Genomic DNA, 53,986 nt, shown 5'->3' on the forward strand with positions numbered 1-53,986 from the left:
CTTGCCGTCCATAAAACCAGCATATGCAGGGGGTACGACAATTTGGCCGGGGGCAGGAACGGCCAGCGAATCAAGCCTGTCACCGGCCTCAACAGCGGCCCCGGACGGCGCGGCAGCCCCGGAAGCAGGCGGAACCGGGTTCCTGCCGTCCGTCTCTGGAGCTTCGTTGCCGTCCATAAAACCAGCATAAGCAGGGGGTACGACAATTTGGCCGGGGGCAGGAACGGCCAGCGAATCAAGCCTGTCACCAGCCTCAACAGCGGCCCCGGAAACAGCCCCGCACGCAGGCGGAACCGGGTTCCTGCCGTCCGTCCCTGGAGCCTCTTCGCCGTCCATAACCCCAGCATAGGGAAGGGGTACGACAATCTGATCAGCCACAAAACCCAGCCGGCATAAGGCCGGCCAACACCAAAGGAGAACGCCGGCGCCGCACCCCATGCACCGCCGTCGTACTCGCCTAAAAGGTTGGGTACTAACCGCCTGTCAGGAAGTCGCCGGCGATCCGCACCACGGAGACCCTGGCCACCACCTGCTCAGGAGAAAAATGGTTCCGTACAGCGGCCGCCACCGCCCGGGCAACGTCCGGCGTCCCGAGTGTCCCCGGCGTCCCCGGCACCCCAGACAGCCCTGGCGCCCCGGACTTTCCCGCACTGACGCCAATCCGCACGGAAACCTCCGTGGGACCGCCATCGGAACGCTTTTCCACCAAGGGCAGGTCCTGGTCCTGCGGCTCATCGCTGGTGATCAGCGCCGCGGCCCGCGCCGGCAGCCGCTGCCACAGGGGCCGCGACGGGAAGACCTCGGTCACCCCTGGCACCGCAAGGATGACCCGCCGCAGGTCCACGGGCAGCTGCACGTCGGAAGTTGTGCGCTGACCTGGAAGGCCATCGGCAGCGGACGGCTGTACGGGAGTGCTCATGATTCCTCCTGCGGGGCGGGGTCCGGGGCCTGTGCCGCGGACGGGTCAATAACGTCGGTGATGGTGATGTCGATCCCGGCGATGTTCAGCTCCGTGTGCCGCGCCAGGGCCTTGGCCAGGTCCAGCCGGAGGGCCGCTGCGCTGCGCATGAAGGGATGCCCGAATGCCACGGCAAGATCAACGCTGACAGTGATCGGTTCGCCCGGCACTGTCACATCGCCGTGCAGGCGCACCTTTCCAGCCACGGCCCCGGGAGTCGCGTCCGCCACGGACCGGATCAGGGCGAACACGGACCCCTCAGTTTCCGTCAGCCGGTCCGCCGGGTCATCGGAGCGGAGCGGGATATCCCTGCCCGGCCGCAGTTCCAGCTTCAGGCTGGCCAGGATGTTCTTCATCCACGGGTCGTTGCCGCTGCCGGCCGCCGCCAGGTCGTTGCTCAGCAGTTCACTGCCGGCAGCCGTGAGCCGCCGCAGGGAGTCCAAGCCATTGCGGCAGTCGGGGCAGGTCTCCAGGTGCCGCGGATCGGCAAACTCGCCCGTATCCAGGTACAGGCTCAGCTCCTCGAGGGTGTGCCCGCACTCCAAGTTGTCGTTGGGCATGCTCATCGCCACTCCTCCATTTCACGGACCAGCGTAATCCGTGCCCGGGCAAGCCTGCCACGGACGCTGGCTGTGCTGATGTTCAGTGTTTGGGCAATCTGGTCGTAGCTCTGGCCGTTGAATTCCTTGAGGACCCAACAACGGCGCTGCTCTTCGGGAAGCCGCGCCAGCGCCGCCTTCAGCGACTCAATGCTGGACCCTTGGACCGCCTTGGCCTCGGGGCCGGCCTCCGGGGAGCCCACGTCCCCTTTGCCGCTGACCTCGTCGATGTCACCGAAGCCCGCATGGTTCCGCCGCCGCCGCAGGAAGTCGATGCTGCGGCTGCCGGTCAGGCGCAGGAGCCAACTCTTGACGGCGCCGGGTTCGCGGAGCGTATCGAGTTGCTTCCAGGCCTGGACCAAGGCTTCCTGCACCACGTCGTCGGCATCGGCATACGATCCAGTCAGCCTCCGCGCGCAGGCCCGCATCAGCGGACCGTACCGGCGGGCCAGGGTTTCGAACGCGGCGGTGTCGCCGTCGGCTGCCCGGCTCACCAGGAGGGCGTCGGGGACCAAATCCAGCCGATCCGGCACCAAGGGATCTGTCACCTGATTCTGCTTTCACTCTTGGCGCGAACGCCGGAACAACGGCAGGCGGGCCCACGGAATGCCCCGCGGACCCGCCGCTCGAGGGGCCTAGTGCTTGGCGAAGCCTTCTTTGATCTTTGCTGCTGCGTCCTTGAGGTTTCCGCCGATGTCCTTCGCGGCGTCCTTCACTTTTTCGCCCGCATCCTGGATCTTGGCCTGCGCCTGGTCGCCCTGGCCCTCGCGTTCCAGTTCCCGGTCCCCGGTCCGCCTGCCGAGGCCTTCCTTGGCGGCACCGAGGTGGTTGGTTGCTGCATTGGTGAGCCTGTTATCAATTCCCATGATGATGTTCCTTTCCTTGGTTTACTGTGGGGCTGATCAGTGGGTGCAGAGGATCAGTCGGTGCGAAGGGCGCCGGCCAGTTTGGTCCTTGTTCCAGTGGCTATTCGGACCAGAACGGTGGTGCGATGGCCCAACAGCCCGTCAATTGAGCGGACCAGGGCTTCGGCGGTATCGGCCACGTCCCTGGGGGAGGCTCCGCGCCGTGTCTGGAGGATCAGCCGGAGGCCGCTCTGGCCCCGGCCGGATCCCCGCCACGCGGTGACAGAACTTCCGACGATGGAGTTGCTGCCGGCCAGTGCCGCATCCAGGGCAGCCTCCAGATAGGAGATGTCGACGGCGGTGTTCCCGAGCTCGGTGTCGCTGTCCTCCGCGCCGGTTCGGCTCCTGCCGCCGCCCTGCCGCGTCATCCACACGATGCACAGCACTGCCAGGAGCACCAGCGCGGCCACGAGGGCCACGGTCCACCAACTGCCAAGCGGATCCTGCAGGGGCGCCGAGGCCTGGATGGCTTGCCACCTGTCAACGGCCGCGCCGGTATAGCGGGTCCAGCCGTCCCTGACGAGGGGGTTCAGTGCGGCGCCGGCCGTTAGGATGCCGACGGCGGCCAGCAGTATTCCCGCAAGTGCGAGCAGGAGCCGGTTCAAGGCCCTGTTGGTGCGGTTCATCGGCCCGTCACCCCTTCCGGTGAGACGCGCACGTCGGTGCGCAGGTTCCTGGTGAGCCCGTAGGAGGACACTTCGCTGACGGCGGCGGAGGTGAGGGTCTCGCGGTCAATGGCAACGCCCGACGTCGGCCGTACCAGGACGCGGAGGGAGCGCTTGCCTACCGTGGTGGTCACCTGCTCCGGGGCCAGGTTCGCCGCCAGGCGCACCTTCCGGGAAACGGCTGCGGCAATGGCCGAATCGTCCACCACCAGGGCAACCCGGTCACTGTCCATGGAACGGCGTGGGCGCCGGCCGCCCTTGACGGCGGCGAGCAGGACCAGCAGCCCCAGCAGGGCCACCGCCACGCCGGCCGCAGCCAAGGCGCCCGGCAGGACAGCCTGCGGAAGGGCAACCACCTGCGCCGCCAGCTGGCCGGGGCTGGCCAGGAGGGCGTCCTGCCCTAACAGCGAGAGGACGCTTTCGGCGGCGAGCCAGGCAAAGAAGCACAGGGCCAGCAGGGCCGCGGCCACTGACAGCCGGGCGCGCGATGAATGCGTCTCCCGCCGGACGATCCGTTTGTTGGTTCGGGCCTGTCCCATGGTTACCTCCTCTCGAGTAGATCGGTGTCGACAGCCGTGTCGTCAGCGCTGCGGGACCCCGATCCGGGTGCTGCGGAGCCGCTGTCCACCCTGGAGTCCGGGACCTGCCGGCGCTTGGCGGCCGCCAGCCGGATGTTGATCCGGCCCAGCTCCATCCCGGTGATCTGCCGGCAGGCAACCGAGACCTTGAGCCGGGCAATGTGCGCCTGTTCAAAGGCCGAATGCCGGTGGGTTGCCTCAAGGCCCCGCTCCAGCAGGGCCGGCGCTGGCAGCCGGACAGTCAGAGCCACGCCCAGCTTGCCCGCGTCGTCGTCCAGCGCTGCCGCCACCTGCCCGGGGGGCACCCCGAACGCTCCGGCTGCCACAGCTTCCACAGTGTGCTTCAGCGCGGCGGGGGCAATCCTGGTGTGGCCTGCGCGGGTCATGAGGAGGAGCGCCGGCCACGCAGCGCGTCCAGCACCCCGCCCAGATCAAGCTTGCCCTCGGCGGAGCGGCCCAGGACCGCACCGATTCCCATAAACAAGGCCGTCAGCAGGAAGCCCCAGAACCCGAAGGCAAGGGCGACGTACGCCAGGACGGCGCCGGCGGCTGCGCCGGCCACCACCGGGGTCATGCCACCCTCGGCTCACGCGGGGCGTCGTCGTCGTCGGTGTTGTCCGCCTCGGAGGCTACGTGGATGTCGGTGATGGTGATGTTCACTTCGGTGACTTCCATGCCCACCAGGTCCTCGACGGCGGTGTAAACAGCGTCGCGGGCGCGGTCGGCAACCTGCTGCAGCGGGTGGGGGTACTCCACCACCAGGGTGACGTCCACGGCAACCTGGGTCTGGCCCACCTCTACGGTTACGCCCTGGGTGAGGTCCTTCTGGCCCACCTTCTCCCGGAGGTTGCCCAAGGCGCGGGCTGCCCCGCCGCCCAGTGCGTGGACGCCTTCGATCTCCTGGATGGCGATGCCGGCGATCTTGGCAACAACGCCGTCCGCCACGGTGGTCTTGCCGCGGCCGTCGTGGCCTTCGCCTGCTGCGAGCTCATGGCCCGGTGCGGTGGTCTTCTTCTGTACGTCGGAAGGGGTCTGCGGCTGCGTGGTCATCGTGTCACTCCTGAGGTTCGTCGGGGAGGCTGTTTGCGCCTTCACAGATAGAGACGCAGCCCGGGCCCGGTTCGTCACGCATTTATTTGCGTGACGCCCATCACGTTGCAGGGGTCAGTAGATGAAGATGTTGATCCACTCGCGGTTGTGCGCGTGGATCAGGACCAGGAAGAGCACAAAGTCGAACAGGAGGTGGACGCTGACAATGTAGGACAAAGACCGGGTGATGGTGAACAGGCGGGCCTGCAGCAGGGCGAACGGGAAGATGAAAAACGGTGCCCACGCGTGGAATCCCAGTTCCCAGAGGAACGACGTAAAGAGGACCGCCTGCAGCAGGTTGGCCTGCCAGTCCGGAAGATGGCGGCGCAGCAGGGTGAACACCGTGCAGATGAAAAACAGCTCGTCCCAGATTCCCAGCACGTTGGTGCCCAGGAACAGCCGGCCGATGCCCTCGGGGTCGCTCACCGCAGGCCAGTTGGCGTAGACGCCGGTCCGCACCATGTACATGGGCATCAGGGCGTAGCCGATCACCAGGACCGCCGGGAGATACCACTTCTCCGCCCGCGTCCAGGGCTTCCCGGTCCGGACCGGAAAGCGGATGGCGTGCTCGCGGGTGACAAAACGTGAGACCGCATAGGGGACGCCAACGGCCAGGACCATTGCCGTGCCCATCACCATCATGTGCGCGGTGCTGATGTCCGTGGTGATCGGGACCAGGCTCATGGCAGTAAGCCCGAACGCAACGAGGGCCAGGTCAACCAAAAGGCGGCGGCTAAGGAATCCTGCGGTGATCAGCGCCGCCCCGAGCAGCAAAAATCCAAAAGGGCGGTCCTCCCGGACAAGCAGCAGGAAGCCCGACGCCGCCACAAGAGCCGCCGGGGCAAGCGCCGGTGGCGCGGGGAACAGCTTCAGCGCGTCCGCGGGTCCGGTTCCGGCCCGGTGTGGCTGGTTTTTCATCGTGACCCCCCGAGTCTGGTGCCATCGACTCTACTGCTGCAGCTTCGGCCCGGACCAGAGGCAACGACGGCGGGGCTGCGGCCCGGCGGTGCGGACGCAGCCCGGCGGCGAAAAAGGAAAGCGGACGACGCCGGGAGGGCGGTTTCTAGGGGTCGTTGCAACACCGTTGGTGGCTAGGTGGTTGTTAGTAGATCACGCAGGCGCTCGGCAGGGGTATCCCAGCCGAGCGTTTTGCGTGGGCGGGCGTTGAGTTCCTGGGCGACGTGCTCGAGGTCTTCGGGTCCGTAGACAGAGAGATCGGTGCCTTTGGGGAAGTATTGCCGGAGCAGCCCGTTGGTGTTCTCGTTGGAGCCGCGTTGCCAGGGGCTTGCTGGATCGCAGAAGTAGACCTGTATGTCTGTGGCGAGAGTGAAGGATTTGTGGGCTGCCATTTCCACGCCCTGGTCCCAGGTCAGGGATCCGCGGAGGTGGGCCGGCAGGGTGGACATCGTGGCGATGAGTCCGTCCCTGACGGATTCCGCGGTGTGATCGGTTGGCAGGTGGACCAGCATGACGTAGCGGGTGGAGCGTTCGACCAGGGTTCCGATCGCTGACTGGTTCAGCGCCCCGGTGATTAAGTCCCCTTCCCAATGTCCGGGCACTGCCCGGTCCTCGATTTCGGGAGGCCGTTCGGAGATCATCACCATGGGATCGACGAACCGAGGCCGTCGCTCGTCGCCGTTTCTGTGAGGCTTCCGGCGAGCCCGGCCGGTCCGCAGGGCGGTCGCGAGTTCTCTACGCAGCCCGCCCCGGCCCTGAAGGTAAAGCGCCTGGTAGATCGTCTCGTGGGTCACGCGCATCTCCTGATCATCGGGAAAGTCCCTGATCAAAGTCTTGCTGATTTGTTCCGGCGACAATCGCAGGAGCAGTTTCGCTTCGATATGGTCACGCAGCCGGGGCAGGACCAGGATCTTGCGTTCTTTTGGTCTTGGCCGGCGGGAGGCAGCTTTGCGGTGGGCTGCGTAGGGTTGGTACCCGATCACAGGCTGGCTATTGCGGGCGAACTCCCTGCTGACCGTTGATGGCGAGCGGCCGAGTGCGGCCGCGATGGCACGAAGTGATGCCCCGGAGGAGCGGAGGTCCCGGATCCTTTCCCGGTCCTGCAGCGACAGGAACCGCCCGTCGAGGGTCTTGTCCAGAGCGTCGAGCCCTGGAAGGGATATGCCCCGGACGCCCGGGGTGGTGGTTGTGCTCACTTCACGTGTGTAGTCCACGGACCGCCCGCCAGGATAGATGCGTCCATTCCTGGTTTTGCGGATCCCAACGTCCCACTCCTCAGCTGTGGTCTGGTGGATTCCCAGAGCTGCTGCGGCCTCGCGCCGGGACATACCGGCATCCCGGAGGCGGCGGAAGTCTTCGCGCTGCGGTCGGTCAGAGCGTTTGCGGGCTCTCCCGGCTTTCTGCATCCACCGATAGCAAGTGTTCCGGTTCAACCCGAGTTCACTGGCAGCAGCGGTGACACTGCCGGCCCGTTGCAGAACAGTAAAAAACAGGTCCTTCTTTTCCTGCGTGTGCTTTTCTCGCCCAGCCCCAATCCCTGCCTTGTGGGTCCACTGATAGCACGTCATCTGATTGAACCCGAGCTCCTCCGCAGCAACTGCCACCGAGCCAACCCGGTCGAAAACAGCAAAGAAGCGGTCCTTCTGTTCCTGCGTGTACTTTCTCTTCCCCGACGCTTTCCTGATTAAAGACGGCACGGTCGTTGCAACTCCCAAAATCTAGGGGTGTTGCAACGACCGCTAGAACCCAAGGAGGTGCCGGCGTCGTCCGCTTCAGTTGCGTGGCAACCGGGTCCGTTGTAGCCGCTTAGACGGAGGCGAGGACCTTGGCGTCGTGGCGGAGGCTCAGCGTGAAGGTGTTGGGGCCGCTGCAGGTCACGGCGATGCCGCAGGTGGTGGTGTTGTGCAGGGCGGACATGTCGCTGACCGCGGAATCAATGGTGTGGTGCAGGGCAGCCTTGTCCCAGATTTTCAGGGTCACGGAGTTAGTGGCATCGAACGTCATTATTCAACTTCCATTTCTTGCTGGTGGACGGCTCGGCGCAGGGCCGGGGCCGCGTCCTCGACGGTGAGGACAAAAGTGCGGGAAAGCGCGTTCCCAATACTTCAATGGTGCCTGCCCAACTTGCCGATGGCAACCGTTTTGGGGCCGATGTGACCAAACACACCGGCGGTCCTGGGTTGCCGCGGACAGGCTGGAGCGTTACGCACTGTTCTTCAATAGTGCATAACCGAGAATTGACGGCTCAACCTAAAAGGGGTTTGTTGCGGGTGAGACTGATCACGTTGGGCGGCCCCGAGATCAGCCGACGGTGTGGTGCCCGGTGCCAAGGCATATGCTTCAGGCATGGGAATTATCATCACACTGCTTATTATCTGGCTGGTTCTTTCAGTCCTCGGGTTCGTCGTCAAGGGCTTGTTGTGGCTGGCCATCATCGGCCTGGTCCTCTTTGTCGCCACTGGCGTCTGGGGCTGGCTGAAGCGTAAAACCCGGGCTTAGTACCCGCACCATCAACAGGACGCAGCAGCCGGTTTCGTCTTCGAAGCCGGCTGCTTCTCCATGTGTGGCCGCAGTTCCGCGTGCCGCGGTTGCCGGGACGCGCCCACTCGTCGAAGTGGGTGTTGAATCCAGGATGAGCACCTCTTCTGCATCCCCGTTGAGGTCCAGCGGGACGGCCAGGGCGGACGGGGCCCGGTGGCGGCTGCGGCCAGGAAATAGGGTTGCCAGCGGCGGTCCACGGATGGCAGGCACCAGCACTGTGGACCGGGTGCGCAGGGCCTGCCCGGGTTGGGGATGCGGGCCAGTCCCGTGACGCCAACCAGGGCACCAGGTCCGCTGCCCTGGTTCCGCCGTCCTGTGGGCGGGGCGACAGTAGGATGGCTCTATGTCGAGTTCCATTGATAGCCAGACCGCAGCGCAATTGCAGGAGATCCTGGTGGGTGCCGACGATGCTGTCGAATTCCTCTCCGGCCTGGCCGGCATGGCTGCGGCGGCTGTCTCGGAGGCGGCCGGGGACACCATCGAGTGCGCCATCACCCTGAAGTTGCACCGCCGTCCCGTCACGGCTGCCGGCAGCAGCGCCCGCGCCATCGAGCTGGACCATGTGGAGCAGGCCTTGGGCGATGGCCCCTGCATCATGGCGCTGCGGGAAATGTCCACCGTCCTGGTGGCTGACGTGTCCCTGGATGCCCGCTGGCCCTTGTATATGCAGAAACTCCTGGACGTCAACATCCACAGCACCCTTGGTGTCCCGCTGGAGATCAGTGGGGGTGCCGGTGCAGCGCTGAACTTCTTCGCCACAAGGCCAGACGCCTTCAGTCCCGACGTGTACGAAAAAGCAGAGGCCTTCGCGGCTGCAGCCAGCAACACCCTGCAGCTGTCGGTGCGGCTCCGGACAGTGCAGGGCAGGGCCGATGACCTGGAGGCCGCCCTGGAAAGCAGGACCGCCATCAACCTGGCCTGCGGCGTGATCATGGCGCAGAACCGGTGTTCCCAGGAGGAAGCCATGGCCATCCTCACCAAAGTGTCCGGCAACCGCAACCGGAAGCTCCGCGATGTTGCCAAGGAACTGATCGAGCAGCTTTCCGGCAGTCCCGTCCGGACCCACTTCGACACTTAGTCGTCAGTAGATCCCGGCAGCACTGGGTTGTGCTGGGATCATATTTCGGTATCGGCGGCTACTGCTGTCAGGTATCTTGCCGGCCATGCAAAGGCTGACGACGGCGGCCGCGCCCCGTGCTGCTGTTAGGTGCCGTGCCCGGCCACGCGGAGGCTGACGACGGCGGCCGCGCCCGGTGCGGGCAGCCCGCCCGCCACGTCCTCCCGCCGGAAGTCCCAGCACCGTCCGGTGCCGAGTACCTCGTAATCCGCGTTTTCGGTTGTTGCCAGCACCAGTGCCGTACCCTCGTCGATGGCCACCATCCGGTCCACCAGTCCGGCGACAACGGCGCCGGCCGCCCGGCTCACGGTACCTGCCTGGGCGGCGTGCACGTCCACAGTGAACGGTGCCAGTCCCAAGCCGGCGCGGACTTCGACGTTGTCCAGGCCCTCGGAACATCCCGCATCGCAGACCTCGACGCCGTCGATGCGGTAGCCGCCGATGAGCGCGGCACCCGGCGCCACCATCGCCCCCGCGGAAAAGCCCAGATAGGACGCACCGCCGGCCACCAATCGCGAAATTTCTGCACCGGACCCGCTGAGCCCGGCCAGATAGGCGGGTGTCAGTCCGCCGCCCACCATCACGGCGTCCACGTTGTGGAAGGAAGTGGGGCTGGCTGGGCGAACGGCCCCGGCCGTCCCGTCCTGCCGCAGCAGGACGGGAACCACCTCGCAGGCAATCCGCGCCCCCAGCGGATCAACATAGGCGGGTAGGGCTCCGGCCGGATCCCTGCCCGCTGTGTGGAGCACCAAAGCGATCCGGGCTGGCCGGTGGTGCGGAAGTGCGCGGACAAAGTGGTCAAACACGGCGGGAAAGCTGCCCGGATCCGGAGTGGATCCCGCTAGGTAGATGCCCATGGCCCTCAACGTACCGGACGCCGGCACGCCTTGGTGGAAAAAACCATTGACATGGGGTGGGAGAAGGAATATCGTACAACCAAATGGTTGTAGATCAGCTCCGAGAAACCGAATTGGACCGCCTCTTCCAGGCGTTCGCCGATTCCACCCGCCGCGACATCGTGCGGCGGGTAACCGTCACCGAATATTCGGTTTCCGGCCTGGCTGCCCTCTACGCCATGAGTTTCGCCGCAGTCCAGAAGCATGTGGCGGTGCTGGAGCGGGCTTCCCTGGTGACCAAGGAGAAGCGCGGAAGGGAGCAGATTGTGCGGGGCAACCATGAAGGCCTGCAGAAAGCCCGGTGGCTGCTCGATGAATATGAACAGGTCTGGCGGCAACGGGCCGCCCGGATCGCGGACATCCTCGCAGAAGAGTAGGAAGGCAATGCCATGTCAGTCATCAGTTCCACCAAAAATCCGGAAGCCCTAAGCTTCACGCTGGTAGCCGAGTTTGAGGCCGGTGTGGAGCGCGTCTGGGAGCTTTGGGCCGACCCCCGCCAGCTGGAGCGCTGGTGGGGACCGCCCACCTGGCCTGCCACCTTCGAAAAGCTTGATCTGGTTCCCGGCGGCAAGGCTAACTACTATATGACCGGGCCGGACGGCACCAAGGCTCACGGCTGGTGGGAGTTCACGCACGTCGAGTCGCCCGCCCGGCTCGCCTTTGACGACGGCTTCGCGGATGAAGACGGAAACCCCACCGGTGACATGGGTATCACCCGGGCAACCGTGACCCTGGAACCGCTGGGGGACCGGACCCGGATGACCGTCCAGTCCACCTTCGAATCGGAAGAGCAGATGGAACAGATGGTCCAGATGGGCATGCAGGAAGGCATGACCGAGGCCATGGGGCAGATCGACGCCATCCTTGCCGAACACGCAAACGCCTGACCGCTGAGCGCTGGCATGGCAACGCGCAGCTAATGGCCGGCACCCGCTACGCGGCGCTACTGGCCGGCACCCGCTACGCGGCGCTACTGGACGGCACCCGCTACGCGGCGCTACTGGCCGGCACCCGCTTCCAGCCAGCGGTGCCAGTGGACCAGGCGGACTGAGTCCAGGGCCGCGAGGTCACCGTCGGTGGCCTCGCGGCGGACCCGGGCCTCGACCGGCAAACCCACCTGCGCCTCCGCATGAAGCGGAAGGATCTGCAGGGTTACGGCAGAACCCGGAGTGATGCCTGCGTCAGCAAGGTCCAGGACCCAGGGCGAACCGTCCCAGAACCTGTCCGCCACGGGCACCCCATCCACCAGGAGCTGGGCAACATCACCCGCCCACTCCATTTCGAGCTCGGTGTGATGCCCGTCCACCCCCTCCACCGGGATGGACAGTGAGTACTCCGCGGCCAGTTCGGCGATCGTCTCCGGCGACGGTGCCGCCGCGCGGTTGGCTGCCGAACCAAACGACGCCGGTACCGGCGCTGCAACCCGGGTCAAGACCGCTGGCACGACCCTTGGAACTGCGTCGTTGCCGGCCTGGAATCCGGGAACCTCTGCCTTCGCCGGCAGAGGCACCGCGACATCCACTCCGGCGAATCCGCGCCGGTCGGGACTGTACCGCTGCAGCGACGGCCGGCTCTGGGAACGCCCGGCCAAGCCGCCGGGCACCGTCCACACCGGCTCGTCGGACAGCACCAGCTCCCCGGCCAGCACCCATGCCTGGTCCGCGGTCTCCGCGGGGAGCACCAGGATGTCCAGCGTGCGGCTCCCGTTCACGGCGGTGAGAAGTTGCGGTTCCGCCGGGGACACCCGCCAGACCCCGTCAGCACCGGGACGAAGACCGGCCTCGGGAAGAAGACCGGCGTCGGAAGCGAGACTGGCACCCGAAGCCAGGCCGCCTGCGTGGTGCTCCCCGGCCGGGCCGCCAGGGACGCCGTTGTGGAGATCGATGCTGCTGACAGTCGTTCCCGGCGCGAACTTCAGGTCCACCGGGATGCCGTGCCCGGCGGCCAGCACCAGGGTGGGCACTGTGGAACCGGGATCCAGGATGGTCAGGGGAGTAGCTGTGGCCCAGTCGATCCGCACGCCGGCCACCGTGAGGTTCACCGGCCAGCAGGCGATGGTGCCGGCGGGAATGTCCACTGGCGCCGCCGGAAAGGTGACGGTCCCGGCGTCGAGCGTTACCTCAAACTGCGCGCCCCGGCAGGTGTCCAGCGGGACGTGCGGCTGGTGCCAGGTAACAAAAACAAAGCCGGCGGAGCCGTCGCTGCGGAGGGCCCAGCGGAGGGTGGCGGAGTCGTCCACCCCGGCGGGCATAACGGCGGGAAGGGACGACGGCATCAGTGCCAACCGGTCGCCGAACGCAGCCAGGAACGCGTGCTGCCTGCGCAGCGCGGCAAAACTGCCGGCCAGCCTGCCGGTGGCGCCGATCGGGGCGTGGAAATCGTAGTCGAAACGCGGCAGGTCGTTGGGGTAACCGGTGGCCTGGGACTCCTGCAGCCCGTCACCGGGGTTCCGGCCGCCGGCAAACATGTAGTAGCCCTGCCAGGCGGAGCCGTTGCCGATCTTGTTGGCCGCCACAGCCGCCACATCCGCGCCCTGCGGCCGGGGCCGGCGCTGGTAGGCGGTGGCCATTCCGCCTGCCAGTTCGCAGGTGGCGGGCGGGAAAAGCGCCGACGCAGCCCTGGGAGCGGCGGCCGGACCACCGGCGCCCAGGTGTTCGCGCAGGTCGGCGCCGATGCCGGGGTCGTCCCAGGAATGGCTGAAGAAGAAGTGCTCGCGGAACGTGGGATCCCACGGAGCATCCGCATCCACCCAGAAACCGTCGCCGTACCCGCCGAAGAGCGGCAGCACCTCGCCTTCGGGCAGCTCTGCGCCACCCCAGGCCGTGGCGGTCCAGATGGGGGCCGACAAGCCAGCTGCCCGGGCCAGCCGTTTCAGGGTGATGAGGTGACCGGGCTGGTCGTAGAGTTCGTTTTCCAGCTGGATGCCGATCACGTTGCTGCCGGCACCCACCAGGGGGCTCAATTCCCGGCCCAGCAGCCCAAACCAGGCTTCCACCAGGGCAAGGTAGGCGGGATCGTCGGTGCGGTGCTGCACGTCCGCCGCCTGTACCCAGTCCGGGAAGCCACCGTTGCGGACCTCACCGTGGCACCACGGGCCGATCCGCAGCACCACGTCCAGGCCCACCTCCGCGCATAGGGCTACAAACGCCGCCACGTCCAGGTTGTCCGCGAAGCCAGCCCGGCCCGCGTCGGGTTCGTGATGGATCCAGAACACGTATGTGGCCACTACAGTGATTCCGCCGGCCTTCATCAGGCGCAACCGCTCCTCCCAATGCCGGCGGGGGACCCGGCTGAAGTGCAGCTCACCGGACACGGGAATGGCCGGTGCGCCATCAACTTCGACGTGCCGGTTGGTGAGCCGGTACCGCTTATGCCGGTCCTCGGTGTTGCTCATGTCGGGCTCGGTCAGCGGGGTTTCCCAGGGCTGGTGGACGACGCGCAGGGCAGCCGGGCTGCTGGTGTGGTTGGGCATGGCACCGAGTATTCCACAGGAAAAGCGGCGCCGGGAAGCGCTTTCCCGGCCGGTCTGCGGCAAGCCGTTGAACCTTGCGGCCTGCTTCGAAATACTGGAGGGCAGGAAACCGGATCGAGGCAGGGGGTGCAGGTATGGGCAACGGGTCAGCGGAATTCCGGAAGCGCCTTGAACGGGCGGCGGAAGCGCGCTCCTACCGCGGCGCCGGCATCACCCCTGCGGAGGAGACCGCCCTGGCGGCTCGCGAAGAGTCCGAACGCCAGAAGCGCAGCAAGGTGGGCGATGCGGCCCGGGCTGACTATCTGGTCCGGGATGCGATGGCGCAGGGCAAGTTCGACAACCTGAAGTACGCGGGCAAACCCATCCCGGGGCTGGGTGAGCAGTACGACCCCGACTGGTGGGTCAAAGGGCTCCTGGAGCGCGAAAAAATCAGCGGCATGGGGCCGGCGGCCATTGTGCTGCGCAGCGAGGACGCCGACTTGGACACCAAACTGGATGCCCAGTATTCGGAGCAGCAGGTCCGTGACCTGGTCCTGGACTTCAACCGGCGGGTGGTGGACGCGCGCCGGCAGTTGCAGGGCGGCCCGCCCGTGGTCACGATGACCCGCGACGTGGAGACGGAAGTGGAGCGTTGGCGGCAGCGCCGTACCGCCCGGACCGTGGACCAGCCACCGGAACCGCAACCATCCCGGTCCTGGTGGCAGCGGCTGCGGCGGGGTTCCACGTAGGTGGGCGGACGACGGCGGATGGCGGCGCCGTCGTCGGACCCGCGGCAAAGTGCCGCTGCTGTGAGCCGGCGGCTACGCGGTCAGGGCCGTTCGGTGCCGGGTGCCTGCAGCCCGAACAGTTCGCAGGTGGCGTTGTAATACCTGTCGGTCCGGCCTTGATGCGCCAGCCCGATGCGGGCGCAGACCCGTTGCGACGCGGCGTTGGCCGGGTTGGTGACCGCCACAACGGCCGGCAGCCCGTGCCCGAAGGCGTACGCCAGGACAGCTGCGGCCGCCTCCGTGGCGTAGCCCCGGCCCCAGGCGTCCGGGTGGAAATGCCAGCCGATCTCGGTATCTCCGGACGGCTGCAGGGGGACCGGTCCGGACGCCGGAATGGACTTCAGCAGCAGCGTGCCCGCCAGGGTCCCGGCCTCCTTCACTTCAACAGCCCAGACCCCATGGACGGGGTGGTCCATGGTGCGCCACGCGTTGATCCGTTCGGTGGCCTCGGCTGGATCGACCATCACCCGCGGCGTGCTGCCGATGAACCGCTGCACATCCCAGCGCGAATACAGGTCCAGGACAAAACCGGCGTCGCCAGGCTCCCACGGGCGCAGCCGCAGCCGGGCGGTCTCAAGGGTTTGCATCGCCCCATCCTGCCAGCAGGAGCAGCTGGCGCATCCGGCTGCCGGGCCCGGCGGCACTGCTAGCGGCGGGGGCTGGGCGTGGGCGTGGCCGGCGGCGGTGGGGGAGGTGGGGGTGCCGGGAACGCCCCGGTGGGGAACAGCGGTGCCACCGCCAGCATGTAGTTGGCCCACTGCGGGCCCGCGATCATGTAACCGTCCAGCCTGGGGTAGAAGGTTCCGTTGATGGTGACGTTTTGGCCCGGCCGGCTCTGGCCTTCCAGCGCATCGCCGAAGAAGGACGCCGTGGCCAGGCCGGTGGTGTACCCCACCACCCAGGTGGAGCCGTTGTTGTTGGACGTCCCGGTTTTGGCAGCCACCGGGAAACGGGTGTGGACCTTGGGCTGGATCCACACCCCCGAGCCCATCTTCATCACATCCTGGAGGACAGCATTAACGCCGCGCGCCACGGCCGGCTTCACCGCGTCCCGGCACTCCGTGGGCTGCACGGGCAACTGGCCACCCGCCGCGTCCCGGACCTCCAGGAGGGCCACCGGGGTGCAGTACCGGCCGTCATTGGCGAACGTGGCGAAGGCGTTGGCCAGATGCAGCGGCGCGACCCCGATGGCACCCAGCAGGTTGCCCAGCTGGTGCATGTTGATCTGGGCGCCGTCCAGCCCGCTGTGCAGGCCCACCGTGTCCACCATTTTCTGGATGCCGCAGAAATCCAGTTGCGCAGCGGTGGCGAAGGTGGCGGTGTTGATCGAGTTGTACAGCCCGTAATTGATGGGCATGGGCCGGTAGAAGCCGGGTTCGGAGTTCTGCAGATCGTCCGCGGCCCCAAATTCAGGGTTGTTCTGCGCCGTGCTGTAGGCCCCCAGCACCCGACCGCAGGTGGACCGCCAAGGGAAGCCAAGGGGGTAGACCCGCCGGGAGGCATCCACCACGGCGGTGCCGGACTTGCCCTCGTTGAGCCACTCGGCAAACGTGAACGGTTTCATGGTGGATCCCGGCTGGAACCCGCCGGCCCCGTTGAGGTCGTTCCCGTCCGGATCCCTGGCGTCGACGCTGAAGTTCAGCTGGGTGTCGAACCTGCCGGGCTCCGGCAGGAACACCGTGTTCTGGGCCATGGCCAGGATCTTTCCGGTCCCGGGCTGGATGGACACCAGCGCTGCGCCCCACCGGTCCGGATTTTCCCCTGCCGAGCTGTCCACCTGGACCTGCGCCGCCGCCTGCAGCCTGCTGTCCAGGGTGGTGACGATGGTCAGGCCGCCGCGGTACAGCGTCCGCTGGCGTTCAATCAGGCTGGCCCCGTACGCCGGATTGTTCAGGATGAGGTGCGAGATGTAGTCGCAGAAGTACGGCGCCTGGACTGCGTTGGCGCAGCCCTGCCGCTGGGGATTGAGGACCAGTTCAATGGGGGTGGCTACGGCGGTGTCGTGCTGTTCCTGCGTGATCTTGCCCAGCAGCAGCATCTCCGCCAGTACCTGGTTGCGCCGCACAATGGACTTCTCCGGGTTGACCGCAGGGTTGTAGTACGACGGGCTGTTGACCAGCCCGGCAAGCAGCGCCGCCTGGGGCAGGGTGAGGTCCTTGGCGGTGGTGCTGAAGAAATACCGCGACGCCGCCTCGATCCCGTAGGCATCGCTGTTGAAAAACACGATGTTGAGGTAGCCCTCCAGGATCTGGTCCTTGGAGAACTGCTTCTCCAGGGCGATGGCAAGCTTCATTTCGCGAAGTTTGTCGCCCATGTTTTTCTGGCCGCTGAGGATCACCTCGTCCGGGCGGTCCTGCGACAGCCTGGATTCGTTGATGACGTTCGTGACGTACTGCTGGGTGATGGTGGAGGCGCCCTGCTGGCCGCCCTTGGTCAGGTTGGACATCACTGCCCGGACCACGCTTTGGACGTCAACGCCGGCGTGTTGGTAGAACCTGCTGTCCTCGATGGACACGATGGCGTCCCGGACGAACGGGGACATCTGGTCCAGGGGGACGCGGACCCGGTTTTCGGCGAAGAAGACGGCGATCGGCTGGCCGTCCGAGGTGAGGACCTTGGTGGATTGCGACGGCGGTGCCACCGTCAGCTCCGCCGGCAGGCTGTCGAAGAAACCGATGGAGTTGCTGACGCCCATGCCCGCAGCCGCAACGGCCGGTACCACGAGGCTGGCGGCCAGCACCCCGCAAATGCAGCTGACGGTGAGGAATCCCACGAAGGCCGCCAGGATGGCGGCAACCCTGCGCGTCAACGTCCGCTTCTTTGTCATCGGCCAGCCCTCGAGCTTGATGGTGGGATCAGACTACGCCGTAGGGGGCAGCCGATCCAGCGTCCGGCCGGCGCAGGTGCCGATTCGGCAGACCTGTTGACTTGGCGATAGTTAACGATCTATCGTTAACTATCGCTGAAGAAATCAGCGTTAGTTATCTTGAAGGGACATGCCACCATGAACGGCAATTCTGAAAACACCTTTGCAGGCCCCGAGTTCGGTAGGGGCAAATTCGAGCGCGGCCGTGGCCGCCGGGGGCCGCATGGCCACCGCGGCGGCGGCTTCGGACCCGGCTTCGGCCCGGGTGCGGGCGGCGGCTTCGGGCCCGGATTCGGCCCGGGCTTTGGCCGCGGACCCCGGCGGGCCAGCCGCGGCGACGTCCGGGCCGCTATTCTTTCGCTCCTGGCCGAGGCATCCTCCAACGGGTACGGCCTGATCAAGACCATCGCCGAAAAGACCGACGGTGCCTGGCGGCCCAGCCCCGGCTCCATCTACCCCACCCTGCAGCAACTGGTGGATGAAGGCCTGATCGCGGCCCTCAGCGAAGGCCGCGGAACCGAGTTCACCCTCACGGAGGCCGGCCGCGCCTACGTGGCCGAGCATGCGGAGGAGATGGAGAACGCCTGGAACTCCGGGGCGGAGAATGCGGACCGGGACTTCCACCAGAGCATCGGCAAGCTGATGGCCGTCGTCCACCAGTTCCGCAGCGGCGTCACGGCTGAACAGCGTGCAGCGGCCCAGGAAAAAATGGATGAGACCCGCCGCGCGCTTTACAAGATCCTGGCGGACTGAGTGCGGGTGCAGGTTGTCGGTCGCGTCGTTGCCGGAGCAGGCGTTGTTCCGCCAGCGCCGGCCGGTAAGCCTGGGCTTGTCCGCAGATCGGAGCCTTCAGGCCTAGGTCTGCCGGACAAGCTCCGGATTGCTGCCCTGAGCCGGGCTGCCCTGAGCCGGGCTGCCCTGAGCCGGGGTGTCGTGCGCGGGCGTGCCGGCTGAAGCACTGGCTGATTCGGCTGCCGGAGTGCCGGGCAGCATGGCCCGCAGCGGGCTGAAAGCGGCCCCCATCTCGCCGAAGGCGTAGGCGGTCTCTGCGTGCTCCGACAGGTCCACGCCCGCGGTTTCCGCCTCGTGGCTGACACGGAAGCCCACAGTCCTGTTGATGACGCGGCCGATCACCAGTGTGCCCAGGCCGGACAGCAGCAGCGTGATCACCACGGCCGCGGACTGCGCTACGAGCTGCTGGAAGCCGCCGCCGTAGAAAAGGCCGCCGCCCTGGCCGTCCACCGGAAGGGCGATGAATCCCAGCGAGAGCGTGCCCACCAGGCCGGCCCCCAGGTGGACGCCCACAACATCCAGCGAGTCGTCCAGGCCAAACCTGTACTTCAGGTCCACAAACACCGCGCACGCAGCCCCGGCCACCAGGCCCAGGCCGATGGCGGCCACCGGGCTGATGTTGGCGCAGGACGGGGTGATGGCCACAAGCCCGGCCACAACGCCGGAGGCCGCACCCAGCGATGTGGGGTGTCCGTGGCGGACCTTCTCCACCACCAGCCAGCTGAGCATGGCGGCCGCGGGGGTGGCCAGGGTGTTGATCCAGATCAGGCCTGCCTGCTCCACCGTGGTGGCGGCGCCGCCGTTGAAGCCGAACCAGCCAAACCACAGGATGGCGGCACCCAGCATGATGAAGGGCACGTTGTGCGGCCGGTGGTTGGGATCCTTGGCGAAGCCGTGGCGCTGGCCAACAATGAGCGCCAGGACCAGGGCCGCGGTGCCGGAGCTGATCTCCACCACTGCGCCACCGGCAAAGTCGATGACCTGGCCGAACGCCGCCGTCACGGCGCCGTCCGGGCCCATCAGGCCGCCGCCCCAAATCATAAAGGCCAGCGGGCAGTAGACCAGGGTGATCCATACCGGGACAAACAGTGCCCAGGCGCTGAACTTGGCGCGGTCGGCGATGGCGCCGCTGATCAGTGCCACGGTGATGATGGCGAAGGTTGCGCTGTAGCCGGCCTTGATCAGGTCCGGAGAGCCCATCAGGTTCTGCAGTCCGAAGCTGGTGAACGGATTGCCGAAGAGACCCAGGATGCCCTCGCCGGTGGTCATTGAATAGCCCCAGAGGATCCACACCACGCCAACAATGCCGGCCGAGATGAAACTCATCATGATCATGTTCAGGGCAGCCTTGGCGCGGGTCATGCCGCCGTAGAAGAGGCCAAGACCGGGAGTCATCAGCAAAACCATCGCGGCCGAAATCATCAGCCAGACGTGTTGGGCAGTGATCTCCACCGGCAGGTCCCTTCGAACGATTGAGGCGGGGCGCTGCGTGGCCCCGTGCATTTCCCCCGTCGTCCATTTTTGGCGCTGCGTGTTTCGAACAGTGCCCCGCAAAGTTGCGCCTGTGTTACACAAAGCGCCCGGTTGTGAAGTTCGCATGTCGGGTATGTTTCGTGCGCGTTAACGCGCCCCGACCAGGCGGTCCCCGAATCGTGGCCGGGGCGGGCGAAGGCCCCGGGATCAGGGGTGGGCCTGGCCGCAGCAGGTGAGGCGCCGGCGTCGGCCGCCAGAATGCCCAACGTTTCCCCGGCATGAACGGCGCCTCACGTCCTACGCCCGGTCGTGGAGGGTGATCCGGTAGCCGTCGGGGTCGGCGAAAGTGAACGTGCGCCCGAAGGGGCCGTCAATGGGCGCCGAAGTGATGGGATGGCTGTCGGCGGCGAGGGCGTCATGGATGGCCTGGACGTCCGTGGCGTGCAGCCAGATTGCCGCGCCGATGCCGGGTTGGGCGACGGACGCCAGGTCGGTGCCGGGAACGAGGTCCCGGAGTGCGAAAGCGATCGGGACCGTTTGAAAAACGACGGCGTGGGGAGGGCCCGCCGGTGACCGGACGAGGCGGAGCTGCGCCCGCTCGGCATGACGGTGACGCACTATTCGTGCCTGGAACTGCTGGCGCAGCGGCCCGGCCTGTCCAACTCGGAACTGGCCCGCGGGGCGTTTGTGACGCGGCAGTCGATGAACGTGCTGCTGCAGGCCCTGGAGCGGGACGGCCAGGTGGCCCGGCCGGCGGCGGCCCGGGTGGGGAAGGTCCTGCCCACCCAGCTCACTCCGCTCGGCAGGAAGCGCCGTGAGCAGGCGAGCCAAGCTGTCAGGGCGGTCGAGGTCAGGATGCTGGCCGGCGTAACGCCGGAAGACCAGGCGGGTGCTGCCAGGATCCTGCGGAGCATGATCCGGTCGCTGGTCGGCGATGGTGCCGGTGGCAACGACGGCGCTGAGGCTGGAGACAGCGCGCCGGGGCAGTAACAGAGGCGGGGAACGCCCGACGGCGGCCGCGCACCAGGGTGCGCAGCCGCCGTCGTGAATCCAAAAGTGGAGTCAGAACGTCCGGGCGTTGGCGAGGACGGGGAGCTTTTCCCGCACGCCGGCCACGGTGGCGGGATCGATGTCCACCACGGCGAGGCCCGGCTCCCCGCCGAGTGTTGCGAGTGCGGAGCCCAGCGGACTGATGACGGCACTGTGGCCGATGCCCGTGGGCGCGGAACCGGCGGGACCGGCGCCGGTGGTCTCGGGATCGCCCTGGCCGCACGCCACCACAAACGTGGTGCTGTCCAGCGCACGGGCGCGCACCAGCAGGTCCCACTGTTCGGCCTTGCCCTCGCCGGCTCCCCAGGACGCGCACACGATGTTGACCTGCGCGCCTGCCTTGGCGTTGGCTGTGAACAGGGCGGGGAAGCGGACGTCGTAGCAGGTGGCCAGGCCGAACGTGGTGCCGTTGAGCTCGAAGGTCACAGGGGTTTCGCCGGCGTCCACCGTGTTGGATTCCGCAAACCCGAAGGCGTCGAAAAGGTGCACCTTGTCGTAGGCGGCAAACAGGCCCGGCCCAGCCACCAGGAGCGTGTTGCGGACCTTGCCGTCCTTTCCGGGGGTGAACATTCCGGCGACAATGGCGATGTCCAGTTCCTGCGCCAGGTTCCGCACGCTTTGTGCCCAGGGTCCGTCCACGGGTTCGGCGATGTCTGTGAGGGAGTGCCCGAAAGCCCGCATGGCTGCTTCCGGGAAAACCACCAGTTCCGCGCCGGCCGCCTTGGCTTGGGTGGCGTAGTCCCGGATCAGGTCGAGGTTGGCGGCGGTGCTCTTACCGGTGATGATCTGTGCGACTGCAAGGCGCATGGATGGCTCCAATCTGTTGTATACATAATGTATGGGAAAAGTGTCGGGTTTGGCCGCGTCGGGGCGGGAAAAGGCCTACGCGCATCTGCGCGAATACGTGCTGACCGACCCCGAGCTCCAGGGCCGCTTCCTCAATGAGCAGGAGCTCGCTGCCGAGATCGGCGTCTCCCGCACCCCCGTCCGCGAAGCGCTGCTGCTCCTGGTCTCCGACGGCCTGGTGGAGCTCATCCCGCAGCGGGGCGCCTACGTTCCGCCCGTCACCGGCCGGGAGATTTCCGAGCTGATGGAACTGCGCGGCGTCCTGGAGAGCCACGCGGCCCGCCTGGTGATCGCCGAGCAGTGCGTTCCGCAGCAGCTGATGCAGGAAACCCTTGACCTGCAGGCGCAGGTCCCGGAGAACGGCCAGGCGGCCGACGCCCGCGAATTCATCCGGCTGGACACGCTCTTCCATCAGCAGCTGATCGACGCCGCGGGCAACGAACTCATTTCCCGGACCTACAGCAAACTCCATGTGCGCCAGATCCTGGTGGGCGTGGCCGCCTTGTTCCGCACGGGCGGCCGCCGCCAGGCGGTGTGCACCGAACACCAGGACATCCTTGATGCCCTGGTGGCCGGCGACGCCGGGCTGGCGCAGGAGTCGATCGACCATCACCTTGCGGTGACGCGGGACCTCCTGCTCCGCTCCTGACGGTTGGATCGGATTCAGCGGGATTCGCCGACGCCGGCCGCCCGGTCCGCGGTTCCGGTGCCTTCGAGCAGCAACCGGTAGTCCTCATCCTCCACGGTGTTTGAGTCCCGGCCCAGCGCCAGTCCCACCACGGTGACGGCGCCCGCGACGGCGACATAGATTGCGACGGGGACCCAGCTGCCGAACTGGGACAGCAGCAGCGTGAACATCAGCGGGGCGATGGCGCCGCCGATCACACCGGCGAACGTGTACGCCAGCGAGCTGCCGGTGGACCGGAGGCGGGGCGAGAACTGCTCCACGATGAACGCCGCCTGCGGACCGTACATAAAGGAGTGGGCCATCAGGCCCAGGACGATGCCGACAATAAGCATCGGCTGGTTGTCGCCGCCCAGGATGCCGAAGAAGACAAACGTCCACACCGCTCCGAGGATCGCGGCCACACCGTAGACGGCGCGGCGGTTGAACCTGTCAGACACGGCGCCAGCCAAAGGAATCATGAACAGCTGGAAGGCCGAACCGATAAGGACGGCGGTGAGGACCTGGTTGCGCTCGTAGCCAAGCGTCTGGATGCCGTAGGTCAGGGTGAACACGGTGAAGAGTGCGTAGAGGACGTCCGGACCCACGCGGCTCAGGATGGCGGCGATCAGCGGGCGGAGTTCCTTGCTGAACACTTCGCGGACCGGGGCGCTGGGCTGTTCGCCGTGCGCCTCGATGGCCTTGAAAATGGGGGTGTCTTCCAGCTTGAGCCGGATCCAAAGGCCGAAGCCCACCAGGACGGCGGAGACAAGGAAGGCGATGCGCCAGCCGAAGCTGATGAACTGCTCCTCGGTGAGGGCCAGGGTCAGGATGGCGAGGGCGCCGTTGGCCAGCAGGTTGCCGGCGGGCGGGCCCACCTGTGCTGCCGAGGCCCAAAAGCCGCGGCGGTGCGGGTCGCCGTATTCGCTGGAGAGCAGGACGGCGCCGCCCCATTCGCCGCCCACACCCACACCCTGGGCGAAGCGCAGCAGGACCAGGATGATGGGCGCCGTGATGCCGATGCTGTCATAACCGGGCAGGACGCCGATCAGGACGGTGGCCACCCCGATGATCATCAGCGTGGTGACCAGGACCTTCTTGCGCCCGATCCGGTCCCCGAGCCGGCCAAAGATGATGCCGCCCACGGGCCGGGAAACATAGCCCACCGCATAGGTGGAGAAAGCCAGGATGGTTCCGGTAAGGGGGTCCGAGGAGGGGAAGAAAACGAGGGGGAAAACAACTGCTGCAGCTGCCGAGTAAACGGCGAAGTCGTACCATTCGAGCGCGGTGCCGGTCAGGCTGGCGGCGAAGGCCTTGTACAGGCCTTTGGGGTGGACGGGCTTGGGCTGCGGCGTCGCGCCCTGGGCGGGGGAGTTGATCAAGGAGTGCCTCCACAGTGTTATTTGCGAGTGACGCCTGTCACGCTGGCGTTAAATGTATACATTACGCATACTGGATGTACATTGGCGACCGATACGGGTTTCCGATGTGTTAATTTTCCGCCCGCAGCACCGAAAAGGACTGATCAACCATGACGCTTCTCAGCTTCGAACTTCCCGATGGCAGCACCACGGATGTCCAGGTCACGAACCTCCTAAACGCGGGCTACGCGGGCAGGGAGCAGGACGAGGTCCAGGCGCACATCGCCGAACTGGCGGAACTTGGGGTCCCGGGTCCCAGCACCACGCCGGCGCTCTACCCGGTTTCGCCGTACCTGGCACAGCAGGTTGCCGAAGTCCAGGTCCAGCACGCCAGGACCTCGGGCGAAGCGGAATGGGCGCTGGTCATTACGGCGGAGGGCGTGCTGCTGACGGTGGCGTGCGACCACACCGACAGGGCGCTGGAAGTCCACGGCGTTGCCTGGAGCAAAAACGCCAGCCCTGATGTCCTGGGCCGGAAGGCGTGGTGGCTGGACGACGTCCGGCCGCACCTGGACCAGATCACGCTCAAGGGCTGGGTGGGGGCAGGGGATACCCCGGACACGCTGATCCAGGACAGTTCACTGGCGGCGCTCCTGACACCTGACTACTGGCTCGAAGTCCTTGCGGAGCGTGGCCTGAACAAGCCGGGCACCGTGCTGATCTCAGGCACGGTGGCCATGACCGCGGGGGTGGACCAGTTTGCCCGCAGCTGGAAAGTGGAGCTGGCGGACCCGGTCACCGGGCTGGCAGTCGACGCCCAGTACGTGGTGGCGGAGATGGCGGAACCGATCGGCTGACCCCGCCCGGGGTTCCGGTGGGATGCGGCGAAGGCTACTGCTTGTAGCCCTCTACTTCGCTCACGGGCCGGGTCTCGGCGTCGTTCGGGTTCTCGCCCGACTCCGCCTTGGCCCGGCGCTGCCGCAGCAGGTCCCAGCACTGGTCCAGGCTTTCGGCCACCTGGCGGAGCCGCGCCTTGTCCGGGGTGTGGCCGGTGCCGGTGTCGTCCCGGAGTGCATGCTCCTCCTCCACCAGCGCCTGGATTTTCGCCAAAAGATCCTGGTCGTTCACGGTTTCCCCTATCGTTTGGACGGTCCTGCCCAGCGTACGGAGTCCGGGCGCCACCCACCAGCCCCTGTACCATCAACAGCATGCCCACTGTGCTTGATATGGCAGGTCCAATCCTGGAAATGCTGACCTGGTTGTGCCTGCCCGTGGGGCTGGGCCTGCTCTTCTATACCGGGATCCTGCGCCGCTTTGTGCATCCCTGGGTGGTGGCCGAGGCTGTGGTGTATTCGGACAGCACCGGCGTGGGTTTCCGCTGGTTCGACCGGAAGTACCAGGTCCACCATGCGCCCATGTCCCCGCATGACATCAAGGACCTGGCCATCGGCGATACCCTGCCCATCTACTACCACCCCAAACGGCCCACGCAGTGGCAGGTCACCGTGCCGGAGGAACCGGCCCGGACCGCCCTGGTCCTGGGGCGCTGCCTGACCGCCATCGGTGCGGTGGCCCTGCTGGCGGGCTTTGTCCTGCCCATGTTTTAGCAGTAACCAGCCAGCAGTCCAGAACCAGGAGTACGACGGCGGCCTGGCAGTTATCTCCGCAGGCTAACCGGCCAGCACCACGCCGATGCCCAGGCCGCCCAGCGCCACGCCGGCAGCTGCCGTCCACAGCACCGCTGCGGCGTCAGCGTCCACCCGCTCCCGGACCAGGCCGCGGGAAAAGGCGCCGTACCGGCGCCGCTGGGTGAGATAAATGGCTGCCGCCGCGGCGGCGGCCACGGCAAACATCAGCAGGATGGGCAACCCGTGCTGCGGCAGCCAGCGCAGGAAAATGGCGCTGACGCTCACCAGGGCAAGCACGGTCCGGCCCCAGGCAAGGGTGGTCCGCTCAGGTTGCAGGCCGGGGTCGCCGTGGCCTGAACTGTTAGGGCCTGACCCGTTATGGCTTGAACCATTGTGGCCTGAAGTGCTGTGGCCTGACCCGTTATGGCCGGGTGCTGTGCCTCCCAACGATGACATGGCGTCAGCGCCAGAGGACAAAGGCCAGGACAACGGCGGCTGCCAGGGCGCCTGCCCCCGCCAGCAGCGGCACCACCAGGGGCAAAGGCAGGGGTGCTTTGTTCCGCATGCTCCGCTCCACCCGGAGCCACCGCACTGCTGACCCGGCGCTGAGCAGGATTCCCATCAGCAGCAGGATCATGGCCAGGCCTTTGCGGACCGGAACCACAAAAAGATCCTCGGTGAAGGCCTCGATTGCGATGCCGCCGGCCAGGAGCGCCAGGGAGGTCCGGATCCAGGCCAGGAACGTCCGTTCGTTGGCCAGGGTGAACCGGGGGTCCGGCTCCTCGCCGCCGGGAAGCAGCCGTTCCGCCATCCTGCCGCGCGGTGGATGTGCTGTCGGCGCGGGTTGTGCCCCCGGCCGCCCGCCGGGATCCGGCGCCGCGGACGTGTCCCTGTTGTCCGTCACGGTGCCAGCACCGCCTTGCCGGCCAGGTGGGCACCGATGGGAAGGGCGGCAGTGGCCGCAGGCGAGGGCGCGTTCAGCACGTGGATCGTCCGCTCCGTTTCAGCAAGAAGGAAATCATGGATCAGGGTGCCGTCCCGGCGGACAGCCTGTGCCCTGATGCCGGCCTCAAACGGCAGCAGGTCGGCTGCGCGCAACCCGGGAGCGTACTTCCGGCATTCCTGGAGGTAACTGGCTTTGAACAAGGAGTTGCGGACCTCACGGACGGCGGTCCCCGCGTGGTTCCGGGCCACCTTCCAGAACCCCGGGAACCGCGCGTAGCAGGCAACGTCCCGGACGTTCACCGAGAACTTGGGGTAGCCCTCCCGCGCCATGCCCAGCACCGCGTTGGGCCCCACCGTTATGGTGCCGGCCACCGTGGGCGTCAGGTGGACCCCCAGGAACGGCAGGGCAGGGTCCGGCACCGGATAGATCAGGTGCCGGACATACCCGGACATGGCAGCCGGAAGCGCAAAGTACTCGCCCCGGAACGGGATGATCTGGACATCGATGTCCATCCCCGCCAGCTCCGCCATCCGGTCGGACTGCAGCCCGGCGCAGGCCACCAGCCGGCGGCAGGTGTAGTCCGCCGTCGCCGTGCCTACATGCACCAGATCCGGATCTTCCCGGATGGAGGTCACTGGTGCGCCGGTGACCACCTGCCCGCCGGCCGCTACCACCAGCTCCGCGAGTTTTTGGGCTACGGCGCGGTAGTCCACAATTCCGGTGTCCGGGAGGAACAGCGCCCCCAGCCCGGTGATATTCGGCTCCCGGCGGGCCAGTTCCGAGGCGTCGATGCGCTCGCAGGGCAGGCCGTGGATGGCGGCGCGGTCCTCTAGCTGGCCCAGTCGGGCCAGTTCCAGTTCCGAGGTTGCCACCAGCAGTTTGCCCGGTTCCGCGTAGTCGATGCCGTGCTCCCGGCAGAACTCCTTGGTCTGCTGCGCGCCGGCCATGCTGAACCGGGCCTTGAGGCTGTCCGGGGCGTAATAGATGCCGGAATGGATCACCCCGCTGTTGTGGCCGGTCTGGTGGGAAGCCAGTTCCGGTGCCGCTTCGAGCAGCACCAGCGAGGCATCCGGCTGCAGGCGAAGGAGCTGGTACGCGGTGGCCAGGCCCACGATGCCGCCGCCAATGATGCAGTAGTCCGTCCGGGTCACTGGGCCGCCTCTCCGTTTCAGGTTTGAGCCTAGCGCTCCTGTGGTTGACTCAGGCCCCGCTGCGCGGGGCAAACATGATTACCGCGACACCCACCAGGCAAATAATGGACCCGATGATGTCCCACCGGTCCGGACGGAAGCCGTCAACGGCCATGCCCCAGGCCAGCGACCCGGCCACAAATACCCCGCCGTAAGCTGCAAGGATCCGGCCGAAGTTGGCATCCGGCTGAAGGGTGGCCACAAAGCCGTAAATGCCCAGCGCGATAACGCCCAGCCCGGCCCACCACCAGTCCCTGCCTTCGCGCACCGCCTGCCACACCAGCCAGGCCCCGCCGATTTCCGCGACCGCAGCCAGCAGGAACAGCAGTGCTGTTTTTGCCATGGCAGCGGCGTCATTTGTTGTGTCCACCCGGCCATCATGCCAGCTCCGTCCTGGCGGGACGGGGGTGCCCGAACCAGCGGCGCCGGGAATGCGGTGCGGGTGTTCCCGGTTGCTGCAGATATGCAACGAATCGGATTCCTTTCCTTCGGCCATTGGGGCCCCGGCCAGGGCAGCCAGACCCGGAGTGCCGGCGACATGCTGCTGCAGGGCATCGACCTGGCCGTGGCCGCGGAGGAACTGGGCGTGGACGGCGCCTTCTTTCGGGTCCACCACTTCGCCCGGCAGCAGTCCTCGCCGTTTCCCCTGCTGGCCGCCATCGCCGCCCGCACCAGCCGGATCGCCATCGGCACCGGCGTGATTGACATGCGCTACGAGAATCCGCTGTACATGGCGGAGGAAGCTGCCGCCACGGACCTCATCAGCAGGAACCGGCTGCAGCTGGGCATCAGCCGTGGTTCACCCGAGCCGGCCCTCAACGGCGCCGCGGCCTTTGGCTACCGCCCGCAGGCGGGGGAGACCGATGAAGACATGGCCCACCAGCACACCGACCTCTTCCGATCGGCCATCAGCGGGGCAGGCGTGGCCAACGCCGATCCCAGGTTTGCCGCCACCACCGGGCTGCTCCCCGTCCAACCGCAGTCGCCCGGACTCGGCGAGCGGATCTGGTGGGGCGCAGGCTCCCGCAAGTCAGCCGTGCGCGCTGCCGAGCAGGGCATGAACCTGATGAGCTCCACCCTGCTCACCGAGGACACCGGCGTGCCGTTCCACGAGTTGCAGGCTGAACAGATCCGGTTGTTCCGGGACGCCTGGGCCGCCGCCGGGCATTCCTTCACGCCCCAGGTGTCGGTGAGCCGCAGCATCCTGCCCATTGTGGACGCCGAAGACGCCCGCTACTTTGGCGGCAGCGCGCTGCGTGAAGGCCGGGACCAGGTGGGCGTCATTGACGGGCTGACGGCGCGGTTCGGCAAAAGCTACGTGGGTGAACCGGACGCCTTGGCACGCGAACTCGCCGCCGACTCTGCCGTCCAGGCCGCTGACCTGCTCCTGCTGACGGTCCCCAACCAGCTGGGTGTGGACTTCAACGCAAAGCTCCTGGGAAACATCGCCCGGCACATCGCCCCGTCCCTGGGATGGCAGCCCGGGCGCGCCTGACATCCTGTCCCGGCGCCCGCCGATGCACGCCGGCCCCAAACCAGTTTGTAACAGCCGTTACACTTCCCTATGTGACTAATGATCCTGACTGGCTGCTGTTGCTGGTGCAGATTCCGGCGCAGCCGTCCAAACACCGGGTGTCCGTGTGGCGGCAGCTGCGCAAAACAGGAGCGGTGCCTGTGTCGCCCGGACTGTGGACGCTGCCTGCGGTCCCGGTGTTCGAAGCCGGTATCGAGCGGGCCAGGGACCTCTGCGGCCAGGGCAACGGCACGTTCGCCGTCGTGACGGTCTCGCCCAGGGATCTTTCGTCGGCTGACCTGTTCAGAACCCTGTTCCGCGCCGCCCGCGCCGAGGAGTGGGCTGAATTCATCGGCGACTGCTTTAAGTTCGGGCAGGAGATCGCCAAAGAGATCGAGAAGGAAAAATTCACCTTCGCCGAGCTCGAAGAGGAAGAGCAAAGCCTGGACCGTTTGCGCCGCTGGTACCGCGAACTCAAGAAGCGGGACGTGTTGGAGCTCTCCGAAGCCCAGGACGCCGAGCAAAAGTTGCGGGCATGCAGCAACCTCCTCGACGGCTTCGCTGACCGGGTCTATAAAACGGTCCACGCCACCGCTGAGGACCAGGACGTGGCCGGGACCTCAGAAAAAGAGGCAGCGGGATGAGTCGGCGGCGAAACGCGGCGGCGGACACCCAGCCCGGCGCCGGGCAGGAACACCCGTCGTTGCGGGTCCTCGCGCCCCTTTATGGAGCCGGGTTCACCACCGCGTTCGGGGCCCACAGCATAGCCGCGGGATTGGGCGTGGAGGGGGGAAACATCGGCCTGAGCCTGCTGACCTTCGGTATTCTTCTGGCCCTCTATGACGTCGCAGAGGTCTTTTTGAAACCAGTCTTCGGCTCGCTGAGCGACAGGATCGGCGTCAAACCGGTGATCGTGGGCGGCCTCATCGCCTTCAGCGCCGCGTCACTCATCGGCGCTTTTGCCACCGGTCCCGCACTGCTGGCCCTCGCCCGCCTTGGCCAGGGCGCGGCAGCGTCCGCATTCTCGCCCGCGTCCTCCGCCGCCGTCGCCAGGCTTGCAGGTCCCGCTGCGGCCGGACGCTACTTTGGCCGCTACGGTTCCTGGAAGGGAATGGGATACGTCCTTGGCCCGCTCCTTGGCGCAGGGCTGATCTGGGCCGGCGGCTTCCCCGCACTGTTCATCACACTCGCCGTGTGCTCGGCAGCGACAGCCATCTGGACCCTTGCCGCCCTGCCCGGACTTCCGCCGCTGCCGCGTCCGCGCTACACCCTGGCTGATCTCCTTCGCCAGAGCACGGACCGCGGATTCCTGGTACCCACAATGGTCCTGGCGGGAGCCACGGGCGCTTTGGGGGTCGCCGTCGGCTTCCTGCCCCTGCTTGGCAACTCCATGGACCTGCCCGTCCCCGTCAGCATGGGTGCCGTTGCCGTCCTGGCGCTCTCATCGACGCTCACCCAACCCGTCATCGGCCGTTTCCGTGATGAAGGGCGGATTGTTCCCCGGACCGGCATGGCGGCTGCGCTGGCTTTGATCGCCATGGGAATCATCATCCTCGCCCTTGCACCACAGCCTTTCACGCTGTACCCCGCCGCAGCGCTCATCGGACTGGGCATCGGCGTCGCCACGCCCCTGGGCTTCGCCCATCTTGCAGCGAACACTCCGCACGAACGGATGGGCCGGACCATGGGCACGGCCGAACTGGGCCGGGAACTGGGCGACGCAGCAGGCCCGCTGATCGTCGGCGGCATCGCGACCATCGCCGGTATCGCGGCCGGACTCGGCTTCCTGGCGGCACTGCTTGCCGCGGCCGCTGCCACCTGCTTCGTTGCGTTGCGCCTCACCGGTACAGCCAGGATGGCGGCCGAAACGACTAAAGCTGACTCCTCTTCAGTTACCCTCCGGAATTCGCGGAAACGCACCTGAACTGCAGTGACGCAGGCCCCGGACGGATCAGCAAAAAGTAAAACCCGGCAGGACCGGCCGTTCCTGCCGCCAGAAACTCCCCCCGCGGAACCATTGGGCTGCCCCAGCCGTTACTCTTAAAGTGCGGCTTGGGGGCTTAGCGCCCCAACAGCGTGACTGCGGAACGGTCATATGACGGAATGAGAGAAATATGGCTCGCGCCGCTCTAGGATTTAACGCATGATCCGGCTACGACAACTCGCGCAGGCGGCCTCGGTGATCACCACACCGCTGGCCCCCGAGGACATCCTTGCCCTCTTCAACCCTGTCTTCTCTGCCCGGCAACTCCGTGGCGTTGTGACAAGGGTGGTCCAGGAGACCGCCCAGTCCGCCACCATCTTCTTCCGCCCCGGCCGCGGCTGGCAGTCGCACCTGGCAGGCCAGTGGGCCCGCATCGGAGTGGAACTCGACGGCGTCCGCCACTGGCGCTCCTATTCCCTCAGCGCCGCAGCCGGCAAAGATCCTGCCATCACCGTCACGGACGTCGGAGCAGTATCGGGCACCCTGGTGCGCACCACCCGGCCCGGCGACGTCCTCTTCCTGGCGCCGCCGCAGGGCGACTTCGTCCTCCCCGAGCACCCGCGTCCCCTCCTGATGGTCACCGCGGGAAGCGGCATCACTCCGGTGATGTCCATGATCCGGACCCTTGTGCCGCGGCGTCCGGATGCCGACGTTGTGCTGGTTCATTCAGCGCGTACGCCGGGAGACAGCCTGTTCCGCGAGGAACTCGCCGAACTTGCGGACCAGTTCCCCAACTTCCGGCTGGCGCACTGGTTCACCGGCGAGCAGGGCCGCATGGACCTGACCAGCACCTCCCAGCTGGACGAGATCTGCCCGGACTGGAAGGAACGCGCAGCGTATGCCTGCGGCCCGGACAGCTTCCTGGACGACGCCGAGGACCTCTGGAAGCGCGCGCTGCTGACCACCGCGGCGCCCGGCACGGACGTGGCAGTGGCCGGCAGCGCCGGCAACCTCATGATCGAACGCTTCAACACCACCTTCGCCGGCGGCGTGGGATTCGACGGCGGCCTGGTCACCTTCGAAGCCTCGGACCGGGAAGTGGAAGCTGACGGCGATACCCCCATCCTGGACATCGGCGAGGACGCAGGGGTGCTGATGCCCAGCGGCTGCCGGATGGGCATCTGCCACAGCTGCCTGACCCCCCTCCTGGCCGGACAGGTCCGGGACCTCCGCACCGGCGAGGTCCATGGCGAGCCCGGCCAACTTATCCAAACGTGTGTCTCGGCAGCCGCCGGACCCGTCAACCTCGAACTCTGAGGAGCATCAAGGTATGTCTGTAATTTCACCCACCAAAGCCACTCCCACCGAGAGCCCGCGAACGCGCCCCGGGAAGTTGGCGGAATCCGGCAGCCCCACCGTCCGGCCACCCGCCGCTGCCCACCTCAGCGACGAGCAGGTGGCCGAGCTGGGCCGCGAGCTGGACGCCATCCGCGACGAGATCCTGGGAAAGCGGGGCGCCGCCGACGCAGCCTACATCCGCCGCATGATCAAAATCCAGCGTGGCCTGGAGATTTCCGGCCGCGCCGCGCTCCTGGTCAGCAAAAACAAGGCAGCGTGGGTCACCGGAACCACGCTGCTGAGCCTGGCCAAAATCCTGGAAAACATGGAACTGGGCCACAACATCCTGCACGGCCAGTGGGACTGGATGCGGGACCCGGACATCCACTCCACCACCTGGGAGTGGGACTTCGTTACCCCCTCACGCTCGTGGCAGCACACCCACAACGACCTCCACCACCGCTGGACCAACGTGGTGGGCAAGGACAACGACGTCGGATACAACCTCCTGCGTATGGATGAGAACCAGCCGTGGAAGCCGATCAACCTGGCCAACCCGTTGTTCAACGCCATCCTGGCCCCCATCTTCGAATGGGGCATCGCCGTCTATGACCTTGAGCTGACCGAGTACAAGGCGGGGCTCAAGTCCAAGGAAGCGCTGAACAAGGACCTCAAGGCGCTGGGCAAAAAGGTCATCACGCAGTTCACCAAGGACTACGCCGCCACCCCGGCAGTAGCCATGCTCACCGGCTCCGCCAAGCAGGCACTGTTGGGCACCATCACTGCCAATGCGGTCCGCAACGTCTGGGCGCATGCGGTCATCTTCTGCGGCCACTTCCCCGAAGGCACCGACACTTTCACCGAGGAAATGGTGGAAGGCGAAACCCGGGGTGACTGGTACGTCCGCCAGATGATCGGCTCCGCCAACATCTCAGGTTCAAAGTTCATGCACCTGATGACCGGCAACCTGTCCCACCAGATCGAGCACCACCTCTTCCCGGACCTGCCCTCCAACAGGTACGCCGAAGTGGCTCCCCGGGTCCGCGAGATCTGCCAGCGCTACGGCCTGAAGTACACCACCGGCCCGCTGCTGAAGCAGGTTGGCTCCTCCTGGGCCAAGGTCTTCAAGCTGGCCCTTCCGGGCAAGCCGGCCACGGCCCAGGCATAACCCTTTTTCGAAAGCACCCCCGGCGGATCACGCCGGGGGTGCTTTTGTTTTAGGCCGGTTCAGTGAAACCGGCCGCGCAACCGTCCTAGAGTGGAAACTGCGGGTACCGGAGGACCGGTGACCGCCGTCCCTCCCGAAAGGACTGCCCATGGCACTTATCAAAGTTGGCACCGAGAACAGCACCGACATCGAGTTGTACTACGAGGACCACGGCGCGGGACAGCCCGTGGTCCTGATCCACGGCTACCCGCTGGACGGCTCCTCGTGGGAGAAGCAGACGGCTGCCCTGCTGGCCGCAGGCTACCGCGTCATCACCTACGACCGCCGCGGCTTCGGCAAGTCCAGCAAACCCACCGAAGGCTACGACTATGACACCTTCGCCGCGGACCTCAACACCCTCCTGACCAGCCTGGACCTCAGTGATGTTGTCCTGGTGGGCTTCTCCATGGGCACCGGGGAGGTGGGCCGCTACCTGGGCACTTACGGCTCGGCCCGCGTGGCCAAGGCAGCGTTCCTGGGTTCCCTGGAACCGTACCTGCTGCAAACCGATGACAACCCCGGCGGTGTTCCGCAGGAAGTCTTCGATGGTCTCAAGGAAGCCGTCACCGTAGACAGGTACGCCTTCTTCACGGAATTCTTCAAGAACTTCTACAACGCCGACACGTTCCTGGGCACGCCCCGGCTCAGCCAGGAAGTCATCGACGCCGGCTGGAACCTTGCTGCCGGCGCCAGCGCCACCGCGTCCGTGGCGGCCCAGCCCACGTGGCTGACCGACTTCCGGGCCGACATTCCCAAAATCGACGTCCCGGCCCTGATTGTGCACGGCACCGCAGACAACATCCTGCCCATCGACTCCACCGGACGCCTGTTCGCGAAGGCCCTGCCCAGCGCCGACTACGTGGAAATCGAAGGTGCCCCGCACGGCCTGCTGTGGACGCACGCGGCAGAGGTGAACGAGGCCCTGCTCGGGTTCCTGGCCAAGTAGGCCCTTAACGCACTGAAACGGGTGGCAGCGGACTTCCGCTGCCACCCGTTCCATGTGGTGGCCAGTTACATCCGGCCGCCACCCATCCCGCCCATGCCGCCGCCCGGGCCCTGCGCCGCCGTGTATTCGCCGGCGGTCACGGTGCCGGCGCTGGAGGCGCCGTCCAGGGTCCCTTCGCCGAGGCCCGCGCTGACGGTGGCAGTTCCGCCGGTGTACACGGTGTACTCCGCCCCCGCCGTGATGGCCGCCGACGAGAACACCAGCGACTGCGTTGCCTTGGTGGTGACGAAGGCCGCCACCACGGTGCCGGAGGAGTCGGCGAGCTGGATCACGGTGCCCGCTGACACCGTGGAATCCAGGGCAACCTGGACTCCCGACTGGGTGGAGGTGCTGCCCGGGGTTACCACCATCCCGGCGCTGCCGGCGGCGGCAACGGTACCCCCGGTCACGGCCAGTTCGCCGTTGACGTCCAGCGCGCCGTTGCCGCTGTTTGTGGGGCCGTTGACGATCACGGTGCCGCCGGAGATGGACGCGTTGCCGTTGGAATCCAGGCCGTCACCCTGGGCGTTGATTGTCAGCAGGCCGCCGGTCACCTCCACGGTGTAGTCGCCCACCGTCTCGCCGCCGCCCATTCCGCCGCCCATGCCGCCTTGCGCCGTGCCCGTGGTGGAGCTGCCGCCCGAGGCGTTCACGCCGTCGTCGTTCGAGGTGACGGTGGCCGTGCCGCCCGCTATCACGATGTGCTGTGCCTCGAGGCCTTCCTCCGACTCCGTCACGGTGGTGGTACCGGCCGCGATGGTGAGGGTGTTGAAGGCCTTGACGCCGTCGTCGGCCGCTGAAACGGTCAGGGTGCCGCCGTTGATGAGGAGCCAGCCGCGGCCTTCGTCTGTGTCGTTGTCGCTTTTGAAGCCGTCGTCGCCCGCGGTGACCTGGTAGGCGCCGTCGAGGAGGACGGCGTAGTCCTTGCCCACAATCCCGTCATCCGCTGCCTTAATCGTGACGTTGCCGGCCGCCAGGACCAGGCCGTCCTTGCTGGCGATCCCGTCGTTGTAGTTACCGTCCACCGTCAGCGCTCCGGTGCCGGCGATGGTCAGATCGGCCATGGAGTACAGCGCCGCGTTGGGGGCGTCCGTGCCCTGGTCCGTGTAGCTGGTGGCGTCGCTGAGCGCGTTGTTGGTGCCGTCCTCGAGGAACACGATGGCCTCGTCGGCGCTCTGGACCACAAACGGGGAACCGGTGGAGCTGGTGATGTCCGCGCCGGCCAGGATGATCCGGACGGTGTCCTCCTCGCCGGCAGCGACCACCACCTGGCCGTCGGAAAGGGAACCGCTGAGGCGGTAGGTGCCGGCGGCGGTGATGGTCACCGTATCGCCATCCACTGTGACCGCGTCCGACGTTGTGCCGCCGGCCACGGCACTGGCACCGTCCGCCAGCGTCACGGCTACTTCGCTGGCTGCGTCCCAGGTGAGGTCGTCGGCGTCGTAGTGGGTGTCCTCAGCCAGGGTGTCCAGCGAAACGGCCTGCGCCGTCCCGGTGGTGGCCGTGGAACTGCTGCCGGTGGTGGCGCCGCTGACGGACGACACCCCGGTGGGGGTGGTCGCGGCCACTGAGCAGCCTGCCAGGCCGATCGCGGCGGCGAGGGCTGCAACGGAGAGGTATGAACGGAAGCTTTTCATGGTGAAGGTCCTTTGGGGGAAGAAAGAGAGTGGGAGGGTCAGGCTGCGGGCTGGAGGTTCAGCGACCGGCGAAGCGTCCGGTGCCAGCGGTTGGCCGGCAGGTCCGCCCGAAGGGCTGCCATGCCGGTGGCAAACTTTGAAATCCGGGACGGCCGGATGCCGTGGGCCCAGAGGTGCCGGTCCAGCGGGCCGGCAGTGGAACCGGATTTTGTCTCAAGGATGATCGCGTCGGTAAGGACCCAGGACCGGTGGGCCGGCCGCTGCCAGGTCACCCCGGTATCGATCGTGGCCCGGCTGCCGCAGCCCGGCAGGAGCAACGTGGTGCGGTGGTATCTGGTTTCCAGGACAGGCGCAAGGGTGCCGGCAGGAACGGTGCCGACGGCGGCGGCCAGGGTTTCGCGGACGTAGTCCAGGCCTTCCTCGGTGAGGCGGTCCCGGTCCGCCAGGCGGTACGGGATGCGTTCCTTGACGGTGGCTTCCCGGGCGCCCTCGGTTTTGACTTCCAGGAAGCTGATGCCGCTGTCCACGTAGGTGCGGGTGCGGATCTTGTAGCGCCGGCGGCGGCCGTGGGCCGCCAACCGGTAGCTGTCCAGGGCTGCCGTGTCGAAGTAGACCGAGTCGTAGGCGAAGCTGCGGGCGCCGTCCATTTCCAGGATGCGGGCCTCGTGGCTGAAGGTGGCCAGCAGGTGGCGGGCCACGGCTGTGGGGACCACGTATTTCCGGTCCACCCGGGTCTGGAGGGCGGCTTCGGCGTTGAGCTCTTCGAGTCCCACCGCGGGCAGGAGGTGCAGGTTGTCCATGAGGACGGCAGCCAGGGTGCTCATGCCGCACCGGTCCCGGCGTGTGCCGCGGCGGGGACGGCCTCGCTGGCGGCGGCCTGCTGGGAGGAAACGGCCTGCCGGGCGGGGTAGATGGGCTCGACGACGGACGCCGGCACCGCAGGCCAGGTTGCCGGCACGTAAGCGTAGCGGACGTCCACAATGGTTTTGTCGTTCACCAGGTCCAGTTCCTGGACAGTGGCGGAGTGGACCTTGCCGTGCAGGACTGCTTCCAGCCGGGCGAAGAGCTCGCTGTCCTCGGCGATGGCGCGGTCCAGGATCACGCTCTGGTGCCGGTGGGCGGGGAGCACGCGGGGGTGGTCGCCCACAAACATCACCAGCAGGATCAGGGCCATCAGCGAGACGGTCAGCCACAGGGGTTCGATGCCGAGTCCGGCGATCAGGCCCAGGGCCAGGGCCGAGAAGTAGTAGGCCACCTCATGCTGGGCCAGTTCGGTGGACCGGAGCCGGATGATGGAGAGGACCCCGAAGAGTCCCAGCCCCAGGCCCAGGCTCGCTGCCGAGCCGGAGAGGGCGGTGGCAACGGCCAGGACGCCGACGTTCATGCCCAGGTACGACACCACCAGGTCCCGGCGGCGGTGCCGGCGGAGGTAGAGGGCGAAGGTCAGGAGGCTGATGGCGGCAAGGTCTGCCAGGATAAAAATCAGGGGGTTCATGGGATTCTCCGGGTGGGTTCTCGGTGGGCTGGTAACTACGATGCCGGGCAATACTGTGCCGCTGCTGTGACGGAACCTAGCCGGATATATGAGTGCAGGCTGGTGCTGCGCTGGACGTCCGGTCAACGGGGGCTGCAGCGCTTTTGCCGGCGAACAGGTAGCGCTGCTGCACCGTGAAACTGATGGCGAGCAGGGCGATCTCGGCCAGGATCTTGGCGGGAAGCGGGTGGATCCCGCCGGCCTCCAGTGCCCAGATCAGGCCGACATTGGCGGCGAGCAGCACAGTTACCAGGCCGAAGTAGCGCAGGCCGGTGGACCCGGCAGGCTTCTCCCCGCCGTGCCTGAAAACCAGGCGCCGGTTGACCACGAAGTTCACTGCCGAACTGACCGCGCGGGCACCCAGCACCGCCATGAGCAGCGAGTCGACCAGCACGGTCAAAACCAGGAACACCACGGTGTCCACCAGGAACGCGGCGAAGGACGATGCCAGGAACTTGAGCATCGGTGCGTAAATCCGGACCGAATCGGCAAGCGGCCTGAAATGCGAGCCGGAATTGTGGTCCAGGTACACCGTGGCGATCTCCACCGATTGCAGGGCGTAACCGGCGTGCCGGGCCTCCAGCAGCAGGTTCAGCTCGTATTCATACCTGTCACCGCGGACGGTCAGCAGCCACGGAAGCATCGCTGCGGGGTAGCCGCGGAGCCCGGTCTGGGTATCCGGGATGCGCTCGCCAGTGGCCAGGGTAAAGAGGGCCTTGGTGGCTTCGTTGCCGAACCGGCTGCGGGCGGGCACCTCGCCGGTGAAGTTCCGGCTGCCCAGCACCATGGTGGCCTGGCCCCACGGCGCGGACCTGTTCTGTTGCAGCGTGTTGGCTACTTTCAGGATGTCGTTGGCCCGGTGCTGGCCGTCGCTGTCGGCGCAGACCACGTCGTGGCCGGGAAGGTTTTCCGCCACAAAACCGAAGCCGGTACGCAACGCGAACCCCTTCCCCCTGTTGCGGCCGTAACCGATGACGTGGCACCCGAGTGCCCTGACGGCGTCGAACACGTCCTTGTACGCCGGGCCGCTGCCGTCATCCACCACCACCACGGGGGCGAACGGCTCGGCGTCGCGGAGGGTGCGGATCAGGTCAGGCAGCTGGCCGTCCGGCTCGTAGGCGGGAATGAGGATGATCATGGCCCGGCCCTAGCCTGCGATGTAGAGGATGTCGGAGGTGCCGCGCTCTTTGTTTTCGCCCAGCGGATTGTTGACCAGGGAGCCGTTGAAATACATGGTGGACGACCCGCCGCCGTCGATGTTGTACGCGGTGGTGGCGCCGAGGCCCTGCATGATTTCAGCTAGACCTGTCATGGTGACGCCGGCGCTGTAGCCTGGGCTGCGGCCGTCCACCACCACAAACACCAGATGGTTCCCGTCAATGACGCCGACGGCGGTGCGGGGCTGTTCGCCCTGGATGGAGTGGTTGCCGAAGTTGGTGTCCACCTCCACGTCCTCGATGCCCGCGGCCACTTCGCCGTTGTCCAGGAGGGACGGGCCGAAGGAGAGGGTGTTCCAGACGCCGTCGGCAATCAGCTGGTCGGCGGTGGTGGTGGTCTCGTCGTAGACCTTGACGGTGCCGTCGCGGTAGAACGCCAGTCCTTGCCGGGCGCCCTCGTCGCGGAACACCACGCCGTTGCGGATCACGATGCCGGTGTCCCGGAAGCCGTAATAGTCGCCGTTGATAGCGAAGACGGCATTGTTGTCCGCGGCGATGGCGGAGGTGGTTTCGGTGATGTTTTCACCGAAGCTGTTGTTGGCGAAGGCGGATTGGAGGGTGGTGGCGTCATCGAGGACGACGTCGGCCACGTAGTAGGTGACGGTGCTGTCGCCGGTTCCGGTGGTCACCGTGGAGATGCTGATGTTGGTGTCGCCGGCGGAGTAGGACGTGTCAGTGGTGACCGCGGTGGCCGCAGCATCGGCGGCGGTGTCCGCGGTGGTGGTGCCGGCGGCGCTGTTCTGGCTTGCCTCGTACGCGGAGACGTCTGCGATGGCCACGTGCTGGACCACAAAGCGGTCCAGGGCCCAGGCGGTGGCGCCGCCGGCCGAAAGCGTGAGGGCTACAAACCCTGCAATGACGGCCCGCCTGAGGCGGCCCGGCCTACGTGTTGGTTTGTGCTGAGGAGTCATTCCTCATTTTTAGGCGGCCAAGTTAGGAAGCTGATTTGCCGGATATGTGCGGGGCCTGTGAAACCGGATCGGGGCACAGCTGCAGTGCCATGATCTGGAGCTCCGCGGGCCGGAACGGTTTGGTCAGGTATGCGTCAGCGCCGGATGCCATGCCTGCAAGGATGTCGTCACTTTCGGACCTGGCGGTGAGGAACAGCAGCGGCGCTTTGCTCAGGGCCCTGATCGCCCGGGCCACCACGTGCCCGTCCATGTCCGCAGGCCCATGTCCAGGGTGATCAGGGCGACGGCGGGATCCGCTGCCGCGGCGATGCCGGCGGCGCCGGTGGCCACGGCCCGGACCTCGAACCCGGCGCGGCCCAGGACCAGGGTGATGAGTCCCCTGATGTCGTCATTGTCCTCAATGACGAGGCAGATGCGTTGCTGTTTCATGAGGCCCCCGGGCAAGATTTTGCAGCAGTCTACCGTTGGAAGGTGCCCGTGTGGTGTTACGTCCCGCGTCTTGACGTGGTGCTGGCCGGAGCTCCCTGCGGGGCGCCGGCCAGCACTGCGTGCCGGTGTTTAGCTGGCGGCGCCGGCGAAGGCTGTGCGTTTGGCTTCCTCGCGGGCTTCGATGGCTTCCGCCTGGGCGAGGACCTGCTCCGCATCGTCCCGGCGGACCACCACCACGCCGTCGGCGTCGGCGATGACCAGGTCGCCGGGTGACACCACGACGCCGTCGATCGCCACCGGGATCTGCAGCCGGCCCGGGCCGAACTTGTAGGGTCCGGCAGGGGTAACGGAGCGGGCGAAGACCGGCAGCCCGCATTCGGCCAGGGCATCGGCATCGCGGACGGCGCCGTCGATCACGAAGCCGGCCACGCCTTGGTTCCGGGCGCGGATGCCGATCATGTCGCCGATGAGGGCGCGGGACTGGTCGCCGCCACCGTTGACCACAATCACATCGCCCGGCTGCACTTCTTCGAGCGCCTTGTGGATGTAGAGGTTGTCCCCGGGCCTGGTCCACACCGTGTAGGCGGGCCCGGCCAGCCTGGCGCCGGGCCAGGAGGGTGAGAGGGCCGAGGCCACGCCGATCCGTTCCTGGGCGTCGCTGATGTTGGCGGCGGGAATGGCTGCCAGTCGCTGCACCAGTTCAGCGGTGGACAGGGGAGAGCTGAGGTCTGCCTGCATGGTATCGCCGGCCTTTCTGGAGGAGTCCACGGTTACTGCTGCTTCAGGAGTTCATCGATGACGGGCTTGATGGTGGATTCGCGCTCTTCCCAGAGCTTGGCTACGTCGCTGCTGGACTTCCAGGCGGGCTGGGTGGCCGCACCCTTGAGCTTTTCCTGCACGGCCGGAGTTTCCGTGGCCTTCTTCAGCGCGGACTCGAGCTTTGCCACAACGTCCTTGGGCGTTTTGGACGGAACGGAGAGGGCGAAGTTGCTGGCCATCGGCTTGACGTCGTAGCCGGAGCCCTTCAGCGTGGGAACCTCCGGGGCGAACGGGCTTGCAGCGTCCTCGACGACGGTCAGGAGCTTGATGTCGCCGGATTTGTACTGGCCGTAGAAGCTCGAGACGCCGCCCAGGGCGAAATCGGTCTCACCGGAGACGATGGCTGCGACCTTGTCCGCGCCACTGTTGTAATGCACGATGTTGAAGTCCAGGCCAAGCTGGTCCTCGAGGAGGCGCAGGTTGATGTGGTCATCTCCTGCGCGGGAGTCGGTGCCCACGGTGATCTTGCCCGGTTCGGCCTTGACGGCGTCGAACAGTTCCTTGATGGTTTTGTACTTGCTGTCCTTGTTGACGCCGATCACCACGGAGTTGGTGGCGAACGAGCCGATGGGGGTGAAGCTGCCGCGGTCGAAGGCGGCTTTTTTGGACGGGTCAAGGTAGCGGCCAAGGATGGAGGGGATGTTGGTGTTGCCGAAGGTGAGGCCGTCCGGCTTGGCCTGGGCCACATAGTTCAGGCCCACTACCTGGCTGCCGCCTTCCTTGTTGACCACCTTGATGTTGGCGCCCAGGTCCTCCTGCATCACAGGAGCAATGATGCGGGCCAGGATGTCGTTGCCGGCGCCGGCTGCGGACGGGACGATCCACTCGATGGTGGAGCCGGCTTTGGGGAAGTCGGCGGCAGCGGTGCTGGATGCCGGCTGTCCGCCGCAGCCTGTGAGGGCCAGGGCAACGGACGCGGCCAGTGCGGCGGTGGCGGTCAGTGCGGGGATTTTTTTCATTTCGCAAGCTCCTTTGATGCGACAGGGGTGATGGTCTTTTTCTTCAGCATGGAAGCGATGAGGGGGCGGACGGCGCCGAACAGGATGGCCAGGACGATGACGCCGATCAGGGTGAGGCTGATGGGGCCCTGCAGGAACACGTTGTAGTCGCCGCGGGACAGGGCCAGGGACCGCTGGAAGTTCTCTTCCAGCAACGGGCCCAGGATGAGTCCCAGGACCAGCGGCGTGAGCGGGACCTTGACCAGCTGGAAGACGTAGCCCAGCAGGCCGGCGCCCAGCATGATCAGGATGTCGAAGGCGCTGCCGTTGATGGAGTAGGTGCCCAGGAACATAAAGGCCAGGATGGCGGCCATGAGGTAGTGGAACGGAACCTTCAGCACGGCGATCCAGACCCGGGCCAGCGGCACGTTAAGGACCAGCAGGATCAGGTTGCCCACGATGAGGCTGGCGATGATGGCCCAGGCCACGTCCGGGTTGTCCCGGAACAGCAGCGGCCCGGGGATAAGCCCGTTCATGGTGAACGCGCCGGCCATGATGGCCACCGTGGCGGAGGTGGGGATGCCCAGGGTGAACAGCGGGATCATCGAGGACACTGCCAGGGCGTTGTTTGCCGATTCCGGTCCGGCGATGCCTTCCACCGCGCCCCGGCCGAACTCCTTGGAGCGCTTGGAGAGTTTTTTCTCCGCGGCGTAGGAGGCCAGTGAGGTGGCGGCGCCCGGAGAGCCCGGGAGCAGGCCCATAAAGAAGCCGATAACCGATCCGCGCAGGGACGGCAGTGCGGAGCGCCGCAGGTCGGTGCGGGTGGGCAGCAGCCTTGCGACCTTGAGCGGGCTCGGCACTCCCAGGGGGCCCTTCTGGGCCTGGCCCAGGACTTCGCTGAGGCCAAAGACGCCCATCACGATGGCCACGAGGCCCAGCCCGTCGAACAGTTCTGGCATGTCAAACGTGAAGCGGGCGATTCCGACACCGGAGTCCACCCCGACGGTGGCGATGGCCAGGCCGGCCGCGGCGCTGAGCAGGGCCTTGGCGGGGTTCGAGCCGGCGAAGCTGGTGATCAGGGCGAAGCCCAGGAGGGAGACGAGGAACAGTTCCGGGGCGCCGAATTCCAGGGCGAGGCGGCTGAACGGGGCCACCACCACGAACCCGACGACGCCGATCAGTCCGCCCACAAAGGAGGCGAGGGCCGCGATCACCAGGGCCGGTCCGCCCCGTCCCTGCTTGGCCATCTGGTAGCCGTCAAGGGTGGTGGCGATGGAGGATGCTTCGCCCGGGATCCGCAGCAGGACCGCCGTCGTGGTTCCGCCATAGGCCGCGCCGTACAGGATGGCGGCCAGCATGATGATCGCCGACGTGGCGTCCAAGCCGAAGGTCACCGGGATGAGCAGGGACACCGCCGCAGCCGGGCCGAAGCCCGGAAGTACGCCCACCAGCATGCCGAGCACGCAGCCGATCAGGGCAAACAGGAGGTGTTCGGGAGTGAAGACGGTGGCCAGGCCACCCAGAAGCTGGTCAAAACCCATGGCTACAGCCCCAGTCCGGCGAGGAAGTCGATGCTGGCGGTAGGCAGCGCCGTACCCAGCCACACTTCAAAAACAAGGCGGGACGCCAGCGCGGCGCCGACAGCCACCAGGACCGCCAGCCACAGTTTCCGCTTGCTGACGAGGAAGAGGATGGAGCCCAGCATCAGGGTCATCACGATGGTGTAGCCCAGGTAGGGCAGCAGCAGCGCGGCCAGCAGGATCGCGGCGGCGATGATCCCCACGCGGGCAATGCCCTGCCGGTCCGGGAAGTCCGCTTCCGGTTCCTCGCTGTTGTCGTCATCAAGCAGCGACACCAGTGCCGAACCGGAATCGCGGTGCGGCGGTACGGACTCCAGTATGTCGCCGATGGCGGGTGCTGCGGCAGCCGTTTTGCGAGCCGCTGCGAGCTGGAGGAGCCAGAGCACACCGGCCAGGGCCATCAGGGTGCCGGCCACTGTTGGGAAGAACCCGGCGCCCACGCCGGACGTGTTGGTAAGGCCATAACCGGCACCCACCACTGCTATGGCCAGGCCCCCGGCGACGGCCGCGGAGGCAACCGTCCATTCAAGCGCAACAGGTGCGTTGAGGGTTTGCATCTTTGTTGTCCGCCTCTCTGCGGCAAAGTGGAGAAAATAGGTGAAGCAGGATTGGTCCTTAACCGTTCTTGCAATCTTGCACAGGATTGCATGTCCGTGGCATAGTGTCAAGCATCACATCGAATGGAACGCGGATCTCAAAGGGGAGCCAGAGTGAGTTTCAAAGCAGTAGTTGCCAGCAGTACGGTCAGGCTGAGCGCTTCCGAGGAGCGCGCCATGAACGTGCTGATGTCCGGGGATATGGCGGGCATCCCGGCCGCTGAAGTGGCCGAACGGGCCCGGACCCATGAATCCACGGTGGTTCGCCTGGCAAAGAAGCTGGGCTACCGGGGCTACCCGGAGTTGCGGGCAGACCTGCGCAGGGACGAAGAGGAGACGGTTCCCAGCGCCACCGTGATGCGCGGGGAATCGGGCCATGACCTGACAGCCTTTATCGCCGACGAGATCAGGGCGCTGAAGCGGCTGCCGCATTTTGTGCCGCAGGAGGACCTGGACGCTGCCGCCAAGGCGCTGCACGTCTCCAGCGTGGTGTACCTGTACTCAAAAAACGATGAACGGCCCACCCTTGAACTGCTTGCCCGCCGGCTGCGGCGGCTGGGCCTGGCAACCGTCCTGCTGGGCGCCACCCCGAAGGACCTCGCGGAAGGCTTCGTCAGCTTCGACGAAAACAGCGCCCTCATAGCGCTGGCGCTGCGGGAAGCGCCGCTGCACCTTCCCACCCTCATCTCCGAGGCGGCGCGGCGCGGCGGCCGGAGCATTGTGCTTTCCGACGTTCCGGGTTACCGTTTCCGGCCCAGCCCGGACCACCTGCTTGCCGCCCGGCGCGGGGACGACACCGAATACCGGACCCAGCTGATTCCCATGGCGCTTGCCTACGCCCTGCAGCTGGCCATCTTCCACCTCGATCCGGACCGCTACCAGGCCACCCGCGACAGCATCGATGACCTGACCAGGCTGTTGGGGGGAGCGGACGAAATACCGCTGCGCCCGTGAGCCATGCAGGCTGGCGGACGGCCCTGAGCGGCCAAGCCATCCTGGCCCAGGCCTCGTGGGTGGGCATCCGGCTCATCATCGGCTACCGCGCGCTCGCCGCCGGGGCAGACCCGGTCTTCCTGGGCGCCCTCGCGTCAAGCTTCGCCCTTCCTGCGCTGCTTGCCGCCTTCCCCGTGGGGAGGCTGGCGGACAAAGTGGGCGGGATTGTGCTGGCTTTTACCGGGTTGCTGCTTGCGGCGGGCGGGACGGGCCTGATGCTGCTGGTGCCGGGGCTGCCCGTGTTGTTGCTGGCCAGTGCCGTGATTGGCCTGGGCCACCTGATGGTCATGGTGGGGCAGCAGGCCTTTGTGGCGCACGTCAGCCACGGCGCCTCCAGGGACAGCGCGTTCGGAACGCTCACTGCCGCGGCCTCGATCGGACAACTGGTGGGACCGCCCGCTGTCACCTTCGCGGCCGCGGCCACTGTGCCCGGCGGCAATCCTCCGGACACCAGCCTTGGCCTGTTGGTGTGCCTGGCATTCAGCACGCTGGCCCTGCCGGCCTACTTTTTCCTCCGCCGCACCGATGCGGGGCTGCGGAAGAACCGGCGGCAGGCGGGGGCGCCCCGGGCCAGTGCGGCCACGGTGCTGAAGACCCCCGGGCTGTGGCGGTCCCTGGTGGTCAGCGGAGCAGTGCTGGTGACCGTTGACCTGATGTATGCGTTCGTCCCCGTGTGGGCGTCGGAGCAAAATGTCAGTGCGCCGGTAGTGGGAATGCTCCTTGCCCTGCGCGCGGCCGTGTCAGTCGCCAGCAGGCTCGGGCTGACGCGCCTGATCGATAAATTCGGCCGCAAGGCAATGCTGATGGTTTCCATCGGTGCGGCAGTGCTCTCGCTCGCCGCGCTGCCCCTGGTGGGTGCCCCCGGCGCCATTGCGGTGATGGTGGGCCTTGGCCTTGGCCTGGGTATTCCGCAGCCTCTGACCATGGCCTGGGTGGTGGCGCTGACCGCCTCGTCGAGCCACGGCGCAGTCCTGGGGCTGCGGATGAGCGTCAACCGCCTGGCGCAGGTTACTTTGCCCGTCGCGGTCGGAGCTTTTGCGGCGCCGCTGGGCGTCCTGGGAATCTTCTGGGCCAACGCCGCGCTCCTGGTCGGAGCAGTCGTGGTGGTGGGCGGTTCCAACGTCGGCTCCCTGCCGCCCCGGGAGGCGGACGGTGGCGGGTCCTAGCCGTCGTAGTGGGTTTTGGCCGGGCCCTGGCCCAGGGAATTGACCACCGCGGTGGCCACGTCATGAAGCTTCGAATTCCGGGTGCTGGAAGCGGTCCGCAGGATTTCGAAGGCCTCCTGCTGGCTGCACCGGTTCTGCGCCATGATGATGCCCACGGCCATGTCGATCTGGGTCCGTGATTCCAGTGTGGCCCGCAGGTTGGCTGCGGTTTCGCTGTAATGCGCAAAACGGACAGCCAGCCGCAGGGCCAGCGACGTCTGCTTAACAAATTCTTCGGCAAATTTCAGCACCCGGCCCGCAAAGCGGTTGGGCCGGCTGGAATAGAGCAGCAGAGCGGCCTTGGTTTCGCCCTCAAGCTCGAAAGGCAGGGCCAGGACCGACCGGACGCCTTCCGCCAGGACTGCCGCCGAGTAGTCCGCCCAGTGGACGTCCCCGCTCACGTCGCGGACATGGACCGTTTCGCGGCCGAGGGAGGCGGACATGCTGGGTGTGTGCGAAAACTCGTGTTCCAGCTGGCCCAGGCCATCGGCCCCCGGGCTGCTGGCAACAGTGGTGGCGGCCTTGCGCGGCCGCAGCAACGTGATGGCGCACAGGATCTCGTCGCCCGGCTCGGAGAGGTTGCGGGCAGAAACCTGCGCAAGTTCGCTCAGGAAGTCCTCCACGTCGGAACTGCTGAGGACCAGTTCATGGAGGTGCTCTGTGATGGATGTATCGGGTTTTGCAGTTGACTCGCCGGCCACGATTTTCTGGTGCCAATCGCTCAGGTCAAAACGAGCCAGCAACCCACAGCGGTTCCGCGTGCAACGGGGAACGGGTGACGGTCGCTGGATCGACGAACTTTCCAACGGCCTTCTGCTAAGCCGGTATCCAAAATTATATACACGCGCCAGCCGCTGAAACTGCACCGTCACGGATTGGGCGGCGCCGCGGCAAAAAGTGAGTACCAGGTGGTGAAACCAAGAGGTCGCCGGCAGGAGCTGTGCCAAAAGACCAGTACCACTACGCGTTGTTCGCGTTCCCATCGCCCGGAAGTATGAGCGTCATCGAGCAGCCAAACGCCAGGATCCCACAGCGGGCCCGGACGCTGTGAGTCTCATCATCGCTCTTACTTTCAGACAAAGGAGTCCTACTCATGCGCACAATGACGAAGAAGAACAAGGTCCTCGCAACTGCTGGAGCGCTCGCACTGGTGGCCGGTGGCGGCGGCGCAGCCTACGCCTACTGGACCACGACGGGCTCGGGCAGTGGCACTGCCACCAATTCGGCCGGTCAAGGCACCATTACCCTGCACGCAAACTTCGCTGCTGGCCTTGCCCCGGGTAACAGCGTTCCGGTGTCCTATACGGCTGACAACGGAACATCCAGCAGCACCAAGGTGGGTGCGCTCACAGCCTCTGTGACGACGAATGTCACCGGATGCCTTCCGGGCTGGTTTGTCGTCACCGCAGACACGAGTAACACCACCGTCTCTGCTAACACTCCAGGCATCGAAGTGGGCTCCGGAACCCTGACGTTCAACGACAACGCAGACGTCAACCAGGACGCGTGCAAGGGCGCCGTCGTAACCATCACGGTGGGCAGCGTCTAACAGGCTTCGCCGGCGGGGGGACGACCTGATCCTTCCCCGCCGGCGATTTCCAACCCGCCCGCAACTCCCAGACCAAACCAGAAGGGCAAGACGTGCAGAACGAATCCGGGTACTTCCGCACTGCCATGCGAAGAACCACTACAGCAGTCAAAGTGCTGCTGGTGGGGCTTCTGGTGATGCTCGTTTCGGCCGGCACCATCTTCGCTGCCAGCCAGGGCGGGAGCCAGGGCAGCACCAAAAAGGGCGTCACCATCCAGGCCACTCCCGCCAGCCGGACGGTTGACCAGGGCGATACTGTCACCTATTCCGTGGCACTGACCTCGGCCAACGGCTTCAGCGGCACCGTCACTCCCACTGTTTCGGGACTTCCGGCCAGCACGACGGCGGTCTTCGCGCCGGCGTCGGTCACGCTGGGTTCCGGAAAGGCCGCCACGGTTGTGCTCACCGTGGCAACGTCAGCCACCACCCCGAACGGCAAAGCGGACCTCACCCTTTCCACCACCGCCGGCGACAGCCAGGCCGCCGGCGTTGTGGTCCAACTGTTCGTCCAGGCCGCAAAGAAGACGTTCAGCATCTCAGGGAACCTCGGCCAGCTGCTCACCCCCGGATCCACGCTCCCGCTCAATCCATCCTTCGCCAACCCGAACAACAAAACCCTGGCGCTGTCCAACCTGTCGGTGACGATCGCCGGCATCACCAGGACCCAGGCAGCCGTCGCGGCGGGGCTTCCCTGCACCATGGCGGACTACGTGGTGACCAACTACAGCGGAGGCTATCCACTGACCCTTCCGGTCGGGCCCAGCACCCTCAGCAACCTCAAATCGTCTTCGGCAGTGTGGCCGAAAATCACCATGCTGGACACGGCGCTGAACCAGGATGGCTGCAAGGGCGCCACGCTTCAGCTCGCCTACTCCGCCGTAGGGGAAGGGAACTGAGATGACATCCGGACGACACAGGGCAGCCACCGGGCTCTTCACAGCCACCACCATAAAGTCTGCGTCGCGGCCTGCGCCCCGAAAGCTGGCTGCCAGGACTGCGGCGGCAACCCTCACGCTGTGCCTGGCGACGGGCGCGGGCGGTGCCTTCGCCTACTGGGCACTGCTGGGCTCGGGTACCGGTTCCGCCACCAACGGCACCATGGCAGCTGTCACGGCGCAGGCGCTCGTGGCAGGTGACAGCCCGCAAACCACCCTCGTCCCGGGCGGCACCGCCGATGTTGCCGTCCGGGCGTTCAACCCCAACAGTTACGCCGTGCAGGTTTACGCCATCACGGGCAGCGGCGCGGCCACGGCAGACGCCGCCCACGCGACCTGCCTCACCACCGGGGTGACATTCGTTGCTCCTGCGGCGCCGCTGGCCCCGCCGGTCACTATTGCAGCCAACTCGACGGCGCTGATCACTCTGCCCGGCGCCGCAGCCATGTCCACTGCATCAGCCTCAGTGTGCCAAGGCGCCACATTCAGCCTGCCCGTCACCCTGGAGGCCCGCAAATGAACCGTACAGCCAGGACCCGGATCGCTTGCGTGGTCACGGCGGCGCTCGCCGTTACGTGGGGTGGGCCGGCGGCCAACGCCTACTGGCAGGCCCTGGGCAGCAACGCCGGAGCAGCCCGCGCCGATTCATTACAGGCTGTGGCAGCACCCATAGCATCGGCAGCTGCCGGTGCCGCTTCGGTCAGCTGGCAGCAGGGCACGACGGCGGCGGGCCGCCCGGTTGCCCGCTACACCGTTGCGCGTTACCCGTCAGCTGCCGGTGGCACCAAGGTTGCCGCCGGGGGAGCGTGCGCCGGAAACATCGATGCGCTCACCTGCACCGAGGCCGCCCTGCCGGCCGGCACCTGGTACTACACCGTCACGCCCGTCCTCGGCGCCTGGGCCGGGGCGGAATCGGCACGCAGCATAGGTGTCGCTGCTGCAGACACCACACCACCACCGACGCCAACAATCAGCGCACCGGCGCTGATCACCAGCAGCACTGTCGGGGGTGTCCAGGTCAGCGGCAACGCCGAGCCGTTGTCATCGGTGACGATTACCGCCAAGGACGCTGGCGCAGTGCACTCGGTTCCGAAAACAGTCTCTGCCGACAGCTTGGGCCAGTGGAGTGCCGTGATGGACCTGACCACGCTCAACGACCCGACGGTCACTTATTCGGTGGTCGCCACGGATGCAGCGGGCAACGTCAGTGTTGTTGCCGGGACGGCTACCTCGGGCAAGGACACCACGGCGCCGGCTGTCGAGGCGCTGACACTCCTCAACGGAGGAAGCAACAACAACATTGACCCGGGCGACAAGGTGGTGATCAAGTTCTCCGAGGCGCTGGACCCCTCGAGTATCTGCAGCAATTGGAGCCCTACGGGCGGTAGCCAGGTCGTGGCCGGTTCAGAACAGGTCACTGTCAACGTCGGCACTGACCAGGTACTGAGCGTCGCCATAGGCAGTCCGGCTTGCGGAACTGCGCGAATTGGCTCGGTGAAGCTTGACGGCAATTATGTGGGAGCTACAGCCCTGAGTTTCCACGGTACAGGCGTCAGCGGCTCCGTGGTGTCCTCGCTGGCCTGGAACGCCGCAACGAACGAACTGACGATTACCCTTGGAAGCCGGTTCGGGACAGGCAACTCGGTGAGCAAACCCGGCAGCCACCGTTACACCCCGGCCGCCGGAATGACGGATCGCAATGGCTACGCGCTACCGACAACCCCGTTCACGGGGGCTGCCTCCAAGTTCTGACTCCCCGCCAGCACCATGCCAGCCTCCGGTCCCCTCCCGGCGGCTGGCATTGTGCTGACCCTTATGGGCAGAATGAAGCACGCACCGGCGTTGCCGGAGGCTGACCCCAACACAGTGGCGATGACGCCGCGGAGGGACAAGGAATATGACCAGACTGCTCATCATCGGTCCGCCCGGCTCCGGAAAAGGCACCCAGGCCGAGCACGTGGCGCGGCATTTCGGGATCCCCGCCGTTTCCACCGGCGACATCTTCCGCAGCAACGTCAGCGAAGAGACCCCGCTGGGCAAGGAAGCAGCCAAATACCTGGATGACGGCCTTTTTGTGCCCGACCACCTGACGAACGCACTGGTCAAGGACAGGCTTTTGGACGCCGATGTCGAGGCCGGGTTCCTGCTGGACGGCTTTCCCCGCACGGCACCGCAGGTCACCGAACTGGACAACATGCTGCGCTCGCAGGGCAAGCGGGTGGACGCCGTCATCGAACTGCGGGCACCCGACGCCGAACTGGAACAACGCATGCTGCAGCGGGCCAAGGACCAGGGCCGCAAGGACGACACCGTGGATGTCTTCCGCCGCCGCCTCGACCTCTACCACCGCGAAACCCACGAAGTGGTCTCCGTGTACGCTGGCCGGGGTCTGGTGGTGTCCGTGGACGGCAGCGGGGACCCCGGCGAAATCACGGAGGCGGCCATTGCCGCCGTCGAACACTTCCTGAGCGGGCAAGGCGGACACCCATGAGAATTGCAGTGACAGGCGGCAGTGGAAAACTGGGGCGGCACGTGGTGCGCAGGCTCACCGCTGACGGGCACCAGGTCCTGAACCTGGACCGGGCGGGGGACCGCAGCCCCGGCCTGGCCATCGTGGACCTCCGCAACTACGGCCAGGTCCTGGATGTGCTGCTGGGACTGGACGACAGGCACTCAGGCTTTGACGCCGTCGTCCACCTTGGGGCGATCCCCGCCCCGGGCATCCTCCCGGACGCGGCCACCTTCGAAAACAACATGCTCTCCACCTACAACGTCTTCCAGGCCGCCCGCCGCGCCGGGATCAAAAAGGTGGTGTACGCGTCCAGCGAGACGGTGCTGGGGCTGCCGTTCGACGTGGACCCGCCATACATCCCCGTGGACGAGGAATATCCCGCCCGGCCGGAAAGCACCTACTCGCTGGTCAAGCACCTCGAAGAGCAGATGGCGATCGAACTGACGCGCTGGGACCCGGAACTGGGCATCGTGGCGTTGCGGTTCTCCAACGTGATGGATGCCCAGGACTACGAGAACTTCCCGTCCTTTGATGCCGACGCCACACTGCGGAAGTGGAACCTGTGGGGCTACATTGACGGCCGCGACGGCGCCCAGGCCGTGGTCCGGGCGCTCGAGTACGGGGAGCCGGGGTTCGAAGCGTTCATCGTGGCCAACGCGGACACCGTGATGAGCCGTTCCAGCGCCAGCCTGGCCGCGGAGGTCTTCCCGGACGTCCGGGTCACCAAGGAGCTGGGGGAGCACGAAACCATGCTCTCCATTGACAAGGCGCGGCGGCTGCTGGGGTTCGAACCGGAGCACAGCTGGCGGACCTACCACCCCAACAGGACCACACCCACGGAGGACTGACGGAGCCGGCATCGCGGCTGTCAGGTGCTGACGTTGAACTCCGCACGGCCGTGCCGTAGGCCATTGACCTGGAGCTCCAGGGCGTGCAGACCAGGATGATGGACCCGGGTGGTCATCGGTTTGAAGGCGTGCCGCTTCCCCAGCGTCCTGGTCTCGCCCGGGGCAAGGGTCAGTGCCGTGAGCTTGAAGATCTTCACGGACTGGCTGCCGTTGGCCTTGCGGTAGTGGACCGCGTAGTCCACCGCCAGCCGCGCCCGCTCGCTGCCGCTGTTTGAGATCTCGAATTCGAAGCCCAGGTCCCCTGGCATGGCGACCTCGATCCGGTCCAGGCGGAGCTCCGAGACAGCCACCGACGCCGGTTCGAAGCCCTGGAGCGCCAGCGCCTCCGGATCGCCCTTCTTAACCAGAGTCCGCAGTCCGTGCCGGACCACCCACGCCGTATTGGCGTCCGGTGCGGCCAGCCAGCCTGCCGCCGTCGACACCACTACCGCGGGTGCGTGGCGCGCCAGGTCGTTGAGGTGGTTGGCCACGGAGCGGCGCACGTACTCCGACGGGTCGCGGTACAGGGCGTCGAGGATGGGAAGGGTGGCTTCAGGGCGCTGAACCAGGGCCGGGACACGGACAGCCCAGGGCAGGTAGGCCCGGGTGCCCTCACTGGCGAGGCGGCGGACGTGTTCGTCGGGGTGGTCCGTCCAGGTCCGGATGGCCTGCAGGGCCGCGTCCGGATCCCGGGCCAGCAGCCGCCGGATGGCAAACTCCCCGGTCAGCCGGGGCGTCAGCTCAGCGAGAAAGGCCAGGCAGTCGCCAAAATCGCGGGCATCACTCGACTCGAGGGCCAGTGTGACGGCGGCCTCGGAGACCGGCCAGAGGATCCATCCGGTCAACCCGGGGTCAGCCAGCGCCTTCCGGAGCACATGGGCCGCCGTCGCGTAGCCAGGGTCCGGCAGGTGAGCCAGGTCCGCCACCAGCGCGGCGCTGACCTGGTCAGTGCGTTGGCGCAGGCTGAGTTCAGCCAGGCCCGTGCCGGCCCCGGCGAGCGCCGGCCACCGGGCGGCGGGCGCTGCGGTGACGAGGATCCCGGCCAGCACCCCCACCGACTGCCTGTTGATCAGCTCATTCATCGCACCCATGCCGTCAGGCTATCCCGCGGCGTCAATCACCACCCAACGGCGGCCAACGGGGATAATCTTCACCGTAGGTCTCATCATCGGCGCAAGGGCGGAACACACACGTGGCACAGGAACCAGGACAGCGAACATCCGGCAGGGGCCCCAACTGGTGGCGCCGCTTCCACGACAAGTTCGTTGTGGAAGAGCGCTACATGGACCCCGCGGCGCGAACAGCCCTGTACCGCTGGGCCGTGATCCTGATGGCAGTCGGGGCTGTCCTGTTTGTGGCAACCCTGCTTGGGGTCCTGCAACGGGATGGGCTGGCGTCGGCCGATGAATCAGCCCGGAACTGGCTCCTGTCCACCCGGTCGGAGGTGCTCACAGCGGTGATGATCTTCCTGGCCGTGGTTTTTGGACCCATAGCCCTGCCGATTATCGTCCTGGTGATCATCCTGGTGTGGGGGTTCGCGGCCAAGCATGCCTGGCGGCCCATGCTCCTGGCGGGCGGCATGCTCACGGGCGTGGTGATTTCACAGATCATCCTGCAGATCGTCCGGCGGTCCCGGCCGCCTGTGGAACTGATGCTGTTCGGTGCCGACCACACGTTCTCATTCCCTTCCGGCCATGTCCTGGGTGCCTGCGACTTCCTGCTGGTGGGCGTTTTCCTGATCGTCTCGCGCCGCACCAACACCCGGACCGCCGTGCTCGGCTTTATAGGTGCCGGCGTCGGGATTGTGCTGGCAGCGCTCAGCCGGCTGTACCTGGGCTACCACTGGTTCACCGACGCCCTGGCGTCGCTGTCGCTGTC

General features: G+C 66.7%; 63 protein-coding genes and 1 pseudogene (1 of these 64 running past the window's edge). 26 read left to right on the plus strand and 38 right to left on the minus strand.

Annotated elements, in window-relative coordinates; all coding sequences use genetic code 11:
* Positions 1-472: 472 nt before the first annotated feature.
* From ASF72_RS18320 to ASF72_RS18370, 11 genes are all read right to left on the minus strand, one after another.
* On the minus strand, positions 473-919 hold the full coding sequence (locus ASF72_RS18320) for a hypothetical protein (RefSeq protein ID WP_056601234.1): 447 nt from the start codon (positions 917-919) through the stop codon (positions 473-475).
* On the minus strand, positions 916-1,524 hold the full coding sequence (locus tag ASF72_RS18325; RefSeq protein WP_056601236.1) for a hypothetical protein: 609 nt from the start codon (positions 1,522-1,524) through the stop codon (positions 916-918). Before ASF72_RS18325 ends, ASF72_RS18320 begins: the two co-directional genes overlap by 4 nt.
* Positions 1,521-2,105 carry an RNA polymerase sigma factor gene (locus ASF72_RS18330; RefSeq protein ID WP_235504788.1) on the minus strand — a complete coding sequence of 195 codons (585 nt, stop codon included), beginning with the start codon at positions 2,103-2,105 and terminating at the stop codon, positions 1,521-1,523. Before ASF72_RS18330 ends, ASF72_RS18325 begins: the two co-directional genes overlap by 4 nt.
* An 87-nt stretch (positions 2,106-2,192) precedes the next feature.
* Positions 2,193-2,423 (minus strand): CsbD family protein, encoded by a 231-nt coding sequence (locus ASF72_RS18335; RefSeq protein WP_056601239.1) that lies wholly within the window; start codon positions 2,421-2,423, stop codon positions 2,193-2,195.
* Positions 2,424-2,476: 53 nt separating this feature from the next.
* Complete coding sequence (locus ASF72_RS18340; protein WP_056601242.1) at positions 2,477-3,088, minus strand: hypothetical protein; 612 nt, start codon at positions 3,086-3,088, stop codon at positions 2,477-2,479.
* A complete protein-coding gene (locus ASF72_RS18345; RefSeq protein WP_056601244.1) occupies positions 3,085-3,666 on the minus strand; it encodes a hypothetical protein in 582 nt (193 codons plus the stop codon). The genes ASF72_RS18340 and ASF72_RS18345 overlap by 4 nt, the downstream gene beginning before the upstream one ends.
* 2 nt (positions 3,667-3,668) lie before the next feature.
* Positions 3,669-4,091, minus strand: a complete 423-nt coding sequence (locus ASF72_RS18350) for a hypothetical protein (protein WP_197273625.1) — start codon at positions 4,089-4,091, stop codon at positions 3,669-3,671.
* Positions 4,088-4,279 carry a DUF2273 domain-containing protein gene (locus ASF72_RS18355; RefSeq protein WP_050687940.1) on the minus strand — a complete coding sequence of 64 codons (192 nt, stop codon included), beginning with the start codon at positions 4,277-4,279 and terminating at the stop codon, positions 4,088-4,090. The genes ASF72_RS18350 and ASF72_RS18355 overlap by 4 nt, the downstream gene beginning before the upstream one ends.
* Complete coding sequence (locus tag ASF72_RS18360) at positions 4,276-4,755, minus strand: Asp23/Gls24 family envelope stress response protein (protein ID WP_050687939.1); 480 nt, start codon at positions 4,753-4,755, stop codon at positions 4,276-4,278. Before ASF72_RS18360 ends, ASF72_RS18355 begins: the two co-directional genes overlap by 4 nt.
* 114 nt (positions 4,756-4,869) lie before the next feature.
* A complete protein-coding gene (locus tag ASF72_RS18365; protein WP_235504789.1) occupies positions 4,870-5,712 on the minus strand; it encodes a CPBP family intramembrane metalloprotease in 843 nt (280 codons plus the stop codon).
* Between the two features lie 173 nt (positions 5,713-5,885).
* Positions 5,886-7,079 carry an IS30 family transposase gene (locus ASF72_RS18370; protein ID WP_235504790.1) on the minus strand — a complete coding sequence of 398 codons (1,194 nt, stop codon included), beginning with the start codon at positions 7,077-7,079 and terminating at the stop codon, positions 5,886-5,888.
* On the opposite strand from ASF72_RS18370, the gene ASF72_RS20520 reads away from it, so the two are divergent.
* Positions 7,041-7,439, plus strand: coding sequence for a hypothetical protein (locus tag ASF72_RS20520; RefSeq protein ID WP_157371076.1), 399 nt, complete (start codon positions 7,041-7,043; stop codon positions 7,437-7,439). The two genes, ASF72_RS18370 and ASF72_RS20520, sit on opposite strands and share 39 nt — an antisense overlap.
* Before the next feature lie 118 nt (positions 7,440-7,557).
* Here ASF72_RS20520 and ASF72_RS18375 read toward each other — a convergent pair whose 3' ends face one another.
* Positions 7,558-7,755: a hypothetical protein gene (locus ASF72_RS18375; protein ID WP_050685073.1), complete on the minus strand. Its 198-nt coding sequence runs from the start codon at positions 7,753-7,755 to the stop codon at positions 7,558-7,560.
* 342 nt (positions 7,756-8,097) lie between these two features.
* On the opposite strand from ASF72_RS18375, the gene ASF72_RS20735 reads away from it, so the two are divergent.
* Positions 8,098-8,250, plus strand: coding sequence for a hypothetical protein (locus ASF72_RS20735; RefSeq protein ID WP_164468857.1), 153 nt, complete (start codon positions 8,098-8,100; stop codon positions 8,248-8,250).
* A 385-nt stretch (positions 8,251-8,635) separates the two neighbouring features.
* The gene (locus tag ASF72_RS18380) at positions 8,636-9,370 is read left to right on the plus strand and encodes a GAF and ANTAR domain-containing protein (RefSeq protein WP_050685074.1); all 735 of its coding nucleotides are present in this window, start codon (positions 8,636-8,638) and stop codon (positions 9,368-9,370) included.
* A 125-nt stretch (positions 9,371-9,495) separates the two neighbouring features.
* On the opposite strand, the gene ASF72_RS18385 is transcribed toward ASF72_RS18380, so the two are convergent.
* Complete coding sequence (locus ASF72_RS18385) at positions 9,496-10,266, minus strand: Type 1 glutamine amidotransferase-like domain-containing protein (protein ID WP_056601247.1); 771 nt, start codon at positions 10,264-10,266, stop codon at positions 9,496-9,498.
* An 83-nt stretch (positions 10,267-10,349) separates the two neighbouring features.
* Between ASF72_RS18385 and ASF72_RS18390 the strand changes: the two genes are divergently transcribed.
* Positions 10,350-10,682, plus strand: a complete 333-nt coding sequence (locus ASF72_RS18390) for an ArsR/SmtB family transcription factor (protein ID WP_050685076.1) — start codon at positions 10,350-10,352, stop codon at positions 10,680-10,682.
* A 12-nt stretch (positions 10,683-10,694) separates the two neighbouring features.
* Positions 10,695-11,192 (plus strand): SRPBCC family protein, encoded by a 498-nt coding sequence (locus tag ASF72_RS18395; protein ID WP_056601250.1) that lies wholly within the window; start codon positions 10,695-10,697, stop codon positions 11,190-11,192.
* Positions 11,193-11,302: 110 nt separating this feature from the next.
* On the opposite strand, the gene ASF72_RS18400 is transcribed toward ASF72_RS18395, so the two are convergent.
* Complete coding sequence (locus ASF72_RS18400) at positions 11,303-13,777, minus strand: beta-galactosidase (RefSeq protein ID WP_056601254.1); 2,475 nt, start codon at positions 13,775-13,777, stop codon at positions 11,303-11,305.
* Positions 13,778-13,911: 134 nt separating this feature from the next.
* Between ASF72_RS18400 and ASF72_RS18405 the strand changes: the two genes are divergently transcribed.
* Positions 13,912-14,505 carry a J-domain-containing protein gene (locus ASF72_RS18405; RefSeq protein ID WP_056601256.1) on the plus strand — a complete coding sequence of 198 codons (594 nt, stop codon included), beginning with the start codon at positions 13,912-13,914 and terminating at the stop codon, positions 14,503-14,505.
* An 80-nt stretch (positions 14,506-14,585) separates the two neighbouring features.
* Here the strand turns inward: ASF72_RS18405 and ASF72_RS18410 are convergent, their stop codons facing one another.
* Together ASF72_RS18410 and ASF72_RS18415 are read right to left on the minus strand one after the other, a co-directional pair.
* Entirely contained in the window at positions 14,586-15,131 is a 546-nt protein-coding gene (locus tag ASF72_RS18410; RefSeq protein WP_056601257.1) for a GNAT family N-acetyltransferase, read from the minus strand.
* A 59-nt stretch (positions 15,132-15,190) separates the two neighbouring features.
* On the minus strand, positions 15,191-17,371 hold the full coding sequence (locus ASF72_RS18415) for a transglycosylase domain-containing protein (RefSeq protein WP_056601258.1): 2,181 nt from the start codon (positions 17,369-17,371) through the stop codon (positions 15,191-15,193).
* A 177-nt stretch (positions 17,372-17,548) separates the two neighbouring features.
* Between ASF72_RS18415 and ASF72_RS18420 the strand changes: the two genes are divergently transcribed.
* Positions 17,549-18,163, plus strand: coding sequence for a PadR family transcriptional regulator (locus ASF72_RS18420; protein WP_056601260.1), 615 nt, complete (start codon positions 17,549-17,551; stop codon positions 18,161-18,163).
* A 102-nt stretch (positions 18,164-18,265) separates the two neighbouring features.
* On the opposite strand, the gene ASF72_RS18425 is transcribed toward ASF72_RS18420, so the two are convergent.
* Positions 18,266-19,654, minus strand: a complete 1,389-nt coding sequence (locus ASF72_RS18425; protein WP_235504791.1) for an ammonium transporter — start codon at positions 19,652-19,654, stop codon at positions 18,266-18,268.
* A gap of 318 nt (positions 19,655-19,972) precedes the next feature.
* On the minus strand, positions 19,973-20,293 hold the full coding sequence (locus ASF72_RS18430; protein ID WP_442854175.1) for a VOC family protein: 321 nt from the start codon (positions 20,291-20,293) through the stop codon (positions 19,973-19,975).
* Between ASF72_RS18430 and ASF72_RS18435 the strand changes: the two are divergent.
* Positions 20,255-20,665, plus strand: a pseudogene (locus ASF72_RS18435) (MarR family winged helix-turn-helix transcriptional regulator); the annotation flags it as partial. The gene ASF72_RS18430 and the pseudogene ASF72_RS18435 sit on opposite strands and share 39 nt — an antisense overlap.
* 72 nt (positions 20,666-20,737) lie before the next feature.
* Here ASF72_RS18435 and ASF72_RS18440 read toward each other — a convergent pair.
* Entirely contained in the window at positions 20,738-21,532 is a 795-nt protein-coding gene (locus ASF72_RS18440; RefSeq protein WP_056601262.1) for a carbon-nitrogen hydrolase family protein, read from the minus strand.
* Between the two features lie 31 nt (positions 21,533-21,563).
* On the opposite strand from ASF72_RS18440, the gene ASF72_RS18445 reads away from it, so the two are divergent.
* The gene (locus ASF72_RS18445) at positions 21,564-22,220 is read left to right on the plus strand and encodes a GntR family transcriptional regulator (protein ID WP_056601264.1); all 657 of its coding nucleotides are present in this window, start codon (positions 21,564-21,566) and stop codon (positions 22,218-22,220) included.
* 14 nt (positions 22,221-22,234) lie between these two features.
* Here ASF72_RS18445 and ASF72_RS18450 read toward each other — a convergent pair whose 3' ends face one another.
* Positions 22,235-23,617: an MFS transporter gene (locus ASF72_RS18450; RefSeq protein ID WP_056601266.1), complete on the minus strand. Its 1,383-nt coding sequence runs from the start codon at positions 23,615-23,617 to the stop codon at positions 22,235-22,237.
* Positions 23,618-23,766: 149 nt separating this feature from the next.
* Between ASF72_RS18450 and ASF72_RS18455 the strand changes: the two genes are divergently transcribed.
* Complete coding sequence (locus ASF72_RS18455) at positions 23,767-24,453, plus strand: DUF2848 domain-containing protein (protein ID WP_056601268.1); 687 nt, start codon at positions 23,767-23,769, stop codon at positions 24,451-24,453.
* A gap of 34 nt (positions 24,454-24,487) precedes the next feature.
* Here ASF72_RS18455 and ASF72_RS18460 read toward each other — a convergent pair whose 3' ends face one another.
* The gene (locus ASF72_RS18460) at positions 24,488-24,724 is read right to left on the minus strand and encodes a DUF2630 family protein (RefSeq protein ID WP_050685088.1); all 237 of its coding nucleotides are present in this window, start codon (positions 24,722-24,724) and stop codon (positions 24,488-24,490) included.
* A gap of 80 nt (positions 24,725-24,804) precedes the next feature.
* On the opposite strand from ASF72_RS18460, the gene ASF72_RS18465 reads away from it, so the two are divergent.
* Positions 24,805-25,203, plus strand: a complete 399-nt coding sequence (locus ASF72_RS18465; protein WP_050685089.1) for a DUF3592 domain-containing protein — start codon at positions 24,805-24,807, stop codon at positions 25,201-25,203.
* A gap of 63 nt (positions 25,204-25,266) precedes the next feature.
* Here the strand turns inward: ASF72_RS18465 and ASF72_RS18470 are convergent, their stop codons facing one another.
* The 4 genes from ASF72_RS18470 to ASF72_RS18485 form a co-directional block, all read right to left on the minus strand.
* Positions 25,267-25,560, minus strand: a complete 294-nt coding sequence (locus tag ASF72_RS18470; RefSeq protein WP_056601343.1) for a DUF202 domain-containing protein — start codon at positions 25,558-25,560, stop codon at positions 25,267-25,269.
* 124 nt (positions 25,561-25,684) lie between these two features.
* Positions 25,685-26,035, minus strand: coding sequence for a YidH family protein (locus tag ASF72_RS18475; protein WP_056601271.1), 351 nt, complete (start codon positions 26,033-26,035; stop codon positions 25,685-25,687).
* 89 nt (positions 26,036-26,124) lie between these two features.
* Positions 26,125-27,321 (minus strand): L-2-hydroxyglutarate oxidase, encoded by a 1,197-nt coding sequence (gene lhgO / locus ASF72_RS18480; RefSeq protein WP_056601274.1) that lies wholly within the window; start codon positions 27,319-27,321, stop codon positions 26,125-26,127.
* Positions 27,322-27,370: 49 nt separating this feature from the next.
* Positions 27,371-27,703 carry a YnfA family protein gene (locus ASF72_RS18485; RefSeq protein WP_056601345.1) on the minus strand — a complete coding sequence of 111 codons (333 nt, stop codon included), beginning with the start codon at positions 27,701-27,703 and terminating at the stop codon, positions 27,371-27,373.
* Between the two features lie 120 nt (positions 27,704-27,823).
* On the opposite strand from ASF72_RS18485, the gene ASF72_RS18490 reads away from it, so the two are divergent.
* The 6 genes from ASF72_RS18490 to ASF72_RS18515 all read left to right on the plus strand — a co-directional run bounded on the left by ASF72_RS18490 (position 27,824) and on the right by ASF72_RS18515 (position 34,288).
* Positions 27,824-28,855, plus strand: a complete 1,032-nt coding sequence (locus ASF72_RS18490; RefSeq protein WP_056601275.1) for an LLM class flavin-dependent oxidoreductase — start codon at positions 27,824-27,826, stop codon at positions 28,853-28,855.
* Between the two features lie 71 nt (positions 28,856-28,926).
* Positions 28,927-29,517 (plus strand): Chromate resistance protein ChrB, encoded by a 591-nt coding sequence (locus ASF72_RS18495; RefSeq protein WP_056601348.1) that lies wholly within the window; start codon positions 28,927-28,929, stop codon positions 29,515-29,517.
* A complete protein-coding gene (locus tag ASF72_RS18500; RefSeq protein WP_082178247.1) occupies positions 29,514-30,797 on the plus strand; it encodes an MFS transporter in 1,284 nt (427 codons plus the stop codon). Before ASF72_RS18495 ends, ASF72_RS18500 begins: the two co-directional genes overlap by 4 nt.
* Before the next feature lie 219 nt (positions 30,798-31,016).
* Positions 31,017-32,114 carry a ferredoxin reductase gene (locus ASF72_RS18505; RefSeq protein ID WP_050685093.1) on the plus strand — a complete coding sequence of 366 codons (1,098 nt, stop codon included), beginning with the start codon at positions 31,017-31,019 and terminating at the stop codon, positions 32,112-32,114.
* Between the two features lie 13 nt (positions 32,115-32,127).
* Entirely contained in the window at positions 32,128-33,303 is a 1,176-nt protein-coding gene (locus ASF72_RS18510; protein ID WP_050685094.1) for a fatty acid desaturase family protein, read from the plus strand.
* Positions 33,304-33,451: 148 nt separating this feature from the next.
* Positions 33,452-34,288 carry an alpha/beta fold hydrolase gene (locus ASF72_RS18515; protein WP_050685095.1) on the plus strand — a complete coding sequence of 279 codons (837 nt, stop codon included), beginning with the start codon at positions 33,452-33,454 and terminating at the stop codon, positions 34,286-34,288.
* 65 nt (positions 34,289-34,353) lie between these two features.
* Here the strand turns inward: ASF72_RS18515 and ASF72_RS18520 are convergent, their stop codons facing one another.
* The 11 genes from ASF72_RS18520 to ASF72_RS18565 all read right to left on the minus strand — a co-directional run bounded on the left by ASF72_RS18520 (position 34,354) and on the right by ASF72_RS18565 (position 43,949).
* The gene (locus ASF72_RS18520) at positions 34,354-35,964 is read right to left on the minus strand and encodes a carbohydrate-binding domain-containing protein (protein ID WP_056601278.1); all 1,611 of its coding nucleotides are present in this window, start codon (positions 35,962-35,964) and stop codon (positions 34,354-34,356) included.
* 38 nt (positions 35,965-36,002) lie between these two features.
* Entirely contained in the window at positions 36,003-36,788 is a 786-nt protein-coding gene (locus ASF72_RS18525; RefSeq protein ID WP_056601281.1) for a polyphosphate polymerase domain-containing protein, read from the minus strand.
* A complete protein-coding gene (locus ASF72_RS18530; protein WP_082178248.1) occupies positions 36,785-37,459 on the minus strand; it encodes a DUF4956 domain-containing protein in 675 nt (224 codons plus the stop codon). Before ASF72_RS18530 ends, ASF72_RS18525 begins: the two co-directional genes overlap by 4 nt.
* A gap of 76 nt (positions 37,460-37,535) precedes the next feature.
* A complete protein-coding gene (locus ASF72_RS18535; RefSeq protein ID WP_056601284.1) occupies positions 37,536-38,636 on the minus strand; it encodes a bifunctional glycosyltransferase family 2/GtrA family protein in 1,101 nt (366 codons plus the stop codon).
* Positions 38,637-38,645: 9 nt separating this feature from the next.
* Positions 38,646-39,626, minus strand: a complete 981-nt coding sequence (locus ASF72_RS18540) for a phosphodiester glycosidase family protein (RefSeq protein ID WP_056601296.1) — start codon at positions 39,624-39,626, stop codon at positions 38,646-38,648.
* Positions 39,627-39,648: 22 nt separating this feature from the next.
* Complete coding sequence (locus ASF72_RS21155; protein WP_235504792.1) at positions 39,649-39,861, minus strand: response regulator transcription factor; 213 nt, start codon at positions 39,859-39,861, stop codon at positions 39,649-39,651.
* A complete protein-coding gene (locus ASF72_RS21160) occupies positions 39,837-40,055 on the minus strand; it encodes a hypothetical protein (RefSeq protein WP_235504793.1) in 219 nt (72 codons plus the stop codon). Before ASF72_RS21160 ends, ASF72_RS21155 begins: the two co-directional genes overlap by 25 nt.
* Before the next feature lie 129 nt (positions 40,056-40,184).
* A complete protein-coding gene (locus ASF72_RS18550; RefSeq protein WP_432245105.1) occupies positions 40,185-40,823 on the minus strand; it encodes an RraA family protein in 639 nt (212 codons plus the stop codon).
* 2 nt (positions 40,824-40,825) lie between these two features.
* On the minus strand, positions 40,826-41,833 hold the full coding sequence (locus ASF72_RS18555; protein ID WP_056601298.1) for a Bug family tripartite tricarboxylate transporter substrate binding protein: 1,008 nt from the start codon (positions 41,831-41,833) through the stop codon (positions 40,826-40,828).
* On the minus strand, positions 41,830-43,353 hold the full coding sequence (locus tag ASF72_RS18560) for a tripartite tricarboxylate transporter permease (RefSeq protein WP_050685102.1): 1,524 nt from the start codon (positions 43,351-43,353) through the stop codon (positions 41,830-41,832). Before ASF72_RS18560 ends, ASF72_RS18555 begins: the two co-directional genes overlap by 4 nt.
* A 2-nt stretch (positions 43,354-43,355) precedes the next feature.
* Complete coding sequence (locus ASF72_RS18565; RefSeq protein WP_056601301.1) at positions 43,356-43,949, minus strand: tripartite tricarboxylate transporter TctB family protein; 594 nt, start codon at positions 43,947-43,949, stop codon at positions 43,356-43,358.
* Between the two features lie 153 nt (positions 43,950-44,102).
* Here ASF72_RS18565 and ASF72_RS18570 point away from each other — a divergent pair, with 153 nt between their 5' ends.
* A complete protein-coding gene (locus tag ASF72_RS18570; RefSeq protein WP_162242826.1) occupies positions 44,103-44,942 on the plus strand; it encodes a MurR/RpiR family transcriptional regulator in 840 nt (279 codons plus the stop codon).
* Positions 44,939-46,147 (plus strand): MFS transporter, encoded by a 1,209-nt coding sequence (locus tag ASF72_RS18575; protein ID WP_050685105.1) that lies wholly within the window; start codon positions 44,939-44,941, stop codon positions 46,145-46,147. Before ASF72_RS18570 ends, ASF72_RS18575 begins: the two co-directional genes overlap by 4 nt.
* Here the strand turns inward: ASF72_RS18575 and ASF72_RS18580 are convergent.
* Positions 46,144-46,887 carry a GAF and ANTAR domain-containing protein gene (locus ASF72_RS18580; RefSeq protein WP_056601354.1) on the minus strand — a complete coding sequence of 248 codons (744 nt, stop codon included), beginning with the start codon at positions 46,885-46,887 and terminating at the stop codon, positions 46,144-46,146. The genes ASF72_RS18575 and ASF72_RS18580 overlap by 4 nt on opposite strands.
* Positions 46,888-47,279: 392 nt before the next feature.
* On the opposite strand from ASF72_RS18580, the gene ASF72_RS18585 reads away from it, so the two are divergent.
* The 6 genes from ASF72_RS18585 to ASF72_RS18610 all read left to right on the plus strand — a co-directional run bounded on the left by ASF72_RS18585 (position 47,280) and on the right by ASF72_RS18610 (position 52,069).
* Positions 47,280-47,735, plus strand: coding sequence for a hypothetical protein (locus ASF72_RS18585; RefSeq protein WP_056601304.1), 456 nt, complete (start codon positions 47,280-47,282; stop codon positions 47,733-47,735).
* Positions 47,736-47,827: 92 nt separating this feature from the next.
* Positions 47,828-48,670, plus strand: coding sequence for a hypothetical protein (locus tag ASF72_RS18590; protein ID WP_056601306.1), 843 nt, complete (start codon positions 47,828-47,830; stop codon positions 48,668-48,670).
* 1 nt (position 48,671) lies between these two features.
* Positions 48,672-49,229, plus strand: coding sequence for a hypothetical protein (locus ASF72_RS18595; RefSeq protein WP_056601309.1), 558 nt, complete (start codon positions 48,672-48,674; stop codon positions 49,227-49,229).
* Entirely contained in the window at positions 49,226-50,461 is a 1,236-nt protein-coding gene (locus ASF72_RS18600; RefSeq protein ID WP_056601312.1) for a hypothetical protein, read from the plus strand. The genes ASF72_RS18595 and ASF72_RS18600 overlap by 4 nt, the downstream gene beginning before the upstream one ends.
* Positions 50,462-50,606: 145 nt before the next feature.
* Positions 50,607-51,200 carry an adenylate kinase gene (locus ASF72_RS18605; protein ID WP_050685110.1) on the plus strand — a complete coding sequence of 198 codons (594 nt, stop codon included), beginning with the start codon at positions 50,607-50,609 and terminating at the stop codon, positions 51,198-51,200.
* Complete coding sequence (locus tag ASF72_RS18610) at positions 51,197-52,069, plus strand: NAD-dependent epimerase/dehydratase family protein (RefSeq protein WP_056601315.1); 873 nt, start codon at positions 51,197-51,199, stop codon at positions 52,067-52,069. Before ASF72_RS18605 ends, ASF72_RS18610 begins: the two co-directional genes overlap by 4 nt.
* A gap of 20 nt (positions 52,070-52,089) precedes the next feature.
* Here the strand turns inward: ASF72_RS18610 and ASF72_RS18615 are convergent, their stop codons facing one another.
* Positions 52,090-53,199, minus strand: a complete 1,110-nt coding sequence (locus ASF72_RS18615; RefSeq protein WP_056601318.1) for a DNA alkylation repair protein — start codon at positions 53,197-53,199, stop codon at positions 52,090-52,092.
* 191 nt (positions 53,200-53,390) lie between these two features.
* Here ASF72_RS18615 and ASF72_RS18620 point away from each other — a divergent pair, with 191 nt between their 5' ends.
* Positions 53,391-53,986: the 5' portion of a phosphatase PAP2 family protein gene (locus ASF72_RS18620; RefSeq protein ID WP_082484566.1), read on the plus strand. 109 nt of this gene lie beyond the right edge of the window; only the first 596 of its 705 coding nucleotides appear in the window; the start codon lies at positions 53,391-53,393; its stop codon lies beyond the right edge, outside the window.

This window comes from Arthrobacter sp. Leaf141 (genome assembly GCF_001424565.1).
Taxonomy (GTDB): Bacteria; Actinomycetota; Actinomycetes; order Actinomycetales; family Micrococcaceae; genus Arthrobacter.

Coding starts and splice junctions, on each gene's coding strand:
- ASF72_RS18445 (WP_056601264.1), top strand. CDS start 21,564: ATGGGAAAAGTGTCGGGTTTGGCCGCGTCGGGGCGGGAAAAGGCCTAC.
- ASF72_RS18505 (WP_050685093.1), top strand. CDS start 31,017: ATGATCCGGCTACGACAACTCGCGCAGGCGGCCTCGGTGATCACCACA.
- ASF72_RS18455 (WP_056601268.1), top strand. CDS start 23,767: ATGACGCTTCTCAGCTTCGAACTTCCCGATGGCAGCACCACGGATGTC.
- ASF72_RS18410 (WP_056601257.1), bottom strand. CDS start 15,131: ATGCAAACCCTTGAGACCGCCCGGCTGCGGCTGCGCCCGTGGGAGCCT.
- ASF72_RS18405 (WP_056601256.1), top strand. CDS start 13,912: ATGGGCAACGGGTCAGCGGAATTCCGGAAGCGCCTTGAACGGGCGGCG.
- ASF72_RS18490 (WP_056601275.1), top strand. CDS start 27,824: ATGCAACGAATCGGATTCCTTTCCTTCGGCCATTGGGGCCCCGGCCAG.
- ASF72_RS18320 (WP_056601234.1), bottom strand. CDS start 919: ATGAGCACTCCCGTACAGCCGTCCGCTGCCGATGGCCTTCCAGGTCAG.
- ASF72_RS18500 (WP_082178247.1), top strand. CDS start 29,514: ATGAGTCGGCGGCGAAACGCGGCGGCGGACACCCAGCCCGGCGCCGGG.
- ASF72_RS18595 (WP_056601309.1), top strand. CDS start 48,672: ATGACATCCGGACGACACAGGGCAGCCACCGGGCTCTTCACAGCCACC.
- ASF72_RS18540 (WP_056601296.1), bottom strand. CDS start 39,626: ATGACTCCTCAGCACAAACCAACACGTAGGCCGGGCCGCCTCAGGCGG.
- ASF72_RS18345 (WP_056601244.1), bottom strand. CDS start 3,666: ATGGGACAGGCCCGAACCAACAAACGGATCGTCCGGCGGGAGACGCAT.
- ASF72_RS18555 (WP_056601298.1), bottom strand. CDS start 41,833: ATGAAAAAAATCCCCGCACTGACCGCCACCGCCGCACTGGCCGCGTCC.
- ASF72_RS18600 (WP_056601312.1), top strand. CDS start 49,226: ATGAACCGTACAGCCAGGACCCGGATCGCTTGCGTGGTCACGGCGGCG.
- ASF72_RS18610 (WP_056601315.1), top strand. CDS start 51,197: ATGAGAATTGCAGTGACAGGCGGCAGTGGAAAACTGGGGCGGCACGTG.
- ASF72_RS18375 (WP_050685073.1), bottom strand. CDS start 7,755: ATGACGTTCGATGCCACTAACTCCGTGACCCTGAAAATCTGGGACAAG.
- ASF72_RS18515 (WP_050685095.1), top strand. CDS start 33,452: ATGGCACTTATCAAAGTTGGCACCGAGAACAGCACCGACATCGAGTTG.
- ASF72_RS18370 (WP_235504790.1), bottom strand. CDS start 7,079: ATGTCCCGGCGCGAGGCCGCAGCAGCTCTGGGAATCCACCAGACCACA.
- ASF72_RS18605 (WP_050685110.1), top strand. CDS start 50,607: ATGACCAGACTGCTCATCATCGGTCCGCCCGGCTCCGGAAAAGGCACC.
- ASF72_RS18385 (WP_056601247.1), bottom strand. CDS start 10,266: ATGGGCATCTACCTAGCGGGATCCACTCCGGATCCGGGCAGCTTTCCC.
- ASF72_RS18475 (WP_056601271.1), bottom strand. CDS start 26,035: ATGGCGGAACGGCTGCTTCCCGGCGGCGAGGAGCCGGACCCCCGGTTC.
- ASF72_RS18350 (WP_197273625.1), bottom strand. CDS start 4,091: ATGACCCGCGCAGGCCACACCAGGATTGCCCCCGCCGCGCTGAAGCAC.
- ASF72_RS20735 (WP_164468857.1), top strand. CDS start 8,098: ATGGGAATTATCATCACACTGCTTATTATCTGGCTGGTTCTTTCAGTC.
- ASF72_RS18395 (WP_056601250.1), top strand. CDS start 10,695: ATGTCAGTCATCAGTTCCACCAAAAATCCGGAAGCCCTAAGCTTCACG.
- ASF72_RS18615 (WP_056601318.1), bottom strand. CDS start 53,199: ATGGGTGCGATGAATGAGCTGATCAACAGGCAGTCGGTGGGGGTGCTG.
- ASF72_RS18510 (WP_050685094.1), top strand. CDS start 32,128: ATGTCTGTAATTTCACCCACCAAAGCCACTCCCACCGAGAGCCCGCGA.
- ASF72_RS18585 (WP_056601304.1), top strand. CDS start 47,280: ATGCGCACAATGACGAAGAAGAACAAGGTCCTCGCAACTGCTGGAGCG.
- ASF72_RS18530 (WP_082178248.1), bottom strand. CDS start 37,459: ATGAACCCCCTGATTTTTATCCTGGCAGACCTTGCCGCCATCAGCCTC.
- ASF72_RS18565 (WP_056601301.1), bottom strand. CDS start 43,949: ATGCAAACCCTCAACGCACCTGTTGCGCTTGAATGGACGGTTGCCTCC.
- ASF72_RS18420 (WP_056601260.1), top strand. CDS start 17,549: ATGAACGGCAATTCTGAAAACACCTTTGCAGGCCCCGAGTTCGGTAGG.
- ASF72_RS18380 (WP_050685074.1), top strand. CDS start 8,636: ATGTCGAGTTCCATTGATAGCCAGACCGCAGCGCAATTGCAGGAGATC.
- ASF72_RS18415 (WP_056601258.1), bottom strand. CDS start 17,371: ATGACAAAGAAGCGGACGTTGACGCGCAGGGTTGCCGCCATCCTGGCG.
- ASF72_RS18390 (WP_050685076.1), top strand. CDS start 10,350: ATGGTTGTAGATCAGCTCCGAGAAACCGAATTGGACCGCCTCTTCCAG.
- ASF72_RS18325 (WP_056601236.1), bottom strand. CDS start 1,524: ATGAGCATGCCCAACGACAACTTGGAGTGCGGGCACACCCTCGAGGAG.
- ASF72_RS18335 (WP_056601239.1), bottom strand. CDS start 2,423: ATGGGAATTGATAACAGGCTCACCAATGCAGCAACCAACCACCTCGGT.
- ASF72_RS18465 (WP_050685089.1), top strand. CDS start 24,805: ATGCCCACTGTGCTTGATATGGCAGGTCCAATCCTGGAAATGCTGACC.
- ASF72_RS18560 (WP_050685102.1), bottom strand. CDS start 43,353: ATGGGTTTTGACCAGCTTCTGGGTGGCCTGGCCACCGTCTTCACTCCC.
- ASF72_RS18360 (WP_050687939.1), bottom strand. CDS start 4,755: ATGACCACGCAGCCGCAGACCCCTTCCGACGTACAGAAGAAGACCACC.
- ASF72_RS18365 (WP_235504789.1), bottom strand. CDS start 5,712: ATGAAAAACCAGCCACACCGGGCCGGAACCGGACCCGCGGACGCGCTG.
- ASF72_RS18440 (WP_056601262.1), bottom strand. CDS start 21,532: ATGCGCCTTGCAGTCGCACAGATCATCACCGGTAAGAGCACCGCCGCC.
- ASF72_RS21160 (WP_235504793.1), bottom strand. CDS start 40,055: ATGAAACAGCAACGCATCTGCCTCGTCATTGAGGACAATGACGACATC.
- ASF72_RS18525 (WP_056601281.1), bottom strand. CDS start 36,788: ATGAGCACCCTGGCTGCCGTCCTCATGGACAACCTGCACCTCCTGCCC.
- ASF72_RS18535 (WP_056601284.1), bottom strand. CDS start 38,636: ATGATCATCCTCATTCCCGCCTACGAGCCGGACGGCCAGCTGCCTGAC.
- ASF72_RS18400 (WP_056601254.1), bottom strand. CDS start 13,777: ATGCCCAACCACACCAGCAGCCCGGCTGCCCTGCGCGTCGTCCACCAG.
- ASF72_RS18520 (WP_056601278.1), bottom strand. CDS start 35,964: ATGAAAAGCTTCCGTTCATACCTCTCCGTTGCAGCCCTCGCCGCCGCG.
- ASF72_RS18355 (WP_050687940.1), bottom strand. CDS start 4,279: ATGACCCCGGTGGTGGCCGGCGCAGCCGCCGGCGCCGTCCTGGCGTAC.
- ASF72_RS18340 (WP_056601242.1), bottom strand. CDS start 3,088: ATGAACCGCACCAACAGGGCCTTGAACCGGCTCCTGCTCGCACTTGCG.
- ASF72_RS18485 (WP_056601345.1), bottom strand. CDS start 27,703: ATGGCAAAAACAGCACTGCTGTTCCTGCTGGCTGCGGTCGCGGAAATC.